49 protein-coding genes (2 of these 49 only partly in view) are annotated in these 57,671 nt (G+C 68.7%); 35 read left to right on the top strand and 14 right to left on the bottom strand.

Annotated features, from left to right (window positions below):
- From FAB82_RS18855 to FAB82_RS18825, 7 genes are all read left to right on the top strand, one after another.
- A protein-coding gene (locus FAB82_RS18855; RefSeq protein ID WP_136536087.1) for a DUF4132 domain-containing protein crosses the window boundary here: on the top strand, positions 1-2,459 show its 3' portion. 796 nt of this gene lie to the left of the window's left edge; 2,459 of the gene's 3,255 nt are visible here — the last part of the coding sequence; its start codon lies off the left edge, out of view; it ends in the stop codon at positions 2,457-2,459.
- 9 nt (positions 2,460-2,468) lie between these two features.
- Entirely contained in the window at positions 2,469-3,557 is a 1,089-nt protein-coding gene (locus FAB82_RS18850; protein ID WP_136536086.1) for an ATP-binding protein, read from the top strand.
- Between the two features lie 4 nt (positions 3,558-3,561).
- Positions 3,562-5,820, top strand: coding sequence for a DUF5682 family protein (locus FAB82_RS18845; protein WP_136536085.1), 2,259 nt, complete (start codon positions 3,562-3,564; stop codon positions 5,818-5,820).
- On the top strand, positions 5,817-6,941 hold the full coding sequence (locus FAB82_RS18840) for a VWA domain-containing protein (protein WP_136536084.1): 1,125 nt from the start codon (positions 5,817-5,819) through the stop codon (positions 6,939-6,941). The genes FAB82_RS18845 and FAB82_RS18840 overlap by 4 nt, the downstream gene beginning before the upstream one ends.
- Positions 6,938-8,887, top strand: coding sequence for a hypothetical protein (locus tag FAB82_RS18835; RefSeq protein ID WP_136536083.1), 1,950 nt, complete (start codon positions 6,938-6,940; stop codon positions 8,885-8,887). Before FAB82_RS18840 ends, FAB82_RS18835 begins: the two co-directional genes overlap by 4 nt.
- Positions 8,888-9,002: 115 nt before the next feature.
- Positions 9,003-10,136, top strand: coding sequence for an NAD(P)-dependent malic enzyme (locus FAB82_RS18830; RefSeq protein WP_136536304.1), 1,134 nt, complete (start codon positions 9,003-9,005; stop codon positions 10,134-10,136).
- 40 nt (positions 10,137-10,176) lie between these two features.
- Positions 10,177-13,374, top strand: a complete 3,198-nt coding sequence (locus FAB82_RS18825; RefSeq protein WP_136536082.1) for a DUF4132 domain-containing protein — start codon at positions 10,177-10,179, stop codon at positions 13,372-13,374.
- Here FAB82_RS18825 and FAB82_RS18820 read toward each other — a convergent pair whose 3' ends face one another.
- Positions 13,375-14,334 (bottom strand): ADP-ribosylglycohydrolase family protein, encoded by a 960-nt coding sequence (locus tag FAB82_RS18820; protein WP_211116680.1) that lies wholly within the window; start codon positions 14,332-14,334, stop codon positions 13,375-13,377. It lies immediately after the preceding gene.
- Positions 14,335-14,475: 141 nt separating this feature from the next.
- On the opposite strand from FAB82_RS18820, the gene FAB82_RS18815 reads away from it, so the two are divergent.
- Positions 14,476-16,959, top strand: a complete 2,484-nt coding sequence (locus FAB82_RS18815) for an alpha-L-arabinofuranosidase C-terminal domain-containing protein (protein WP_136536080.1) — start codon at positions 14,476-14,478, stop codon at positions 16,957-16,959.
- A gap of 48 nt (positions 16,960-17,007) precedes the next feature.
- Here the strand turns inward: FAB82_RS18815 and FAB82_RS18810 are convergent, their stop codons facing one another.
- From FAB82_RS18810 to FAB82_RS18795, 4 genes are all read right to left on the bottom strand, one after another.
- Positions 17,008-17,412 carry a PIN domain-containing protein gene (locus FAB82_RS18810; RefSeq protein WP_136536079.1) on the bottom strand — a complete coding sequence of 135 codons (405 nt, stop codon included), beginning with the start codon at positions 17,410-17,412 and terminating at the stop codon, positions 17,008-17,010.
- 7 nt (positions 17,413-17,419) lie between these two features.
- Positions 17,420-17,671, bottom strand: a complete 252-nt coding sequence (locus tag FAB82_RS18805) for a type II toxin-antitoxin system VapB family antitoxin (protein ID WP_136536078.1) — start codon at positions 17,669-17,671, stop codon at positions 17,420-17,422.
- Between the two features lie 90 nt (positions 17,672-17,761).
- Complete coding sequence (locus FAB82_RS18800; RefSeq protein ID WP_136536077.1) at positions 17,762-18,343, bottom strand: hypothetical protein; 582 nt, start codon at positions 18,341-18,343, stop codon at positions 17,762-17,764.
- 104 nt (positions 18,344-18,447) lie between these two features.
- Complete coding sequence (locus tag FAB82_RS18795; protein ID WP_136536076.1) at positions 18,448-19,431, bottom strand: COX15/CtaA family protein; 984 nt, start codon at positions 19,429-19,431, stop codon at positions 18,448-18,450.
- 178 nt (positions 19,432-19,609) lie between these two features.
- Here FAB82_RS18795 and FAB82_RS18790 point away from each other — a divergent pair, with 178 nt between their 5' ends.
- Genes FAB82_RS18790 through FAB82_RS18750 form a run of 9 tightly spaced genes read left to right on the top strand, consistent with a single transcriptional unit; the run spans position 19,610 to position 26,849 of the window.
- Entirely contained in the window at positions 19,610-20,311 is a 702-nt protein-coding gene (locus tag FAB82_RS18790) for a helix-turn-helix transcriptional regulator (RefSeq protein WP_136536075.1), read from the top strand.
- A 30-nt stretch (positions 20,312-20,341) separates the two neighbouring features.
- Positions 20,342-21,775, top strand: a complete 1,434-nt coding sequence (gene sufB, locus FAB82_RS18785; protein WP_136536074.1) for a Fe-S cluster assembly protein SufB — start codon at positions 20,342-20,344, stop codon at positions 21,773-21,775.
- Positions 21,776-21,809: 34 nt separating this feature from the next.
- On the top strand, positions 21,810-22,994 hold the full coding sequence (gene sufD, locus FAB82_RS18780; RefSeq protein ID WP_136536073.1) for a Fe-S cluster assembly protein SufD: 1,185 nt from the start codon (positions 21,810-21,812) through the stop codon (positions 22,992-22,994).
- Complete coding sequence (locus tag FAB82_RS18775) at positions 22,991-23,329, top strand: Rieske (2Fe-2S) protein (protein ID WP_136536072.1); 339 nt, start codon at positions 22,991-22,993, stop codon at positions 23,327-23,329. Before sufD ends, FAB82_RS18775 begins: the two co-directional genes overlap by 4 nt.
- A 15-nt stretch (positions 23,330-23,344) precedes the next feature.
- Positions 23,345-24,106 carry a Fe-S cluster assembly ATPase SufC gene (sufC, locus tag FAB82_RS18770; RefSeq protein ID WP_136536071.1) on the top strand — a complete coding sequence of 254 codons (762 nt, stop codon included), beginning with the start codon at positions 23,345-23,347 and terminating at the stop codon, positions 24,104-24,106.
- Positions 24,015-25,397, top strand: a complete 1,383-nt coding sequence (locus FAB82_RS18765; RefSeq protein WP_136536070.1) for a cysteine desulfurase — start codon at positions 24,015-24,017, stop codon at positions 25,395-25,397. The genes sufC and FAB82_RS18765 overlap by 92 nt, the downstream gene beginning before the upstream one ends.
- Entirely contained in the window at positions 25,394-25,852 is a 459-nt protein-coding gene (sufU, locus tag FAB82_RS18760) for a Fe-S cluster assembly sulfur transfer protein SufU (RefSeq protein ID WP_136536069.1), read from the top strand. Before FAB82_RS18765 ends, sufU begins: the two co-directional genes overlap by 4 nt.
- On the top strand, positions 25,852-26,190 hold the full coding sequence (locus tag FAB82_RS18755) for a metal-sulfur cluster assembly factor (RefSeq protein ID WP_136536068.1): 339 nt from the start codon (positions 25,852-25,854) through the stop codon (positions 26,188-26,190). The genes sufU and FAB82_RS18755 overlap by 1 nt, the downstream gene beginning before the upstream one ends.
- Before the next feature lie 2 nt (positions 26,191-26,192).
- A complete protein-coding gene (locus FAB82_RS18750) occupies positions 26,193-26,849 on the top strand; it encodes an acVLRF1 family peptidyl-tRNA hydrolase (protein ID WP_136536067.1) in 657 nt (218 codons plus the stop codon).
- Here the strand turns inward: FAB82_RS18750 and FAB82_RS18745 are convergent.
- The 5 genes from FAB82_RS18745 to FAB82_RS18725 all read right to left on the bottom strand — a co-directional run bounded on the left by FAB82_RS18745 (position 26,846) and on the right by FAB82_RS18725 (position 33,285).
- Complete coding sequence (locus tag FAB82_RS18745) at positions 26,846-27,538, bottom strand: aspartate/glutamate racemase family protein (protein ID WP_136536066.1); 693 nt, start codon at positions 27,536-27,538, stop codon at positions 26,846-26,848. The genes FAB82_RS18750 and FAB82_RS18745 overlap by 4 nt on opposite strands.
- Positions 27,539-27,604: 66 nt before the next feature.
- Positions 27,605-29,230 carry an MDR family MFS transporter gene (locus tag FAB82_RS18740; protein WP_246039711.1) on the bottom strand — a complete coding sequence of 542 codons (1,626 nt, stop codon included), beginning with the start codon at positions 29,228-29,230 and terminating at the stop codon, positions 27,605-27,607.
- A gap of 45 nt (positions 29,231-29,275) precedes the next feature.
- Complete coding sequence (locus tag FAB82_RS18735) at positions 29,276-31,186, bottom strand: beta-galactosidase (protein WP_136536065.1); 1,911 nt, start codon at positions 31,184-31,186, stop codon at positions 29,276-29,278.
- Positions 31,187-31,295: 109 nt separating this feature from the next.
- Positions 31,296-32,018, bottom strand: coding sequence for a type 1 glutamine amidotransferase (locus FAB82_RS18730; RefSeq protein WP_136536064.1), 723 nt, complete (start codon positions 32,016-32,018; stop codon positions 31,296-31,298).
- A 22-nt stretch (positions 32,019-32,040) separates the two neighbouring features.
- Positions 32,041-33,285 carry a MurT ligase domain-containing protein gene (locus FAB82_RS18725; RefSeq protein ID WP_211116679.1) on the bottom strand — a complete coding sequence of 415 codons (1,245 nt, stop codon included), beginning with the start codon at positions 33,283-33,285 and terminating at the stop codon, positions 32,041-32,043.
- A 555-nt stretch (positions 33,286-33,840) separates the two neighbouring features.
- On the opposite strand from FAB82_RS18725, the gene mraZ reads away from it, so the two are divergent.
- The 6 genes from mraZ (at position 33,841) to FAB82_RS18695 (ending at position 39,707) form a co-directional block, all read left to right on the top strand.
- Positions 33,841-34,272: a division/cell wall cluster transcriptional repressor MraZ gene (gene mraZ, locus FAB82_RS18720; RefSeq protein WP_136536301.1), complete on the top strand. Its 432-nt coding sequence runs from the start codon at positions 33,841-33,843 to the stop codon at positions 34,270-34,272.
- Positions 34,273-34,288: 16 nt separating this feature from the next.
- Complete coding sequence (gene rsmH / locus FAB82_RS18715; protein WP_136536063.1) at positions 34,289-35,257, top strand: 16S rRNA (cytosine(1402)-N(4))-methyltransferase RsmH; 969 nt, start codon at positions 34,289-34,291, stop codon at positions 35,255-35,257.
- Entirely contained in the window at positions 35,254-35,847 is a 594-nt protein-coding gene (gene ftsL, locus FAB82_RS18710) for a cell division protein FtsL (RefSeq protein WP_136536062.1), read from the top strand. Before rsmH ends, ftsL begins: the two co-directional genes overlap by 4 nt.
- Before the next feature lie 8 nt (positions 35,848-35,855).
- Entirely contained in the window at positions 35,856-38,036 is a 2,181-nt protein-coding gene (locus tag FAB82_RS18705; RefSeq protein WP_136536061.1) for a peptidoglycan D,D-transpeptidase FtsI family protein, read from the top strand.
- A 133-nt stretch (positions 38,037-38,169) separates the two neighbouring features.
- Positions 38,170-39,084: a proteasome assembly chaperone family protein gene (locus tag FAB82_RS18700; protein WP_136536060.1), complete on the top strand. Its 915-nt coding sequence runs from the start codon at positions 38,170-38,172 to the stop codon at positions 39,082-39,084.
- An 89-nt stretch (positions 39,085-39,173) separates the two neighbouring features.
- Entirely contained in the window at positions 39,174-39,707 is a 534-nt protein-coding gene (locus tag FAB82_RS18695) for a hypothetical protein (RefSeq protein ID WP_136536059.1), read from the top strand.
- Between the two features lie 58 nt (positions 39,708-39,765).
- Here FAB82_RS18695 and typA read toward each other — a convergent pair whose 3' ends face one another.
- Positions 39,766-41,637 carry a translational GTPase TypA gene (gene typA / locus FAB82_RS18690; RefSeq protein ID WP_136536058.1) on the bottom strand — a complete coding sequence of 624 codons (1,872 nt, stop codon included), beginning with the start codon at positions 41,635-41,637 and terminating at the stop codon, positions 39,766-39,768.
- Positions 41,638-41,852: 215 nt separating this feature from the next.
- Between typA and gsmA the strand changes: the two genes are divergently transcribed.
- From gsmA to FAB82_RS18670, 4 genes are all read left to right on the top strand, one after another.
- The gene (gene gsmA / locus FAB82_RS18685; RefSeq protein ID WP_168801667.1) at positions 41,853-42,917 is read left to right on the top strand and encodes a sporangiospore maturation cell wall hydrolase GsmA; all 1,065 of its coding nucleotides are present in this window, start codon (positions 41,853-41,855) and stop codon (positions 42,915-42,917) included.
- Between the two features lie 199 nt (positions 42,918-43,116).
- Positions 43,117-46,020: an excinuclease ABC subunit UvrA gene (gene uvrA, locus FAB82_RS18680; RefSeq protein WP_136536300.1), complete on the top strand. Its 2,904-nt coding sequence runs from the start codon at positions 43,117-43,119 to the stop codon at positions 46,018-46,020.
- A 2-nt stretch (positions 46,021-46,022) separates the two neighbouring features.
- Positions 46,023-46,616 carry a prepilin peptidase gene (locus FAB82_RS18675; RefSeq protein WP_136536056.1) on the top strand — a complete coding sequence of 198 codons (594 nt, stop codon included), beginning with the start codon at positions 46,023-46,025 and terminating at the stop codon, positions 46,614-46,616.
- Positions 46,617-46,734: 118 nt separating this feature from the next.
- Positions 46,735-47,139, top strand: coding sequence for a hypothetical protein (locus FAB82_RS18670; RefSeq protein ID WP_136536055.1), 405 nt, complete (start codon positions 46,735-46,737; stop codon positions 47,137-47,139).
- 333 nt (positions 47,140-47,472) lie between these two features.
- Here FAB82_RS18670 and FAB82_RS18665 read toward each other — a convergent pair whose 3' ends face one another.
- Both FAB82_RS18665 and FAB82_RS18660 read right to left on the bottom strand, forming a co-directional pair.
- Positions 47,473-50,025, bottom strand: coding sequence for a glycoside hydrolase family 9 protein (locus FAB82_RS18665; RefSeq protein WP_246039708.1), 2,553 nt, complete (start codon positions 50,023-50,025; stop codon positions 47,473-47,475).
- Positions 50,026-50,170: 145 nt separating this feature from the next.
- On the bottom strand, positions 50,171-51,154 hold the full coding sequence (locus tag FAB82_RS18660) for a LacI family DNA-binding transcriptional regulator (RefSeq protein ID WP_136536299.1): 984 nt from the start codon (positions 51,152-51,154) through the stop codon (positions 50,171-50,173).
- 232 nt (positions 51,155-51,386) lie between these two features.
- On the opposite strand from FAB82_RS18660, the gene FAB82_RS18655 reads away from it, so the two are divergent.
- The 6 genes from FAB82_RS18655 (at position 51,387) to nusB (ending at position 56,130) form a co-directional block, all read left to right on the top strand.
- Positions 51,387-51,740: a cupin domain-containing protein gene (locus FAB82_RS18655; protein WP_136536053.1), complete on the top strand. Its 354-nt coding sequence runs from the start codon at positions 51,387-51,389 to the stop codon at positions 51,738-51,740.
- Between the two features lie 119 nt (positions 51,741-51,859).
- Positions 51,860-53,038 carry a chorismate synthase gene (gene aroC, locus FAB82_RS18650; RefSeq protein WP_136536052.1) on the top strand — a complete coding sequence of 393 codons (1,179 nt, stop codon included), beginning with the start codon at positions 51,860-51,862 and terminating at the stop codon, positions 53,036-53,038.
- On the top strand, positions 53,038-54,594 hold the full coding sequence (gene aroB, locus FAB82_RS18645; protein WP_136536051.1) for a 3-dehydroquinate synthase: 1,557 nt from the start codon (positions 53,038-53,040) through the stop codon (positions 54,592-54,594). Before aroC ends, aroB begins: the two co-directional genes overlap by 1 nt.
- Complete coding sequence (gene aroQ / locus FAB82_RS18640; RefSeq protein WP_136536050.1) at positions 54,591-55,016, top strand: type II 3-dehydroquinate dehydratase; 426 nt, start codon at positions 54,591-54,593, stop codon at positions 55,014-55,016. Before aroB ends, aroQ begins: the two co-directional genes overlap by 4 nt.
- Before the next feature lie 111 nt (positions 55,017-55,127).
- Complete coding sequence (efp, locus tag FAB82_RS18635; protein WP_136536049.1) at positions 55,128-55,685, top strand: elongation factor P; 558 nt, start codon at positions 55,128-55,130, stop codon at positions 55,683-55,685.
- A gap of 4 nt (positions 55,686-55,689) precedes the next feature.
- Positions 55,690-56,130, top strand: coding sequence for a transcription antitermination factor NusB (gene nusB / locus FAB82_RS18630; protein ID WP_211116676.1), 441 nt, complete (start codon positions 55,690-55,692; stop codon positions 56,128-56,130).
- A gap of 71 nt (positions 56,131-56,201) precedes the next feature.
- Here the strand turns inward: nusB and FAB82_RS18625 are convergent, their stop codons facing one another.
- Positions 56,202-56,699 (bottom strand): transcriptional regulator, encoded by a 498-nt coding sequence (locus tag FAB82_RS18625; protein ID WP_136536048.1) that lies wholly within the window; start codon positions 56,697-56,699, stop codon positions 56,202-56,204.
- A gap of 273 nt (positions 56,700-56,972) precedes the next feature.
- On the opposite strand from FAB82_RS18625, the gene pyrR reads away from it, so the two are divergent.
- Together pyrR and FAB82_RS18615 are read left to right on the top strand one after the other, a co-directional pair.
- Complete coding sequence (gene pyrR, locus FAB82_RS18620) at positions 56,973-57,557, top strand: bifunctional pyr operon transcriptional regulator/uracil phosphoribosyltransferase PyrR (protein ID WP_136536047.1); 585 nt, start codon at positions 56,973-56,975, stop codon at positions 57,555-57,557.
- Positions 57,554-57,671, top strand: partial view of an aspartate carbamoyltransferase catalytic subunit gene (locus tag FAB82_RS18615; protein ID WP_136536046.1) — the beginning only. 803 nt of this gene lie beyond the right edge of the window; 118 of the gene's 921 nt are visible here — the first part of the coding sequence; its start codon is at positions 57,554-57,556; its stop codon lies beyond the right edge, outside the window. The genes pyrR and FAB82_RS18615 overlap by 4 nt, the downstream gene beginning before the upstream one ends.

The raw sequence follows: 57,671 nt of genomic DNA, 5'->3' as shown, positions 1-57,671 counted from the left end.
CCGAAGGCGAAGTCGCCGAGCTGGTCTGCCACCTCGGGGTCGAGGCCTTGCCGATTCTGACGAAAACCCTCAAGTACAAAAGTCTCGACAGCGCACAGCGCACCATGCTCGTCGAAGGCATCGCGCTCCTGCCGAGCGACGAGGCGACGGCGCTGCTCATCGACCGCAGTGGCGAACCGCAGGTCCTCCCCGCCGCCATGCGGGCCGCGGCGCGATTCCCGCTGCGCACCGCCAAGATCGCCGCCGACCGGGCGCCGAAGCTCGCGCCCCTGGACCGGACCAGGCTGGCCGTGATCGTCCGATCCGACCCGGCCAGCCTCGACGCCGCCCTCCCGCACCTGAGCGACACCGAACGCGCGACCATCAAGGACCTGACCTCCGAGGCCGACATGCCGACCGCCGACGCGGCCCGGCTCCCGCAGATCCTCATCGCACCACCATGGACGAACGTCCGCCAAGCCCAGGATCCCGAACCCCTGTCCGGGCTGGAACCGCCCGCGGACATCGAGATCGTCTGGGCACCAGAGGAACACGAGCGGGCAATGGCGGTCGAACCGAATTACTGGGATTGGGACGAGGACGAATTCTGGGACGCCATCAAAGGCGACATCCTCAACCGGCCGGATCTGGCCCTCGAGGCCGGGATCTGGGGTCAACTCGCCCGCAACGGCGCACCCGTCGCCGACGCGGTCGCCGAACGCCTGCGGACCAAACACAAATACGCCGGTGCACTTGTCCCGATCCGCAGCGCGGAGGCCGCCAGGATCGTCGCGGACTGGTTCCTGCGCCTCAAGAGCATGCGTCCCATCGTCCTCGACTGGCTCGACCGCCATGGTGAGGCCGGCGCGACCCTGCTGGTCCCGGCCGCATTCAGCAGCACGCCCAAGCACCGCCCCGCCGGAGGACAGGCAGCACTGCGCTACCTGGCCGGGCGGCTCGGGAACGAGGCCGTGGTGCGTTCCGCCGAACGCTACGGGCCCGAGGCGGTGCAGCGCGTTGAGGCGCTGCTGGACATCGATCCCCTGGTGCCCCTTGGCGAAGCACCCAATCCGGGGGCCTGGGCCGACCCGGATCTACTGCCGCCGGTCCTATTGAAGGAACGGGACGCGGTTCTCCCTCGAAGCGCGGTCTCGCACCTCATCGGCATCCTCGCGCTCAGCACCCCCCGCCTGTCCTACCCCGGCACCGATATCGTCGCCGACCACTGCGACGCCGAATCCCTCACCCGGTTCTCCCATGCGCTGTACCAGCGCTGGCTCTCCGCCGGCTCACCGGCGAGCGACACATGGGCCGTCGAGCAGCTGGCCCGTTTCGGCACCGACGAGACGGTGGCGATCCTGGAGCCGCTGGTCCTCACCTGGCCCAACTACGCCCTGAACGTCCTGGCCGCCATCGGGACCGAGGCCGCCTACAACGTGATCTACCGGATGTCCCGGCGGCGCCAGTTCCCCGTCGCGACAGCGCTGGCCCGAATGTTGACGGAGAAGCTCGCCGCCCGGCACGGGGAGGAGGTCGAGGCGCTGGCCGACCGGCTCGTCCCCGATCTCGGCCTGTCCGAGCCCGAGACGCTCGCACTCGACTACGGCTCCAGGCGCTTCCATGTCCGCTTCGATGAGCTGCTGCGCCCGAACCTGACCGACGACGCAGGCAAGGCGCGCCAGCGGCTGCCCAAACCGGGGGTGCGCGACGACGCCGATCTGGCTGCGGCGGCCAAGGCGAGGTACCAAGGGCTGACGAAGGACATCGAGCGGATCGTCACCGAGCAGGCCGACCGCCTGGACGACGCGATGTGCAACGGCCGCACCTGGTCCGTCCCCCAATTCAGGCTGATCGCCCGGCACCCGGTGCTCGGATCGCTGGTGAATCGCCTGGTCTGGCAGGCCGAGCTGGGCGAGACCCGCTTCGGTTTTCGTACCGCGGAGGACGGCGGCCTCGCCGACGTGCACGAACGGCTCGTTGAATTGCCCGAGGCGGCGACGGTCCGCCTGGCCCACCCGGCGCTGCTGGGGGACGAGCTTCCGGCCTGGAACGAGATCTTCAATGATTACTCGATCCTGCAACCGATCGACCAGCTCAACCGGCCGGCCTTCGCCTTCACCGAGGAAGAGGCCGCGACCGGGAGGCTGACCCGCTTCGAAGGCTTGGAGGCGCACACCGGCGTCCTGCAAGATCTGATGGAATGTGTGGGCCGCCTTGCCGCGCCAGGGGAGTGGGCCAGCGATATGCGGTGGGGACCCGAGCGAAAGATCCCCGGCGGATACCTGCTGGCCGACTTCAGAGCCGGTCTGCCCGTGACGAACCGTGACATTGACGAATGGCACCGTCTGTATTCGGTGCGGCTCATGACCACCCGAAATCGTGACCCCAAGTTCGCCAAACCCTTGCGCGGCGACCAGCTCGACCCCGTGACCGCTTCAGAACTCCTCGCCGGCCTCACCGCCGCCGTCCGACACCGCTAGAAAGCCGATATGACTGAGCAGCCGAACGACCCGAAGCTCCAACGGCCCCCCGCCGAGCGACGCTACGCTGACGAACTGGCGAAACTCGCCGCCGACGACACCGCCCCGCGCCCGCCGGGCTGGGCGCTGAGCCTCCAGGCCGCCCGCACGTTCATCGTCGGGGACGCGAAGCTCGGCATCGCCCGCAAGTTCGTCGGCGACCCGTCGCTCATCGACCGGGCCCTGGTCACGTTGGCCACCAACCGAGGACTGATGCTCGTCGGCGAACCGGGGACGGCGAAGTCGCTGCTGTCGGAGCTCATCGCCGCCGCCGTCTCCGGGGACTCGACGCTCACCATCCAGGGCGGCGCGTCGACCACAGAGGACCAGATCGCCTACTCCTGGAACTACTCGCTGCTGGTATCCGAGGGGCCCACCGAGCGCGCGCTGGTGCCCGCGCCGCTGCTGCGCGGCATGGCCGAAGGGCGCGTGGTCCGCTTCGAGGAGATCACCCGCTGCCCCCTGGAGGTGCAGGACGCGCTGCTGTCGCCCCTGTCGGACCGGGTGCTGGCCGTGCCCGAGCTCGAAGGCGGCGACAATATGGTGTTCGCCATCGACGGGTTCAACATCATCGCCACCGCCAACACCCGCGACCGCGGCGTCAACGAGATGAGCGCGGCCCTCAAGCGCCGCTTCAACTTCGAGACGGTCTTCCCCATCGCCGACTTCAAGACCGAACTCGACCTGGTCGAGACCGAGTCCGCCGCCGCGCTGGAGCGGTCCGGCGTGCCCGTCCCGCCCGCCCGCGACGTCCTCGAGGTGCTGGTGCGGGTCTTCCGCGACCTGCGCTCCGCCGAGGGCGCCGACGGCAAGATGCAGTCGGTCATGTCGACGGCGGAGGCCGTGTCGGTCGCCCACGCCGTCGGCATCAAGGGCTGGTACCTGCGCGGCGGCGAGGCCGCCGCCGGGGACATTGTGGACTCACTGGCCGGTGCCGCCGCCAAGGACAGCGCCGAGGACCTGGCCCGGCTGCGCCGCTACCTCGAACAGAAGGCCGCCAAACGCTCAGGGCCGCACTGGAAGGACCTGTACGAGGCTCGCCACCTCCTGCCGGGCTGAGCGGATGGCACCACTCCATGTCGTCGGCGTCCGCCACCACTCGCCGGCCTGCGCGCGCCTGGTCTCCGAGACCATCGCAGCGCTTCGGCCCGCGCACGTCCTCATCGAGGGCCCGGCCGACTTCAACGGCCGACTCGACGAACTCGCCCTCGACCACACGCTGCCGATCGCGATCTACTCCTACCTCGGCGAGAAGGAAGGGAGCCACCGGTCGTGGTCGCCGCTGTGCGACTACTCGCCCGAATGGATCGCCCTGACCGAGGGCCGCGCGTCCGGCGCCGCCGTCAAGTTCATCGACCTGCCCGCCTGGCACGGGGCCTTCGCGCAGATCGAGAACCGCTACTCCGACGCCGAACGGCGCTACACCGAGGCCACCGACCGGCTCTGCCGGGAATTCGCCGTCGACAACCCCGACGCCCTCTGGGACCACCTGGTCGAGGTCGCCGAATCCGACGGGCTCGCCGAACGGCTCGACCACTACTTCGCACTCGTGCGCGGCGAGGCCGAGACGACCGAGAACGACACCGAACGCGAAGACTATATGGCCCAGTGGATCCGCGCCGCCCTCGCCGAGGACGACGGACCGGTCCTGGTGATCTGCGGCGGCTTCCACGCCCCGGCCCTGCGCCGCCTCGCCGCGGCCGCGGGCTCCGCCGCCTGGCCGGAGATCCCCGCCGCCCCGGAAGGCGCCGACATCGGATCCTTCCTGGTGCCCTACTCGTTCAAACGGCTCGACGCCTTCGCCGGATACCAGTCCGGCATGCCCTCGCCCGAGTACTACCAGCGGCTCTGGGACGACGGCGCCGAACGGGCCGCCGCCGCGCTGGTCGAACTCGTCGCCGCTCGCCTGCGCCGCAGGAAACAGGTCGTCTCCACCGCCGACCTCATCGGCGCCAAGAGCCTCACCGAAGGCCTCGCGCGGCTGCGCGGACACGGGCGGCCCGGCCGCACCGACGTCCTCGACGGCCTCGCCAGCGCCCTCATCAACGACGACCTCCCGCAGCCGCTCCCCTGGACCAGGCGTGGAACCCTCACGCGCGGAACGCATCCGGTGGTGGTCGAGATGACGGCCGCGCTCGCGGGCGAGCGGACCGGCCGCCTCCACCCCGACACGCCCGCCCCGCCACTGGTCGCCTCCGTCCAGGACATCCTCGAACAGCTCGATCTCGACGGCGAAAATCGCCTCACCCTTCACCTCTCCGACGCCCGCGACCTCGAACGCAGCCGGGCCCTGCACTGCCTGCGCCTGCTGGACATCCCCGGATTCAAACGCGACAGCGGCCCCACTGCCGGATCCGACGTGATCGCAGAGGAGCAATGGGAGCTCCGGGTCGACACGAACCGCCTCCCGGCCGTCATCGAGGCCGGCGTGTACGGCGCGAACCTCGGCGACGCCGCGCAGACGGTCCTCGAACAGCGCGTCTCGGACGCCGGCGGCGACCTGAACGCCCAGGCGGGGCTGCTGTTCAGCGCCGCGCTGTGCGGGCGGGCGCGCCTGACCGACCGCCTCGCGCGGGAGATCGCCTTCGCGATCGGCGAATGCGACGACCTGGCCGCCGTCGGCCGGACCCTGGCGGTGGCGCTGGCGCTGTTCCGCCACGACGACCTGTTCGGTTCCGCGGGAAGCGATCTGTACGCGACGGTCATCGAAACCTGCGCCGAGCACGCGCTGTGGCTGGCCGAGAGCCTGCGCGCCGGGCCCGGACCGGCCGAGCCGGGCAGGATCAACGCCCTTGCGGCACTTCGCGACACGCTCCGCTTCACTCCGACGCTGGTGCCGCCGCGCGAGGGGATCGCCGCGACCGCGAGCCGCGTCGCCGCCGACCCGGCCGCCCCGCCCGACCTGCGCGGGGCCGCGGCCGGGCTCGCCTGGACCCTCGGCCGCCCGGTCGCCGCCATCGAGGCGGGGCCGGACCGGCTGGGGGACTGGCTGGCCGGGCTGTTCGTCGTCGCCCGCGAGGAGGTCCTGGCCGAGGAGGGCGAGGCGAGCGTGGTCAATGCGGTCGACGGCGTCGTCGGCGAGATGACCGCGACTGAGTTCCTGGAGGCGCTGCCCGCGCTGCGCCAGGCCTTCGGGTTCTTCCCGCCGCGCGAGCGGGCCCTCCTCGCCGAGCAGCTGACCGCCTTGCGCGAGACCGGGACAGAGGGACGAGACCTGGTGCGCCGCACCGAGGTCGACCCGGTAATGGTGGCGTCCGCGATGGAACTCGAAGCGCGCGTCGACGCCGTGATGGAACGCGAACACTTGGGAGACAAGCGATGAGCGCCGATCTGGAACGATGGCGGCTGATCCTGGGCCCGGCCTCCGAACGGCAGACCGGATCCCTGAACGGCGAGGCCGCCGCCCGCGACGCCGCCCTCGACTGGCTCTACGGCCGCGACTCCGACCTCGACAAGCGCGGGATCCGGCGCGGCGGCGCCAAAGGAGCGGGCGACGGACCCTCGGTCCTGGACACCGTCGAATGGCTGGACGAGATTCACCGGCTCTTCCCCAAGGAGACCATCGAGCGGCTCGAACGCGACGCGATCGAGCGCTACGAGATCGCCGACGTCGTCACCGACGTCGACGTCCTCGCCCGCGTCGAACCGAACCCGAACCTGCTCAAGGCGATCCTGCGCACCAAGCACCTGATGAACCCGCAGGTGCTGGCCGCCGCGCGGCGCATCGTAGAAGAGGTGGTGCGCCAGCTGATCGAGAAGCTGTCGGTGGAGGTGCGCACCACCTTCACCGGCAGCCGCGTCCGCCGCCCCTCGAACCACCGCCGCGCCCGCGACTTCGACCTGCGCCGCACCCTGACCGCGAACCTCAAGCACTACGACCCCGAGCTGCGGCGCGTCGCCATCGAACGGCCGTACTTCCACTCCCGGACCTCCCGCCGCCTCGAACAGTGGCAGCTGATCCTCCTGGTCGACCAGTCCGGTTCCATGGCCGGCTCGGTCATCCACTCCGCCGTGACCGCCTCGTGCCTGTACCGCCTGCCCGGCCTCAAGACCCACCTGGTCGCCTTCGACACCGACATCGCCGACCTCACCAGCGACGTGGAGGACCCGGTCGAGCTGCTCATGAGCGTCCAGCTCGGCGGCGGCACCGACATCGCCCGGGCGGTCGACTACGGCGCCACTCTGATCGAGAATCCGCGCCGCTCCATCGTCGTGCTCATCACCGACTTCTACGAGGGCGGCAGCGAGAGCCGCCTGGTCCACACCGTCAAGCAGCTGTGCCAGCAGGGAACCCAGGTCCTGGGACTGGCCTCATTGGACGAGGACGCCAACCCCGATTACGACCGGGGCCTGGCCTCGCGGCTGGCCGGCGTCGGCGCGCACATCGGGGCGATGACCCCGGCGCACCTGGCCGAATTCGTAGCGGAAAGGCTCGGCTCGTGAGACGAGAAGACCTGCTCACCCTGACCCCCGACAGCCTGGCGGCGCTGGCGAACCGGGGCCTGGTCAAACGCGCGGCCAAGGAACTCGACGCCGGGACCGTCCCGGATCTCGACCTCGCCGCCGACGGCACCGTCACCGCCGCCTTCCCCGACGGCGCCACCACCGTGCTCCCCGCGGCGGGCGGCCTGGAGGCGGCCACCTGCACCTGCGGGGCCGCCGCGAAGTGCCGCCACCGCGTCGGCGCGGTCCTCGCCTACCAACGCGCCCAAGGCGCCAGTGACGACGCCACCGGCGAAGCCGCCACCCCCCAGGCCGAGCCGGAAACCGTCGCCTCCCCGGCCGCCATCACCGACGAGCAACTGCGCGAGACCCTGGCCCGCCACTCCTTCACCGCCGCCGAGAAGGCCCGCCGCGCCGGATACACCGCGCGACTCGTCTGGCCCGGCCCCGACCGGCCCGCCGTCGCCGAGCTCCCCACCTGCACCGTGTCCTTCCTCGTGCCCGGCCAGCTCGGCTACGTCCACACCGACGCCACCGGACCCGCCCGCGACCTCGGCATCATCCTCGCCGTCTGGGCCTTCCGCGAGGCCACCGAGGGCGATGCGACCTCCACTGTCGGCGGGGACACTGTGGCCCCCGACCTCGGCGAGGCGCCCGCCCTCATCGAACGCGTCCTGCTCGCCGGCGTCGAAGGCGTCGACGGCGTCCTCTCCGCCGCGCTCTCCCGCGAGGCCGCCGCCCTCACCAAGCGCCGACTCCACTGGCCCGCGGGAGCCCTGAACGACCTCATCGACCACGTCGGCCGCTACCGCGACCGCGCCGCGTCCTACGACCCCCAGCGCTTCGCCGCCCTGCTCGCCGAGATTCCCGCCCGCGAGCGCGCCTCCCGAAGCGCCGCAGGCACACCCGTCTCCCAGAACCTCGGCACCGAAGAGACCGCCGAGACCCCGCTGACCCTGGTCCGGCTCTCCTCCCTGGGCTGCCGAATTGACACCGACGGGGACCGCCGCACCGCCGAGATCTTCCTCGCCCACCCCGAGACCGGCATGGTCCTGACCCTCCGGCGCGACTGGGAGATCCCCGAGGACCGCCTCCTCACCGGTCACGACCTGGCGGGACGCCGACTCGCCGGCTGCCGCCTCGACGCGCTCGCCTCCGGCAATGTCGTCTCCGAAGCCGCCGTCCGCACCGCCGCCCGGACCCTCAAGGTCGGCACCGGCCGCCTCGCCAAGACCCAGACGCTCCCGCTCGGACGCTCCTGGAACGACCTCCCGGCGACCCTGCGGGTCACCAATCTAGACGTGCTCGCCCGGCAGCTGAGCACCCTGCCGCCCAGCCTCATTCGCGCCCGCGTCGCCGCCGAATCGGTGCGCGCCATAGCCATCGCGGAAGTCGCGGACTGCGGCTACAACCCCGCCACCCAGACCCTCGAAGCCGTCATCGCCGCCCCCGACGGCGGCACGGCCCGCGTCCGCGCCGTCCACCGCCCGGCCGCCCCCGGCGCCCTCGAAGCGATCGAAACCGCACTCGACCGGCACCCCGAGGCCATCGCCGGGCGCGTCCTGCGACACCGCGGGGAACTCATCATCGAACCCACCGCGATCCTCACTCCCGCCGGACCCGTCGTCCCCGACCTCGTCCCCGGCGACGACGCCGCCGCCCTCGACGCCGCGGCCACCGCCACCGCCGACCCCGTCTCCGCCGCGCTCGAAGAGGCGATCACCGCTTGCGCCGACCTGGCCCACCGCGGTCTGCGCCAGGCCCGCGAACCCTCCCGCCGCCGCGTCGAAGGCGCCGCCGGCGCCCTGCAACGGACCGGACTCCGAAGCCTCGCAGCGGATTTCATACAGCTGTCCAAAGCCCTCGGCGAAGACGACGACAACGCCCGGACCAGCACCTGGACCGCCGCCGCCATCCGGACACTGGTGACCGCTGAGCTACACTGACGACCACTTGGGCAATCCCCAGCGTTCTCTCCAGCCACGCGGACCACCGGTGCATCGTTCCGGGTCCGACAGTCGGCGATCGTCATCATCCGAGCAATGAGGCTTGATCTACGTGATCGACTTGCAAGACCCGATCTTCACCGCCCACGAGGGCGGAAAACTCCGCATCGAATCGACCGTCCCGCTGGACAGCCGCGAGGACCTGTCCATCGCGTACACGCCCGGCGTCGCCCGCGTCTGCGAGGCCATCGCCGCGGACGAATCCCTGGCCCGCACCCACACCTGGCGCTCCAACCTCGTCGCCGTCGTCACCGACGGCACCGCCGTGCTCGGCCTCGGCGACATCGGCCCCGCCGCCTCCCTCCCCGTCATGGAGGGCAAGGCCGCACTGTTCCGCCAGTTCGCGGGCGTCGACTCCGTCCCGATCTGCCTGGACACCAAGGACCCCGACGAGATCGTCGCCGCGGTCAAGGCCATCGCCCCGTCCTTCGGCGGCATCAACCTCGAAGACATCGCCGCGCCCCGCTGCTTCGAGATCGAAGAGCGACTCAAAGCCGCCCTTGACATCCCGGTCTTCCACGACGACCAGCACGGCACCGCCGTCGTCGTCCTCGCCGCGCTCACCAACGCCATGCGCCTCCAAGGCCGCGAACTCGCCGACCTCACCGCGACCGTCATCGGCGCCGGAGCCGCCGGCGTCGCCATCACCAAGATCCTCCTCGAAGCCGGCATCGGCGACGTCATCGTCTGCGACTCGCGCGGCATCGTCCACTCCGGCCGGGAAAACCTCAACCCGGTCAAGGAGGAGCTGGCCAAGACCAGCAACCGCTTCGGCCGCACCGGCGGACCCGCCGAGGCCCTCGCGGGCGCCGACGTCCTCATCGGAGTCTCCGGCGGCACCGTCGCCGAAGCCGACCTGGCCGGCATGGCGGACCGGGCGATCGTGTTCGCGCTGGCCAACCCGAACCCGGAGGTCGAACCGGCCGTGGCCGCCGAATACGCCGCGATCGTGGCGACCGGCCGCAGCGACCACCCGAACCAGATCAACAACGTGCTGGCCTTCCCGGGGATCTTCCGGGGCGCGCTCGACGCCGGGGCCAAGGCGATCACCGAGGACATGAAACTGGCCGCCGCCCGCGCGATCGCCGACTGCGTCGGCGACGACCTCGCGCCCGACCTGATCGTCCCGTCGCCGCTGGACCCGAGGGTCGCCCCTGCCGTGGCCGCGGCGGTGCAGGCCGCCGCCTGACGCCGAGGGACTGTCGCAGCCCGCCGCTACAGTGACGGGCATGTCTAATCCCCCTTTCGAACTCCCAGAAGAGAACCGGCTCGAACTCCCCGCCACCTGGCGACCGTCCAAGCCGAAGCGAACCGCGCCCGAGCCGCCCGATCCCGAGGCGCTCGGGCGCATTCGCGGCTGGATCGAACAGCGCCGCGGCGGCATCGAAGGGGCACTCGCCGAGAGCCACAATGAGCAGTACGCCGGGCACATTCGCGCGTACCTTGAAGGCCAGGCCGACCCGCTCGGGGCGGGGGCGACCGTCGCGATACTCAAGGACCACTGCGAGAGCCATGAACCCGGCAATATCGCCGTCGACGCCTGGTGGACCGAGCACGGCCTGACCTTCGCGGCCGCCGCGGTCACCGAACTCGTCTCCTTCTACGCGGGGCGAGCGAGGAGTCACCAGATCGGCAGGCCGTACACCTACCTGAGCGAATCGAAGCTGTACCGTCGCGGCGTCGAGCACCTCAGATTCGAGTCGCTGCGCGCCGAAGCCCCCGTCGTCCGCATGCGGAACCTCATCGAGCACTTCGATGAGGACGAGTACGCCGCAGTGCGGGAGGCGATCGATGCCCACCGCTACGAACCTATCCAGCGCCTGGTCGCGGTCGTTCTCGCCCCGCGGGAGGCGGACTGGGTCCTCGACGCCTGCGCCGTTTACCCGCCCTATCGAGACGCCACCGATGGCGGCCTGTGGTCGGCCATCACCCAACCGCGGCAGCTGGCCGCGCTCCCCAGCGCCGCGCTCACCTCCTATCACTTCGTCGTCCGCCTGCTCGGGCAACTCATGGAGAACCTGGGCGGCGACAGCCTCCCGGCACTGGTCGCGACCCTGGACCAGGAGGCAGGCCTCAAGGCCCAGGAGCGGCAGGCGACCCTGTCGGCCATCGCCATGCTTCCCACCGACGAGGCCATGGACTACCTGCTCGACCACCTCGACCAGACGTTCGTCTTCGCCTCGGCCTGCGAGGCCGTGCGCCGCTTCCCCCGCCGGGCCTTGCGGAGGATCGGTGTCAGGTCCGAATCCGCCGAGGGCGGGACCTCAATGGAACTGGCCGGTCTCGTCGCGGCACTCGAACCGGAGGTGAAGGAGGCCGCGCTGAAGACATTGGAGGAGAGCGAACGGGAGGCGATCGACGGCCTGTTCGATTCCAACGCGCGCGTCCCCGAGGCCCGACCCGACGACCTGCCGCGGCTCCTGATCGAACCGCCCTGGTCGGATGGGCGGCCGAAGCCCAAGCTCAAGACGGTCAAGGGACTCCAGGCCCCCGCCGAGGTCGCGCTGGCCTGGGAACCCGGAGAGCGCGAGCAGTGGGCCGACATCGACGTCCTCCGGTACAGAGGGCTCCACCACGTGAACAACGCCAAACGCGCCCTCGCCGGCCCCGATGAGCCGCCGATCGCCGAGGTGATCGCCTCGGCTCGCTCAGATCGCGATGTCCGGTCGGCCCTGCTGCCGGTGATCGGGCTCGAGACCGCCCGGCTCATGGCCGAGTGGTACTCGCAGTTGAAGACGGTCCGCCCCCTGGCCGCGTCCTGGTTCGACCGGCACCGCCAAAAGGCCGCCGAACTGCTGATCCCGGACGCGGTCGGCAAGCAGGGCAAGGCGAGGACCCATGCCGCCACGGCCCTGCTCTACCTCTCCGACCGCCATGGCGAGAAGGCGGTGCTGGAGGCCGCCGAGACCTACGGTCCGACCGCGGCCCAGGCGATCCGGCAGCTACTCGACGTCGACCCGCTCGAACCGATCGGAGTCAAGGTCCCGGCCATCGGCGAGTGGGTCAATCCGATGCTCCTGCCGCAGGTCCTGCTGAAGGGACGCGAGCGGGCCGTGCCCGATGCCTCGATCCGGCACCTCGTGACGGTCCTGGCGATCGTCACCCCCGACTACGACTACCGCGGCCTGGGCGTCGTCGCGGAACTGTGCGATCGCGATTCGCTCACGGAGTTCTCTCACGCGCTCTTCCGGCGGTGGCTCTCGACCGGGGCGCCGACGGAGGACTCCTGGGTGCTGACCCAGCTGGCGCACTTCTCCGATGACGAGACCATTCGAATGCTGGTGCCGCTCATTCGGGCCTGGCCGGGCGAGAACCAGCACCAGCGGGCCGTGGTCGGCCTGACCGTGCTGCGCGCCATCGGAACCGAGCAGGCCCTCCAGGCGATCAACCAGATCGCGCAGCGGGTGAAGTTCAAGGGACTCCAGTACCAGGCCGAGGAGATGGTGGAGGAGATCGCCGCCGAACTCGGGCTCAGCGCGGATCAGCTCGCCGACCGACTGGTGCCGGACTTCGGGCTTGCCGACGAGTCGACCCTGGTCCTCGACTACGGTCCCAGGCAATTCCAGGTCGGATTCGATGAGCAGCTGAAGCCCTTCGTCACCGACCAGGACGGCAAGGTGCGCAAGGCCCTGCCGAAGCCCGGCAAGAGCGACGACGCCGAGATCGCCGAGGCCTCCCGCAAGCGATTCTCAAGCCTCAAGAAGGAACTGCGCGCCGTCGCGGCCGACCAGGTGCGACGCCTGGAACAGGCGATGATCGACGGTCGAACCTGGTCGAGGGGCGAATTCACGGAACTCCTCGTGGAGCACCCGCTGGTCGGCCACCTGACCACCCGGCTGGTCTGGATGGCCGGGGTGGGGGACGATTGGCGGACCTTCCGCGTCGACGAGGGCCGGACCTTCGCCGACATCGCCGACGAGCAGATCAGCGTTCCCGAATCGGCCCGCATCCGCCTGGCCCACCCGTACTTCCTGGAGCGCCAGAACGAAGGCTGGGGCGCGATCTTGTCCGACTACGAGATCCTCCAGCCCTTCAAACAGCTGAGCCGCCCCGTGCTGGCCATGACGGAGAAGGAACTGGCCTCCGGTCGCCTGCACCGGTTCGAGGGCCACTCCGCGGAGACCGGGCGATTCCTCGGCCTCACCAAATCCGGCTGGGACCGGAGCACTCCGATGGACGCCGGAGGCGAGGCCGGCCTGTACTACGCGCTGCCCGAGGGCGGCTACCTCAACCTCGAACTCGACCCGGGCATCACGGTCGGCAACACCGAGATGGACGACAAGCACGAGATCCGCGCCGTCTACTTCTCGCCCCGTCCGATCAAGTGGTCCCTCGAGGAGGACCTGGCCGCCGCCCCCGAGAACCTGGACCCGGTCCTCGCCTCCGAACTGGTGTGGACGCTCGAAAACCTCACTGGGACGGACTGATCACCCCTGGGCCTGGCCGATCGTCTCGGCCAGGCCCGCGATGGTCTCGCGTCCCTCCACTTGGGAGGCCCATTCGGGCGGGAGCGCGGCGTGACCGTAGGCCGCGCCGAGCAGGTTGCCGAGGATCGCGCCGGTCGAGTCGGAGTCGCCGTCGTGGCTGACCGAAGCGGTTAGCGCGCCGCGCACATCGCCGGTGCCGAGGAGGCAGTACACGGCGATGGCCAGGGCCTCCTCGGCGACCCAGCCCTGTCCCAGTCTCTCGCAGGTATTGGGGCCGGGCGGCACGTTCCCGGCCAGCTCGTAGGCGGCCTGGAGGGCGTCGATGGTCTCCGACCTGTCCAAGGTCCGACGCAGGTGCAGCATCGCGTGGGACACCGCCTTCTGGACGGTCTCGCCGCGCAGCAGGTGCGCGGTGATCATGGCGAACGCCCCGGCGGAGGAACCGGCGGTCGGGTGGCCGTGGGTGATGGCTGAGCACTGTTCGGCCAGTTCGTATGCGTCAGTGGGGGAGTGGAGGAGTCCAAAGGGGGCGGAGCGCATGACTGTTCCGCAGCCCTTCGAGTCGGGGTTGACTCTTCCCTCGCCGCCTTGGCGGAGGCCGGAGAGGCAGGCGTTGCCGGGGGCGCGGCGGTCGTAGAGCCAGGGCTGGGCGGCGAGTCCCTTGGCGCCCATGGGAGGCAGGTACTCATTCTGGGTCTTGTACCAGCGCAGGTAGGCGCGGCGCACCGAGGCGACCTCCTCGCCTTCGACGGCCTCGAGCAGGCCCTCGGCCGTGAACAGGGTCATCTGGGTGTCGTCGGAGATGCGGTTTCGGCGAAGCTCGGTGACCCCGGCGGGGCCGAACTCGCGCTCGATCTGGGGCCAGGATTGGAATTCGACCTGGAAGCCGAGGGCGTCGCCGACGGCGCCCCCGATGAGGCAGCCCAGGATCCGGTCGGCGGGGCTGATGCTCGTAGTCACAGCCGGATTGTAAGGCGCGCTCGCACCGGGCCCGACGCCCCCGGAGTGTGGAAAAAGGATCCATTCGGCGTCGAGACTTGACGTGGTGATCGTTAACATTCAGAATGTACTCAAATATTTCGAACATTAGGACGGGAGACAATGAAGCCTCTGAAACGTTCGAGAACGGTCACGATGGCGGCCGCGGCCGCGATCGTGGCCACCACCCTCACCGCGTCCCAGGCCTCCGCCCAAGAGGCCGAGGCGAGCATCGAGGTCGATCTCAGTGCCGCCACGCCCATCTCAGACGATTTGTACGGCCTCTTCTACGAGGACATCAACCACGCCGCCGATGGCGGGCTCTACGCCGAGCTGGTGCAGAACCGCTCGTTCGAGTTCACCACCGCCGACGAGGCTTCCTACGATGCGCTGACCGCCTGGGAGGCCGTCGACGGCTCCGTGTCGGTCGAGACCGCGAACCCCCTCAACGAGAACAATGCGACCTACATCCGCGCCACCGCCGAGACCGCCCTGGTCAACTCCGGTTACAACACCGGCATGGCCCTCACCGCCGGAGCCTCGTACGACCTGAGTTTCTGGGCCGGCGGCGGCGACACCCAGATCCAGGCGACCCTGGTGGACGCCGAGAACAATCCGCTGTCCGAATCGGTGCTCGTTCCGACTGCCGCGGACGGCGAGTGGGCCGAGTACGAGGCCGTCTTGACGGCCGACGCCGACTCGACCTCCGGGCGGCTCATGGTCACCGCGCTCGACCCGGTGAACCTCGACATGATCTCGCTGTTCCCGCAGGACACCTTCATGGGCCGCGAGAACGGCCTGCGCCCGGACCTGGCCGAGCTCATCGCCGACCTGGAGCCGTCATTCCTCCGGTTCCCGGGTGGATGCATCGTCAACACGGGCTCCTTCGACCCCGACAGCCGCGAGCGGGCCTACAACTGGAAGGACACCGTGGGCCCAGTGGAGGAGCGGCTCACCAACCACAACTTCTGGGGCTACAACCAGACGTACGGCCTGGGGTACTACGAGTACTTCCAGTTCGCCGAGGACCTCGGGGCCGACGCGCTCCCGGTCGTGCCGGTCGGCACCACCGGCTGCGGCGACTCGCCCGAGATCACCGACCCCGAGCAGCTCGACCTCTGGGTCCAGGACACCCTCGACCTGATCGAGTTCGCCAATGGCGACGCCGACTCCGAGTGGGGCGCCGTCCGGGCCGAGATGGGCCACCCCGAACCCTTCGGGCTCAAGTACATCGGCCTCGGCAACGAGGAGTACAAGGAGCAGTTCTACGCGAACTACCCCGCCTTCCACGACGCGGTCCGCGAGGCCTACCCGGACATCGAGATCATCGGCAACTCCGGTGTGGACGATTCGGGCGACGTCTTCGACCGCAGCTGGGAGTTCATGCGCGAGCAGGGCGCCGACAAGGTCGACGAGCACTACTACAACGACCCGGCGTGGTTCCTGTCCAATAATGACCGCTACGACTCCTACGACCGCGAGGGCCCGCACGTCTTCATCGGCGAGTACGCCTCCCGCGGCAACTCGTGGTGGAACGCGCTGTCGGAAGCTTCGTATTTGACTGGGGTGGAACGCAATGGCGACGTGATCGACATGGCGTCCTATGCGCCGCTGCTGTCGAACATCGACTACGTCGACTGGGCGCCGGACATGATCTGGTTCGACAACCACCAGTCGGTCGCCTCGACCAGCTACGAGGTCCAGAAGCTGTTCAGCACCAACACCGGTGACGAGGTCCTTTCCTCCACCCTGGACGCGTCGCCGATCTCCTCGCCCGACATCGCCGGCGGTATCGGCCTGGCGACGTGGAACACCGCCGCGACCTATGACGACGTGAACGTCACGGCCGCCGACGGCACCGAGCTGTTCGCCGACGACTTCTCGGCCGGGGCCGAGGGCTGGACCGTCTCCGGCGCCAGCGGCACCCCCACGGGCACTTGGGAGGTGGCGGACGGCGCCTACAGCCAGAGCGCGATCGTCGAGGACGCCCGCTCCACGGCGGGCAGCGCCGACTGGTCGAACTACACGATGGAGGTCAAGGCCACCAAGGACTCTGGTGACGAGGGCTTCCTGATCATGTTCGGAGTCGAGGGCTCCGACGACTACTACTGGTGGAACCTCGGCGGCTGGGGCAATACGACCTCGGCGGTCGAGAAGGCCTCCGGCGGCGGCAAGTCGACACTGCTCAACCACGACACCACCATCGAGACCGGCCGCACCTACGACCTGAAGATCGAGGTCGAGGGCCGCCAGATCACCGGCTACGTCGACGGCGAGCAGGCCTTCACCTTCGCGGACGAGGAGCAGGTCGAACCGCTCTACCAGGTCGTCACCCGCGACTCCGAGACCGGCGAGGTCACCCTGAAGGTCGTCAACGCCCAGGATTCGGCCGTCACCACCGACGTGGCGCTGACCGGCGGCAAGCTGAAGCAGAAGGCCGAGGTCACCACCCTCGCCTGCGAGCCCGGCTGCGACAACGTCCTGGGAGAGGACCCGGTCCTGGCGCCTGTCACCGAAACCCAGAACGGCCTGGGCAATGAGTTCACCTACGAGTTCGAGCCATATTCGGTCACCTTCATAACCCTGAACCCATCAGGCAAGAGATAAGCAGCCGAACTAGCGGCGGCCCGGCTGAATGGCCGGGCCGCTGTCGGTTCAGCGACGGACGTCGCGTTGTCGGACCTCGGGGAGTACGGAGGCGACGGCACGGTAGTCATTGTCGACATGCAGCACCGTCAGGTCATGGTGTACGGCCGTCGCGCACACGATCAAGTCCACGACGTCGGCGCTGCGATGTTGGCCCGTCTGAGTGAGTTTGTACTGAGCGGTCTCTATCCACGCCCAAACTCGCTTCGGCACTGGGATGTGTCCGAACGAAAGGTCGAGGTCATCCGCCAACTCGTCCCGTTCCCGAGGGCTCCTCGCCGAATAGAGGAATTCGGCTCGGGTGGCGTCGCAGAGGCCGACCGTCTTCGAGGCGATCTCCTGCTCCCAGGCTTCTCTGGCGGCCGGAGTTCTGAGGAGTTCCCAGATGGCCGAGGTATCGATCAGGAATACCATCGCTCAGTCAGTCGTCCCGCTCTGCATCCGCGAAGGCGGCTTTTCGCGCCGCCTTCGCGGCTCGGTGGGCTTTCTCTGCGGCGTCGAAATCGCCGCGTTCAGCGCGTTCAGCCAACCGCCGAAAGGCTTGGAGTCGTTTCGTCCGTGCCGCATACTCTTCGAGTGCCCGGTTCACGGTCTCCTTCTTGGTCTTGGTGCCCATGAGGTTCATGACCTCGGCCAAGACCTCGTCATTGATATCGACCTGCGTAAGCGACATGTATACCTCACATAATATCCATCTGGCTTGGATATCATCATGATACTTGGTCGGGATCGCTGATCGCAATGATTCGATGGCGTGTCGCGCTCAGTCCGCCCGGACCGGGCGCAGATGCGGGACTCGTTCCCGCGGCACTGCCTTGACGGCGGTGGCCGCCGCGATCGCGGCGGCGGCGAGGAACAGCAACACGATGCCGATGAGTGAGACCAGGCCGAGCCAGCCGACCCAGTTGAAGGCGCCTGAGGCGATCGTCTCGGCGAGGTGGCTCCTCGGCCACAGGGAGGCACCGTCGCCAAGGTTCGAATTGTTGAAGACGAAGCCCGTGTTGAACAGCAAGATGACCAGGCCGGTGGCGCACATCCAGGACTGGCGCCGCGTGTCCCGGCGAGTCAGATCGCCTCCGGCCATCAATGGACCCCACAGCCGCAGGCCCGAGCGGATCAGCAGTACGAACAGGACCGCCTCGATCAGCAGCGGCACGCCGATCACCAGGTAATCGATCAACCCCGGCGGCGGGATGTAGGGCTCGTTGATGTCGTTCCACAGGGCCGTTGCCACGTAGATCGTGTGGACGGGCAGCACCGCGATCGCCAAGTAGCAGGACGCCAGCAGAACCCCGGCGGCGAAGCGGAGCCTCCTGGGAACCTCGGTCTCATCGGCCATTGCCACAGCGGAGCTCCTTTCGGGGCGGGTGCGCCCGTTCTACGCTACTGGCGCAATAGGTCCCGTAATTGGTTGCCTCCGCTCCGGTGAATGCCGGAGTGATTCCCCTGTCAGGCCGTGGTCGACGCTTCCTCGGGCTCGACGATCCGGTCGCCCTCCCGGCTGTAGTGGATCTCGTAGTGGAGCTTCTGCGCGTCCTCGTCGGGGGTGCGCTTGCGGAGGCTGTACGGGACCGCCACCGCCGCCACCCACAACAGGCCCGCGCCGAGCATGTGCATGCCGACCAGCAGCTCCGGCAGATCCAGGTAGTACTGGGTATAGCCGATGACGCCCTGGAGCAGTTCGACCGCCAAGAGCGCGTAGGCGGTGCGCTTGGCCGACTCGGGCGCCTTGAGCGCGTGGAGGGTCGCGATGAGCGCGACCGTCAGGCCCAACAGCAGCCACACCAGGTCGGCGTGTAGCTGCGACATCAGCGCGGGGTCCAGGCCGTTGCGCGGCGTCTCCGCGTCGCCGGCGTGCGGACCCGAACCGGTCACGACCACGCCGAACACGATCACCGCGGCCGTGGCCGCCACGATGCCGCGGCCCAGGAACGTCACCGCGCGCGGTACCAGCGGCACCACCGGGCCGTCGGGTTCGCCCGCGCGGTGGTACAGCGCCACCGAGATGGCCACCAGGGGGATGGAGGCCAGGAAGTGCAGCCCCACCACCCACGGGTTCAGGTTCGTCCAGACGGTGACCCCGCCGACGATCGCCTGCGCGGGCACGTACAGCAGGCCCGCCGCCGCGAGCGTCACCAGCGAGGAGCGACGCGGGGTCCGCAGCCAGGCCGCGAGCAGGGCGCCGACGGCGACGGCGATGAGCACCCCGGTCAGCGCCCGGTTGCCGAACTCGATCGCCCCGTAGATCCCCATCTCGGGGGTCGCCACCAGGGAATCCGCGGTGCACCGGGGCCACTCGGGGCAGCCGAGACCGGACTTGGTCAATCGCACCGCGCCGCCGGTCACGATGATGCCGACGTTGGCGACAATGCTGGCCAGCGCCCACCCGCGCACCGCGCCGGGCCGGGCGAACCACCGCTGCAACAGATTCACGCCGCGAATCTATCCTTGGGACCGGAGTCGGGTGCGATCCAGGTGCCCGCGATGTGGGCTGCGGCGATTTCGCCGCTATATATCCGTCCAGGTGAGGTTAGGCAAACCTGCGTGCCCCGTCTCACCGAGGCCGCCCTCGACAGGTCGGCGCGAATTACGTAACATTTACCTTGTGGAAATGGTGACGAGGGCGACCGGCACTCACTCGACCGACGGGGACACCCGCCGCCGAGTGTCTCGGCTGCTGCTCGAACAGGGCCACGCCACGGCCGCCGAACTCGCCCGCGCACTCGGCATCACCGCCACCGCCACCCGCCGCCATCTCGACGCCATGGAGTCCGAAGGCCTGGTCCAGACCCGCGTGGTCAAGACCTCGGGCCGCGGCCGCCCCGCGAAGAGCTACCAGCTCACGTCGGTCGCCCGCGAATCCTTCGGCCACACCTACGGCGACATGGCGATGGAGGCACTGCGCTGGATCCGCCGCTTCGAGGGCGATGACGCGATCGGCGCCTTCGCCGCCGAGCAGGTCGCCCGCCTGGAGGCCCGCTGCCGGGCCGCCCTGGAAGCGGTCGACCCCGATGACCACGTGGCGCGGGCCCAGGCGCTGGCGACCGCTCTGTCCGGGGAGGGCTACGCCGCGACGGCGACGGTCATCGCCACGGGCGGGCAGATCTGCCAGCACCACTGCCCGGTGGCGGGCGTGGCGGCGGAGTTTCCGCAGTTGTGCGAGGCGGAGACCCGCGTTATCAGCAAACTGCTGGGCGTGCACGTCCAGCGCCTGGCGACCATCGCCAACGGGGACGGTGTGTGTACCACTCACGTTCCTGGTCCGGTTTCGCTGCCAGCACCGAAACGGCAATCAGCGGAACGTCCGGACTGAACCTACGACAGGTCAAAGGTGAGACTTGAGATGACCGATACGCAGAAGACACCGCAGCTGAGCCAGGACGAGGCGCTCGCCTCTCTGGAACGTTACGAGTACGGCTGGTCCGACTCGGACGCTGCCGGTGCGAACGCGAAACGCGGCCTGACCGAAGAGGTCGTCCGCGACATCTCGGCGCGCAAGAACGAGCCCGAGTGGATGCTGGAGCGCCGCCTGAAGGGCCACAAGCTCTTCGGTCGCAAGCCCATGCCCAACTGGGGCGCCGACCTGTCCGGGATCGACTTCGACAACATCAAGTACTACGTCGAGGCCTCCGAGAAGCAGGCCGAGTCCTGGGAAGACCTTCCCGAGGACATCAAGAAGACCTACGACAAGCTGGGCATTCCCGAGGCCGAGCGCCAGCAGCTGGTCTCCGGCGTCGCCGCCCAGTACGAGTCGACGGTGCTCTACCACTCCATCCGCGAGGACCTAGAGCAGCAGGGCGTCGTCTTCATGGACACCGACACCGCTCTGCGGGAACACCCCGAGATCTTCGAGCAGTACTTCGGCACGGTCATCCCGACCGGCGACAACAAGTTCGCCGCGCTGAACACCGCGGTGTGGTCGGGCGGCTCGTTCATCTACGTGCCCAAGGGCGTCCACGTCGACATCCCGCTCCAGGCCTACTTCCGGATCAACACCGAGAACATGGGCCAGTTCGAGCGCACGTTGATCATCGCCGACGAGGGCTCGTTCGTGCACTACATCGAGGGCTGTACCGCCCCGGTGTACTCCTCGGACTCGCTGCACTCGGCGGTCGTGGAGATCATCGTCAAGAAGGACGCCCGCGTCCGCTACACGACGATCCAGAACTGGTCGAACAACGTCTACAACCTGGTCACCAAGCGAGCGATCGCCGAGCAGGGCGCGACGATGGAGTGGGTCGACGGCAACCTCGGCTCCAAGGTCACCATGAAGTACCCGGCCGTGGTCATGACCGGTGAGCACGCCAAGGGCGAGGTCCTCTCGGTCGCGATGGCCGGCACCGGCCAGCACCAGGACACCGGCGCGAAGATGACGCACGCCGCGCCGAACACGTCCTCGACCATCATCTCCAAGTCGATCTCGCGCGGCGGCGGACGTACCTCGTACCGCGGCCTGGTCAAGGTCGACGAGGGCTCGCACCACGCGAAGTCCACGGTCAAGTGCGACGCGTTGCTGGTCGACGCCATCTCCCGCTCCGACACCTACCCGTACGTCGATATCCGCGAGGACGACGTCGACATGGGCCACGAGGCCACGGTCTCCAAGGTCGGCGAGGACCAGATGTTCTACCTCATGAGCCGCGGGCTCACCGAGGACGAGGCGATGGCGATGATCGTGCGCGGCTTCATCGAGCCGATCGCCAAGGAACTGCCGATGGAGTACGCCCTCGAACTCAACCGCTTGATCGAGCTCCAGATGGAAGGCGCGGTCGGTTAAGCCGCCCAGCGAGGACTAGGAACCAGAGAAACAGATGAGCATTGAACTGTCCGCGCGTCCGCACACCCACGGCGCCGGCGAAGCACCGCCCAAGACGAAGTCGCAGCTGCTGCGCTCCTTCGATCCCGCCGACTTCCCGGCCCTGACCGGCCGGGAGGAAGACTGGCGGTTCACGCCGATCAAGCGCCTGGCCGGGCTCGACGACGTCGACGCCGCGCTCGCGGTCAAGCCCGTCGAGTACAACGTGCGCTCCCTGCCCGAGGGCGTCACGGCCGACATGATCGCCAAGGACGACAAGCGGCTCGGCTCGATCCTCAAGCCCTTCGACCGGCCCAGCGCCGTCGCCTGGGCGAAGAGCGAACAGGCCCTGCTGGTGTCCGTCGCGCCCGAGGCGCAGGTGGCCGAGCCGGTCTGGATCGACGTGATCGGCGGGGGCATCGACGGCGTCACGTTCGCCCACACCTTCATCGAGGTCGGCCACCACGCCGACGTCACGCTGATCGTGCGGCACACCGGCGCGGCCCGCCTCGGCGACAACGTCGAGATCTCGGTCGCCGACGGCGCGCACCTGCGCATCGTCACCGTCGCCGAATGGGACCGCGAATCGACCCAGGTCGAGCACCAGAAGGCCCTCCTCGGCGCGGACGCGAAGCTCGACCACCTCTCCGTCAGCCTCGGCGGCGACCTGGTCCGCCAGTACGTGTCGTTCGACTACGCCCGGCCCGGCGGTTCCGTCGACGCCTACGGCCTGTACTTCGCCGACGCCGGCCAGCACCTGGAGCTCCGCCAGATGACCGACCACTCGGTCCCCGACTGCCGCTCCTACGTGAACTACCGCGGCGCCCTCCAGGGCGAGACCGCCCACACGGTGTGGGTCGGCGACGTCCTCATCCAGGACAAGGCCACCGGCACCGACACCTACGAGTCCAACCGCAACCTGGTGCTCTCCGACGGCGCCCGCGCCGACTCGGTCCCGAACCTGGAGATCGAGACCGGCGAGATCGTCGGCGCCGGCCACGCCTCGGCCACCGGCCGATTCGACGAAGAACAGCTGTTCTATCTGCAATCGCGTGGTATTCCTGAAGATGAGGCCCGCCGCCTCGTCGTCAAGGGCTTCTTCAACGAGGTCGTCCACAAGATCCCGTCCGAGGAACTCCGCGACGAACTCAACGAGATGATCGTGGCCCGACTCGACGCCGGGCAGGCGGTCGCTCGATGAGCGACACCGATTTCCTGCGCGTCTGCGCGCTCGACGACCTGCCGGAGTCGGAGGCCATCGCCGCCGACATCCACGGGACGTCGATCGTGCTGGTGCGCAAGGACGAAGAGGTATTCGCCCTCTACGACGAGTGCTCCCACGCCGCAGTGGCGCTGTCGGAGGGCGACGTCGATGGATGCACGCTCGAATGCTGGCTGCACGGGTCGATGTTCGACCTTCGCACCGGCAAGCCCACCGGGCCGCCCGCCACCACCTCGGTGGCGACCTACCCGGTCGAGCTCCGAGACGGCGACGTCTACCTCAGCCTGAAACCCAAGACCACCGAAGAAGCCTAAGGAAACCAGCCAGTCATGAGCAAGCTCGAAATTCGCGACCTCAAGGTCTCGGTCAACACCGACGACGGCGCCAAGCCCATCCTGCACGGCGTCGACCTCACCATCAACTCCGGCGAGACACACGCCATCATGGGCCCCAACGGCTCCGGCAAGTCGACCCTGGCCTATTCGCTGGCCGGGCACCCGAAGTACGAGGTCACCGGCGGCGAGGTCCTCCTCGACGGCGAAGACGTCCTCGCCATGAGCGTCGACGAGCGCGCCCGCGCGGGCCTCTTCCTGGCCATGCAGTACCCGGTCGAGGTCCCCGGCGTGTCCGTCTCGAACTTCCTGCGCACCGCCAAGACCGCCATCGACGGCGAGGCTCCCAAGATCCGCACCTGGATGAAGGACCTCAAGGGCGCCATGAACGAGCTGAAGATGGACGAGGCGTTCATCAACCGCAACGTCAACGAGGGCTTCTCCGGCGGCGAGAAGAAGCGCCACGAGATCGTCCAGATGGAGCTGCTCAAGCCCAGGATCGCGATCCTGGACGAGACCGACTCCGGGCTCGACGTGGACGCGCTCCGCGTCGTCTCCGAGGGCATCAACCACGTCAAGGAGTCCACGAACGCCGGCGTCCTGCTCATCACGCACTACACCCGCATCCTGCGGTACGTGAAGCCCGACTTCGTCCACGTCTTCGTCGATGGCCGCATCGCCGAAGAGGGCGGGTCCGAGCTCTCCGAGAAGCTCGAAGCCGAGGGCTACGAGTCCTACATCGGCTCCAAGGCCGCTTAGTCCTCAGGAAAGAGGTAGCCCAGTGGAGGCTGTCAGCAAGCTCGACGTCGAGGCGGTCCGCGCGGACTTCCCGATCCTGCGACGCATGATCGGGGACAAACCGCTGGCCTACCTCGACTCGGCTGCGACCTCGCAGCGGCCCGTGCAGGTCACGGAGGCCATGCGGCGCTTCACCGAGCACTCGAACGCGAACATCTCCCGTTCGGTGCACACGCTCGGAGCCGAGGCGACCGAGGCCTACGAGGGCGCCCGCGCCAAGGTCGCCGACTTCATCGGCGCGCGCAGCGCCGACGAGGTGGTGTTCACGAAGAACTCGACCGAGGCCATCAACCTCGTCGCCTACGCCTTCCAGAACGCCAGCGTCAAGCCCGGCGCCGACCCGCGCTTCGTCCTGCGGCCCGGGGACGAGGTCGTGGTGACCGAAATGGAGCACCACGCCAACCTCATCCCCTGGCAGCAGCTGTGCGAGCGCACCGGCGCCAAGCTCCGCTGGATCGGCATCACCGACGTCGGCCGGCTCGACCTCGAACAGGTCGACGAGGTCATCAACGAACACACCAAGGTCGTCTCGTTCGTCCACGTGGCCAACCTGCTCGGCACCGTCAACCCGACCTCCCAGATCGTCGCCCGCGCCCGCGAGGTCGGCGCCCTGGTCGGGCTCGACTCCTCGCAGGCCGTCCCGCACATCCCGGTCGACGTGACCGAACTGGGCGTGGACTTCATCGCCTTCACCGGCCACAAGATGCTCGGCCCCACCGGGATCGGTGCCCTGTGGGCGAAGGCCGAACTGCTCGACGCCATGCCGCCGTTCCAGACCGGCGGCTCGATGATCGAGACGGTCTCGATGGAGCGGACCACGTTCGCCAAGGCCCCGGCCAAGTTCGAGGCCGGGACGCCGCCGATCGCCGAGGCCGTCGGACTCGCCGCCGCCGTCGACTACCTCGACAAGCTCGGCATGGAGAACGTCCGCGCCCACGAGAAGGAACTCGCCGGCTACATGCTGCGACGCCTGGAGACCGTCGACGGGCTCACCGTCATCGGCCCGCGCGTCCCCATCGGCCGCGGCGCCACCGTCTCGTTCGACCTCGCGGACGTCCACCCGCACGACGTCGGCCAGGTCCTCGACGCCGACGGCATCGCCGTCCGCGTCGGCCATCACTGCGCCAAACCGACCTGCGTCCGGTTCGGCGTCACCGCCACCACCCGGGCCTCCGGCTACGTCTACACCACGACGGACGAAATAGACCGCTTGGTGGCCGCGTTGGAGAAGGTGCGAAAGGTGTTTGCATGAATCTCGACGAGCTGTACCAGGAAGTCATCCTCGACCACTACAAGCGCCCCCGCGGCGCCGGGCTGAGGGACCCTTACGAGGGCGAATCGCACCAGGTCAACCCGACCTGCGGCGACGAGATCACCCTCAGGGTCCATGTCGACGGCGACAAGGTCGCCGACATCTCCTACGAGAACGTCGGCTGCTCGATCTCCAAGGCCTCGGCCTCGGTGATGTACGAGCTCATCAACGGCGTCAGCGTCGAAGAGGCGCTCGCCAAGACGGCCGAGTTCACCGCGCTGATGAACTCCAAGGGCCAGGGCAAGGCCGACGAGGAATCGCTCGAGGACGCGATCGCGTTCGAGGGCGTATCGAAATACCCGATGCGCGTCAAGTGCGCACTGCTGGGCTGGATGGCGTTCAAGGACGCCCTGGTCCGCGCCGAAGCCGCTACCCCAGCCGGAGGAAACGACTGATGAGCGACAAATTGAAGGCCAAAGAGGACGACATCCTCGAGGCGATGAAGGACGTGGTCGACCCTGAGCTCGGCATCAACGTCGTCGACCTCGGCCTGATCTACGGCGTCCACGTTGACGAGGAGAACATCGCCACCCTCGACATGACGCTGACCTCGGCGGCCTGTCCGCTGACCGACGTCATCGAGGACCAGTCGCGCTCCGCCCTCACCGGCGGCGCCGAGGGCGGCCTCGTCTCGGACCTGCGCATCAACTGGGTGTGGATCCCGCCGTGGGGCCCGGACAAGATCACCGACGAAGGCCGCGACCAGCTGCGCGCCCTGGGCTTTAACGTATAAGCATGACCAAGGTTCGCCCCGCTTCCGGCGGCGGCAAGATCGTCGAGGTCGAGCCCGAGCGGCTCCCGAGGTGGGTGGCGAACTTCGCCGACCGCAACGGCGGCATCGCCTCTCACCACGCCGAGAGCGACGCCTGGACGATCGAATCGAACGACGGACCGGTGGCCGGCGTCCAATGGGCGCTGGCCTCCGGCCTTCCCGCCGCCTGGCTGCTCGACGACGACCCGATCAAGGCCGCCGAGCACCTGCGCGACTACGCCCTCCAGCCCCGCCGCATCGCGGTCCTGTTGGCCCGCAAGGGTGCGTATTCGGTGGGCATCGTCGAAGACGGCCGGATCAAGGTCTCCAAGACCGATACCGCCTACGTCCAGGGCAAGACCAAGGCCGGAGGACAATCCCAGCAGCGCTTCGCCCGCCGCCGCGAAGGCCAGGCGAAGGCCTCGGCCAAACGAGCCGCCGAAGCCGCCGCCACGGTCCTGCTGGGCAACGACTTCGATGCCCTGGTCACCGGCGGCATCGTGGACGACCTCCTCGAAGATCCCCGCCTGAGGCACCTCACCGTGACGCTCCACATCGGCGACATAGCCGAGCCCAAGGCGGCACTGCTGGTCGAGACCGCCTACCGGGCGATCAGCTTCGACGTCCGTCTGCTCGCCTAGGCTTCGAGCGCCAGTTCGACCAGGCGCTCGGCGTGGATTCGAGTGGTGTCGAAGACCGGGACGGGGCTGTCGGTGGCGTCCACGAGCAGCGGAATCTCGGTGCAGCCGAAGATGATCCCCTCGGAGCCGTCTGCGGCCAGGCCGTTCATGATGCGCCGGTACGCCTCGCGCGATTCCTCTCGCACGATGCCAAGCGTCAGCTCTGTGAAGATGATGTCGTGGACCTCGGCGCGCGCCTCGGCCGGTGGGGTCCTCACCGTGATGCCGTGCTCGGCCATGCGGTCGGAGAAGAAGCCCATCTCCATGGTGAACCGCGTGCCCAGGAGCCCGACCGTGGTCAACCCGGCGGCCCTGACGCTCGCCGCGACCGTGTCGAGGAGGTGGACGAAGGGGCTGTCGATCGCTGCCTCGATCGCGTCCGCGTTGAGGTGCATGGTGTTGGTGCACAATGCGACCAGGTCCGCACCGGCGCGTTCGAGCGCGACCGCGGCCGTCGCCAGACGCTTGCCGCTGGCCTCCCAGTCGCCCTGCCGCTGCATGGCCTCGATCTCGGCGAAGTCGACGGTGAGCATGATGCTCTCGGCGTTGTGCTGCCCGCCGAGCCTGGCGTGGGTCAGCTCATTGATGAGCCGGTAGTACTCCGCCGACGACTGCCACGACATTCCGCCGATCAACCCGATGGTGCGCATCGCTCAATCCTGCCCTAGGTCGGTGTGCGGTGCCATCGGGTTCGAAGGTGATCGGCGCACTCGAGATCAGGGACTGGTGTCGGACTTGATCCTGATCGCATCGGTGTCGGGGTCGTCGTGCCGCTGCTGCTCTTCGGCGATGGCGCCGCGCAGTTCCAGGTTCGGGAGCAGCAGGGTCAGGATGATCGAGACCGCCGCGATGGAGGCGGCGACGGTGAAGACCAGGTCGAGGCCGTTCGTGAAGGACTGCTGGACGACCTCCTTGACCGGCTCGGGCAGGTGCTGCACCACCGTCGGGGACTCCATGACATTGGCCAGGTCGGCCTGGGTGAACCCGGCCGTCTGCTCGGGTGTCAGCTGCGCCACCGCCCCGGGCAGGTCGGCCGCCAGTTCGTCGTCCAGTTTGGTGTTCATGACCGCGCCGAGGACCGCGGTGCCGATCGCGCCGCCCAGCGAGCGGGCGAAGTTGTTGGTCGACGTCCCGGCGCCGAGGTCCTCGATCTTCACGATGTTCTGCATGGCGAGCACCAACGGCTGCATGAACATGCCCATGCCGGAGCCGAGCACGAGCATGTAGATCGCGCTGAGCCACAGCGGCGTGTCCAGGTGCAGCTGGGTGAACAGGATCAGGCCGATCGTGGTGATCGTCGAGCCCGCCACCAGGAACCATTTGTAACGCCCGACCCGCGAGATCATGAATCCAGAGGACACCGACATGATCACCATGCCGCCCATCATCGGCAGCATCAGCAGGCCCGAGTTGGTCGGCGTGTATCCGCGCACCATCTGGAAGAACAGCGGGATGTAGATGATGCCGGAGAACATGGCGATGCCGAAGATCAGCGCGATGACCGAGGCCAGGCTGAACGTGCCCTGCCTGAACATGCGCAGCGGCAGGATCGGCTCTTCGGCCCTCGTCTCAATGAAGATGAACAGCACGATCAGGGTCGCGGATGCCGAGAACAGCCCGAGGATGACCCCGGAGGTCCAGGCGTAGCTCTGGCCGCCCCAGGTGGTGGCCAGGAGCAGGCAGACCACGGCCGGGACGAGCGTGGCGGCGCCCAGGTAGTCGATCTGGTGCTGGCGGGTGGGGATCGTGTGGCGGCGCAGTACCTGGTTCACGGCGATGAGTGCGACGAGGCCGAGGGGCAGGTTGATGTAGAAGATCCACCGCCAGTCGACCTCGGCGAGCCAGCCGCCGAGGACCGGGCCGGCCACCGACGACAGCGCGAACACCGCGCCGAAGAAGCCCTGGTACTTGCCGCGTTCGCGGGGCGGGAGCACGTCCGAGACGACGGTGAACGCCAGCGTCATGAGGCCGCCGGCGCCCAGCCCCTGGAGGCCGCGGAAGAGGACCAGTTGCAGCATGTCCTGTGACAGGCCCGCCAAGGCGGACGCGACCAGGAAGATCACGATGGCCGCCAGGATGATCGGCCGCCTGCCGTACAGGTCGCTCATCTTGCCGTACAACGGGGTCGAAGCCGTCGTGGCGATCAGATACGCGGTGACGACCCACGTGTAGTCGTCCATGCCGTGCAGGTCGCCGACGATCGTGGGCAGGGCGGTGCCCACAATGGTCTGGTCCAGCGACGCCAGCAGCATCGTCAGCATGAGCGCCCCGAACAGGGTGAACAGCTCGCGGCGGCTCATGCCCCCATAGGACTGCTGCTGTTGCGGCTTCGCTTCGCTCATAGAGGCGAGCGTATGACCCGGCCTCGCCTCAGGCGGCGAAACCGGCTATTGGGGCGTCTTGTCGACGGCCCAGGATCCGGCGGGAATGATGACGTGGCCGATCTGGGTCTCGGCGGTGGTGTGGTTGATGATGAAGCGCCATTGGCCGCGGTCGATCACGTCGACGCCTTGGCCGCCGGGGCCCTGGAGTTCGAGTGCCTCGAACAGCCGGTCCCAGGCCTCGTCCACGAGCTTGCATGAGACGTACCAGGCCTCGCCCTCCCCGAAGGGGTTGACGGTGACGGCCGGCTGGTTCTCGATGAGGTCGCCGGCGGCGTACTGGGTGACGCATTGGGCGCCGCGCAGCTCGACCAGTTCGCAGAACTTCTCGGCCGCACCGAAGTTCCACAGCGCCCGCAGTTCTCCGGGGGGTTGGGGGAGGTGCTCGGTGACGCGGATGCCGAACAGGTCGGTGAGGCCTCCGAGGTAGCCGTCGAGCCAGACCTGGCAGTGCTCGTCGACGGCTCCGGTGAGGCTGGAGGCGACGAGGCGTCCGCCGCCGGCGGTGAACCAGCGCAGGTTCTCGGCGGCGGCGCGGCTGAGCACGTAGGTGCTGGGGGCGAACACGGTCCTGTAGCCGCTCAGGTCGCCTTCGGGGGAGACGAAGTCGACCACGACGCCGCGGTCGCGCAGGACGCGGTGGATCTGTGCGACGTCCTCGAAGTAGTCGATGGGGGCGGGCAGGTGGCCGATGCCGGTGGCCCACCACGAGTCCGGGCTCCACAGGATCGCGGTGTCGGTCTTGACGGGGGACTCGATGGTGTGGGCGATGCTCGGCAGCGCCTGTCCGAAGTCGACGACCTCGCGGAACATGCGGGTGTTCTTGCCGGCGTGGGGGACGAGCGCGGAGTGCCACTGCTCGGCCCCGCCGCGGCCGGCGCGCCACTGGAAGTACATGGCGCCCTTGGAACCGCGGCTGATGTGGATCATCGAGTGGCGGGCCATGCGGCCGGGAGTCTTGGAGACCGGGCCGTAGGGGGTGGAGATCTCGGCGGCGTTCTGCTCCATGAGCAGCCAGTCCCCGCCGCCTGCCCAGGAGCGGGAGAGGTCGGCGTGGAGGGCGCTGATCTGCTCGGCGCGCTCGCCCGGGTCGCCGGGGTAGGAGTCGAAGGCGATGAGGTCGACCTCGGAGGCCCAGCGCCAGGGGTCGACCGGGACCCACTGGCCGAACACGAGGTTCGTGGTGATGGGTACCTCGGGATTCGCCGCCCGCAGGATGTCGCGCTGCTCGATGAAGTGGCCGAGCATGGCGTCGGAGGTGAAGCGCTTGAAGTCGAGCTCGTGCGCGGGGTTGGCGAGGTACTGGGTGGCGCGGGGGGCGAGGATCTGGTCCCAGTCGCTGTAGTGCTGGCTCCAGAACGAGCCCCACCAGGCCGCGTTCAAAGCCTCCAGTGTGGAGTACTTCTGCTGGAGCCAGGCCCGGAAGTTCGTCTCGGCGTGGGCGGAGAACGTGGCCGAGCCGTACTCGTTGTGGACGTGCCACATCGCCAGGGCCGGATGCCCGGCGTAGCGCTCGGCGACCTTCGCGGCGATGCTGCGGGAGGCCTCGCGGTAGGCGGGCGCACAGATGTCGTAGGTGTCGCGCGAGCCGTGGACCTGGCGCACCCCGTCGGGGCGCGTGTTCAGCGCGTCGGGGTGGGCGAGGGTGAACCACGGCGGGGGAGAGGCGGTCGGGGTGGCGAGATTGACGCCGATGCCGCCGGAGTGGAGCTTGTCCATGACCCGGTCGAGCCATCCGAAGTCGTACTCGCCCGGGCGGGGTTCGAGCCGGGCCCAGGAGAAGACGCCGACGCTGACCAGGTTGACGCCGGCCTCGCGCATGAGGGCGACGTCGTCGTCCCAGACCTCTTCGGGCCACTGCTCGGGGTTGTAGTCGCCGCCGTAGCAGAGTCCTTCGACGCCTTTGGGCCAGTGCATTGGGGGACCTCCGGGTGGGGTGAACGTAGATCAGTTAGTTGTCTGGCAAAACTAACTCGCGATGGCGCTGGGTCGCCACCTTCGGTCTCCCGATTCAACGGGGCGGCCGTTACTCGGCGTTGGAGAGCGCGCCGAATCTTTCGTTTCGCAGCGCCTCGGGCCAAGTGTCGTCGATCGGCGCCAGCTGGTTCGGGTTGATGCCCATCGCCCACGCCAGCAGGAGGTCGGCGAGGCGGGGGTTGCGGGCCAGGGCCGGCCCGTGCATGTAGGTGCCGATGACGTGCCCGGCCCAGGCGCCCTCGGTGACGCCGTCATTGCCGATGCCGGCGCTCACCTGCGCCAGCGGCTGGACCGCCTCACCCAGGTGGGTGCGCCCGCCGTGGTTCTCGAACCCGGTGATCGACCCGAGGCCCAGCATCGGAGCGGTCTCCCCGGCGATCTCGCCGACGGCCCGCGAGGGGCCGCGGTCCGAACGCAGGTCGAGGATGCCCAGGCCCGGATAGCAGCGGCCGTTGGCGTAGAACGACTCGCCCAGCAGCTGGTAACCCGCGCAAATCGCCAGGATCGGCTTGCCGGCGTTGGCGGCCTTGGTCAGCGCGCCGTCGTCCAACAGGCGCTCGGCGGCCACGGCCTGCGGGCCGTCCTCGCCGCCGCCGAGGAGGTACAGGTCGGCGCCGTGGGGGACGTGCTGGTCGCTTCGGACCTGCATCGGCTCGACGTCGATGCCGCGGGCGCGGGCGCGGTGCGCCAGCACCAGGAGATTGCCCCGGTCGCCGTAGGTGGACAGCAGGTCCGGGTAGAGCCAGACCAGGCGCAGCGTGCTAGTTGCCATGTGTGCGAACCCTTCTCAGCCGTCAGTTGACGCGGTTGAACTCAGCGCGGATGTCCTGGAACGCCGTGTAGTTCGCGACGACCTCCACCGGACCGGGGGCGATGGCCGCGATGGCCGCCTTGATGTCGTCCACGACGACGAAGTCGACGCCGTCGACCTCCAGCCGCACCGCCAGGTCGATGCGCCGGTCGCCGGTGACGACGACCTTCCGCCCGATCAGGGAGGTGAAGTCGACGTCGTAGATCCACGAGGTGTCGAAGCCGTCAACCTCGCGCGCGTTCAACGACAGCACCACCGGCTGGGTCTGCTCGATCATGTCGAACGACTCCAGCCAGCCGGCCGGGTTCTTCGCCAGCAGCAGCCGCAGTTGCCGCCCGTCGCGCTCCACCCGAGCGTAGCGCCCGGCCACCGAGGTCACCTCGGACAGGCGCGGCGCGGCCATCGCCGGGTCGACGCCGAACAGGCTCGCCACCGCCAGGGCGGTGGCCGCATTGGCGCGGTTGACCCGGCCCGGCAGTTGCAGATTGAGGTCGTAGCGGCGACCGTCGGGGCCGACGACGCCCTCACCGGTGTGCGCCACCGACCACTGGGGGCTGGGGCGGTTGAGGCCGCAGTTGGTGCAGCGCCAGAACTCGCCGAAGCGGTCCAGGTGCGAGCCGCAGTTGGGGCAGATCGCCGAGTCGGCGGTCCAGGACTGGCCCGCCGCGACCCACACGACCCGCTCGCAAACCGAAGCGGCCCAGACGATCAGGGGATCGTCGGCATTGGCGACGATGGTGGTCTGCCCCGCCGAGGCCTCCAGGGTCTGACGCCACTTCGCGGCCAGCGCCGTCACCTCCATCGCCCGGTCCAGCTGGTCCCGCGAGAGGTTGAGCAGCGCCACCACCTTCGGGCTCGCCGCGTCCAGCAGCTGCCCCAGGTAGTGCTCGTCGCATTCGAGCGCGGCGTATTCGGCCTTGCGGGCCTTGGCGAGCGCCGTGGTGTGCCCGGTGGGCATGTTGGCGCCGAAGGAGTTCGTGGCGACTTTGCCGATCGCTTCCAAAGCGGCGGTGGTGAAGCGGGTGGTCGTGGTCTTGCCGTTGGTGCCCGAGATGAGGACGACGTGGCGTCCGTCGGCGAGCAGTTCCAGGAGCCGGGGTTCGACGATCAGCCCGACGCGCCCGCCGATGACCGAGCCGTCGCCGCGTCCGGTCGCACGCGAGAGCGCGGCCGCGGTCCTCAACAGGGCGGTGGCGAATTTCGCGCGCGGGGACAGATTCGCGCTCATCTGGGCTCGCTTTCCACTTGAACGGACTGGACGACTATGCAGAAGAGTTTGTCACATGACTCGGCGCGGGCGTGCCGAGTGGCTGGCGGAGGTGAGGCCCATTGCGCTGGGTAGACACGGGTCGCCGCAGAAGCCGCAAAAGCCCCCGGAACGGGCAAGTCGGAGACCCCCACTCCCATCCACCAGAAGTTCACGGACCCGATGTCTCCCGGATTCGTGCCAGTCTGTCGCGCGCCCGCCACCGAGCGGCACGGCGGCCGTCGCTGAGGGTGCCCACCCGCCTCCGCATACCTATCCTCTTGCAGCCCTTGCACACCCCGACGAATGAATTGTGAGCGAAATTCGGATACGGAAGGGGCTGTCGCGCATCCTTCACTCCACTCCCCACCACCGCCGCTGAGCAGGAACTTCACCACGCGAACCACGGATGTCCCGGCGAAACAACCCCCAAAGGTGGGGAGGAGTGGAGTATGGTGGGGCGCAATGGTGGGACAGGGGTTCCTCCACAGCGGCCGGGGCGGCCGCGCAGCCTGAGAGTCACGGGGGGTGGCGCCGATGTTCCTCGGCACCCATACCCCGCGCCTCGACGACAAGGGCCGCGTGATCCTCCCCGCCAAGTTCCGAGAAGCACTGGCGGAGGGAGTCGTCATCACCAAAGGACAAGAGCGTTGCCTGTACGTATTCCCCAATGAGGAATTCGAACGGCTCGCCGAAGCGCTCCAACAAGCGCCGATGTCCTCGAAGACCGCCCGCGCCTACAACCGGGTGTTCTTCGCCTCCGCACACGACGAGGAACCCGACAAGCAAGGGCGCGTGACCATCCCGCCGCGCCTGCGCGAATACGCCGGACTCGACCGCGACCTGGTCGTCATCGGCGCCTCGAACCGCGTGGAGATCTGGAACTCCGCAACCTGGGACGAATACCTGGAGGCCCAAGAAGAGGCCTTCGCCGACATCGAAGAGGGCGACCTGCCCGAAGGACTGTGAGAAGGAGGTGAGTGACATGAATGCACCGCACATCCCCGTCATGCTCGACGAGGTGCTCGACTACCTCACGCCCGCCGCATCAAGGCCGGACGCGCTGGCCGTCGACGCCACCCTCGGCGCAGGCGGACACACCGAGGCGCTCCTGACCGCCCACCCCGGACTCACCGTCATCGGCATCGACCGCGACCCCACCGCCCTGGAGCTCGCCGGCAAGCGCCTGGCCGACTTCGGCGAGCGCTTCATCCCGGCCCGCGCCGTCTACGACGCGATCCCGGAAGTGCTGGCCGACAACGGCTTCGAGACCGCCGACGCGATCCTGTTCGACCTCGGCGTCTCCTCGATGCAGCTCGACCGGCCCGAACGCGGCTTCGCCTACGCCCAGGACGCGCCCCTGGACATGCGCATGAACCCCGACGACGAACTCACCGCCGAGATCATCGTCAACACGTATGCGCCCGGAGACCTGGTGCGCATCCTGCGCGAGTACGGCGAGGAGAAGTTCGCGACCCGCGTCGTCAGCGCCATCGTGCACGCCCGCGAAAAAGACCGGATCACCTCCAGCCGCGCGCTGGCCGACCTGGTACGGGACGCGATCCCGGCCGCGGCCCGCCGCACCGGGGGCAACCCGGCCAAGCGGACCTTCCAGGCCCTGCGCATCGAGGTCAACACCGAGCTCGACACCTGGCGGAACGCCCTGCCCGCCGCGCTGGACGTGCTCGCCCCGGCCGGTCGCGTAGTGGTCATGTCCTATCACTCCCTTGAGGACCGCATCACCAAGCAGGAGCTGACCCGCAGGGCCAGCTCGACCACCCCGGCCGGACTGCCCGTGGACCTCCCCGGCCACGGACCGACCTTCCGAATCCTGACAAGGAAAGCCCAACAAGCGACCCAGACCGAACTCGACCGCAATCCGCGTTCGGCGCCAGCGAGACTGCGCGCCGCGGAACGCATCGCACCGTCCACCGGAGCAGGAGGCGAATCATGAGCAACGCGCCATACCGCCGGCCGCAGGCCGACGCCGAGGAGATCATCAAGGCCGCCCGTCGCCGGGCCCGCGCCGCGTCTTCGCGGCGGCGGACCCTGGTCGGCGAGGCCGCCGAGGCTCCCGTCGTGGACGGCTCGCTCGCCGTGCAGCCCGAGACCGTGCCCGTGGAGACGCCGGTCGAGGCGCCGCTGCACGAGCGCCCGACCGAGGTCATCACTCCGGCTCCGGAACCGGCGACACGGACCCGCGTCGCTCCCAGCCCGCGGACCGAAGCGGCGCCCGAGCCGGTGGAGGTGCCTCGCCCGGCGTTCGTCGGCGGCATCATCGCGCTGGTCGTGGCCGGGATCGTGGGCCTGCTCCTGCTGAACACCGTCATCAATGAGGACGCGTACCACCTGCAGGACCTGCGCAGCCAGGCGCAGGACCTGGACCAGTCCGAGCAGGAGCTGGACAGCGAGCTGGCGGAGCTGCGCTCGCCGAACAACCTTGAGGTCCGGGCGTCCAACTTCGGCATGGTCCGGCCCGACAAGGTCACGTTCCTGTACCTGCCTGACGGTGAGACCGTCGAGGTGCCATGGAGTGAAGAGTAAGGACGTCGATGACCGAATCCGACCCCAGCCCTCGGCGCGACCCCTCGTCGATCAGCCGGGCCCGTCGTTACACGCCTCGCGGACGCACTGTCCGCGAGGCGGCGTCGGATTCTGCCCAGGACAATCGGGCACGCGAGAACGGGGCGCGCGACCGCGAGGCCGCGCGCCGCGAGCGCAACCGGGCGGCGGCCGAGCCCGCCGAGGACGCGGCGGCGAAGCGGCGCCGGGAGGCGGCCGCCCGCTCCAGGCAGCGCCGCCAGCGCGAGACCACCGCGACCGGAACCGCGCGGACCGAGTCGGTGCGGACGGAGACGCAGGCGCGGCGCACCGGACAGGTGCGGCCCGGTCCGACCCGGCGCACTTCCGCGCCGGGCGCGCAGCGCCGCCCCGCCGCCGCGCGCGAGGAGGAGGCGCCCAGGGTCCGGCCGCTGCGCGACCTGCCTCGCGTCGGCAATCCGGCGCGGCGCCTGCGGTTCGCGTCCGCCCTCGTCATGATCCTGCTGCTGGTCGCCGCCGGGCGCCTGGTCCAGCTACAGGTGACCGACTCGGCCGCCTACGCGGCCAGCGCGCTCGACCAGCGGCTGACCACCGAACCGCTCCCGGCCTCGCGAGGGTCCATTTTGGACCGCAATGGCAATGAGCTGGCCTACTCGATCGAGGCGAACTACATCGCCGTCGACCCCACCCGCGTCAAGGCGAAGCCGGCGGAACTGGCCGTCGAATTGGCCCAGCTGCTGGGGCGTCCGGCCTCGGAGCTCGAACCGATCATCGCCACCGACGAGACCGCGCAGGGCGACCCGATCATGTTCGCGTACCTGCAACGGGGCGTGGATCTCGCGGTGGGGGACCAGATCACGGACCTGAAGGACCCCGGGCTGATCGTCGGTGCCGACGAGCGGCGGGTAGTGCCCGGACGCGACCTGGCGGCCAACGTCATCGGCTTCACCGGCGGCGACGATGGCGAGGGCCTGGCCGGCCTGGAGGCGAACTACGACGAGTGGCTCTCGGGCGAGGACGGCGAGGTCACATACGAGCGCAGCCAGTCCGGGCAGCCGATCCCCGGCGCCTTCTACCGCGAGCAGTCGGCGGTGCCGGGCAACGATGTCCAGCTGACCATCGATGCGGACCTGCAATTCCAGGTGCAGAACATCCTGGAGGACACCGTGGAGGAGCACGACGCCGAGTTCGGCTCGGCGATGGTCATGGAGGTCGGCACCGGACAGACGCTGGCCATGGCTTCGACCCCCACCTACGACGCGGCCAAACCGTTCGATGTGGACAGCGAGGAGCAGTACCGGGACTACGCCACCCAGGCGACGTTCGACCCCGGTTCGATCCACAAGGCCATCATCTTCGCCGCCGCCCTGGAAGAGGGCTGCATCGAGCCCGACGGCACGATGCCCATGGGGCAGACCATCACCAAGGGCGACACGACCTATGAGGACACTTACCCGCACGGCGATGCGACGCTGAGCCTGGCCGGGATCATCGCCCAGTCCTCCAACGTGGGGACCATCAAACTCGCCGACTGCCTCGGGGCAGAGAAGGTCTACGAGTACCAGCAGGCGTTCGGGCTCGGCGAGGCGACCGGCATCGGCGTCTCCGGCGAGGCCGAGGGGCTGCTTCAGGAGCCGAAGGACTGGTCGGGCACGTCCGAGGGCTCGATTCCGATCGGCCACGAGGTCACCACCACGCAGGCCCAGATGGCCGCGGTCTACGAGACGATCGCGAACGACGGCATTTACACCGCGCCGACCCTGATCGACCACCTGGCCGACTCGGAGGGCAACCCCGTCGAAGACGAGAACGAGGAAGAACCCGAGACCAGGCGGGTCATCTCGACCGAGACCGCCCAGACGCTGCAATACCTCCTTCAGGCGCCGATCGCCGACGACACCGGCACTGGCCGCAATGCCGAACTTGAGAACTATCACCTTGCGGGGAAGACCGGCACCGGCCAGCTCGTCGTGGACGGCGTGTACGCGCCCGGCAATGTGACCTCTTTCGTGGGATTCGCGCCGGCGGAGGACCCGCAGTACGTGGTGGCCGTGACCGTCTACGTCCCAGGCGGGGGCGGTGGCGGCGGCGTCACCGGTGAGGCGTTCAAGGAGATCAACGAGTTCGCCTTGAGCTACTTCGGGGTTCGCCCCGCGGACGGCCCGCCACCGGAGTTCGACGTGTGGGGCTGAGGCGCCACAGGCACTTGTGGGAGAGATAACGGGCGCGGGCGTGAGCGAGCTCCGCACAACTCGGCCAAGGGGAATGGCGCGAGGGTGTCAGACGTTAGCATCAGAGGCGTCAAGGAAGAAGGAGCCGATAGTTTTGAACGTTGACCCTTGGGCACTGTGCGACATCCTCGCCGATCCTCCGGATGCGCGGGGCGCTGTCCTGCTGCACTTCCTGGACGGCTTCATGGACGCCGGATCTGCCGGACGCGGGGTCGTCGACTACCTCTTCGACGAATTCGAGCACACTCCGGTGGCGTCCTTCGACGTCGACCAGTTGATCGACTACCGCTCGCGCCGCCCCAACCTGACCTTCTCGATCGACCGCTGGTCGGAATTCGACGCCCCGCAGTTGGTCGTCTACCTCATGAGGGACCACTCCGACCGGCCGTTCCTGCTGATGACCGGCCCCGAGCCGGACTTCGCCTGGGAGCGTTTCGTGGATGCCGCGGAGGACCTGATCGACCACTGGAACGTGCCGTTGACCCTGGGCTTCCAGGGCATCCCCATGGGCGTCCCGCACACCCGCGATCTCGGCATGACCGTGCACGCCACCCGACCCGAGCTGGTGTTCGACAATCGGCCGATGTTCAACGAGGTGACCGTGCCCGGCAATGCGGCGGGCCTGCTCGAATACCGGCTCGGTGAGTCCGGGCGGGACGCGATCGGCCTGTCGGTCCACGTGCCGCACTACGTCATGCAGATGACCTATCCGGCCGCCACGCTCCGCCTGCTGGAGGGCATCCGCGAAGCCACCGGCCTCGACCTGCCGCCGGTCGCCTCGCTCGAAGAGGAGAAGGAGCGCGTCGACGCCGACATCGCCGACCAGGTGGCCGAGTCCGACGAGGTCGCCGAGGTGGTGAAGTCGCTTGAGGAGCAGTACGACTCGTTCACCGAGGCCGCCGACGCGGACGAGATGCTCCAGGAGGGACGCATTCCCACCGCCGACGAACTGGGCGATGCCTTCGAGCATTTCCTCGCCGAGCGCCAGCGAGGCGAGGACGACAAGTAGCGCCTCCGGTGCGCGGAGGCGGTGAAGGCGGCAAGTAGCGTCCAGTCGCGTACCCCCCTTTGCCTCCACCGGAACGGAATCCCGACTTCATGACCCCCGAGCACCTCCGGGACGCCGCCGCCGTCGCGGCCATCTTCGGATTCTTCGCGATGGCCTGGTTCGGCTGGGCGCAGGAGGCACCGCCGTGCCGCTGGGTCAAATGGCTGGCGGCCGGCTCGATCCTCAGCATCCTCACCCTCATCGGCGGCGGACTGCTGATGTGGCAGCACTGGTCGGACGGCACGGTGTTCGACGACCAGGTGGGTACCAGGTTCGGCATCGTCGTGGGCATCGAGTTCGCCTCCGCCGGGATCGGCTCGGCGGTGTTGGCCGTTCGGAAACGCGCGCAACTGATCTCGGCCTGGATTGCCTTCGTCGTCGGCGTCCACTTCTTCCCGGTGGCCGTGGTGCTGGAGATCCCGGCCCTGCACCTCGTGGCCGCCCTGGTGACCGCGGCGTCCGTGGCCTCGGTATTCATCGCCCGCGCCAAGCAGCTCACGATCAGCGCCGTGGTCGGGGCGAGCACCGGCACCGTCCTGCTCGCCTCGGCGCTGCTGTCGTTGCTCGACGCGTTCCTCCGTTGACGAACACGAAGCGGGGCCCGACCGATCGGTCGGGCCCCGCTTCCGTCTTACCTACGAATTACTTGCCGTGCTTGGCGCGGGAGGTCGCGCGGCCGCGGTCCTTCTGGTCGAGGACGACCTTGCGGATGCGGACGTACTCGGGTGTGATCTCCACGCACTCGTCCTCGCGGCAGAACTCCAAGGACTGCTCCAGCGACAGCGCGCGCGGCGGGACCACGTTCTCGGTCGAGTCCGCCGCGGCGGCGCGCATGTTGGTGAGCTTCTTCTCCTTGGTGATGTTCACGTCCATGTCGTCGGAGCGAGAGTTCTCGCCGACGATCATGCCCTCGTACACCTCGGTGGTGGGGCCGCAGAACAGGACGCCGCGCTCCTGCAGGTTGATCATCGCGAACGCGGTGACCTGCCCGGCCCGGTCGGCCACGAGCGAACCGTTGTTGCGGGTGCGCAGCTCGCCGAACCACGGCTCGTGGTCCTCGAAGATTGAGTGCGCGATGCCGGTGCCGCGGGTCTGGGTCAGGAACTCTGTGCGGAAACCGATCAGGCCACGGGAGGGCACGAGCCACTCCATGCGGACCCAGCCCGAACCGTGGTTCGTCATGGTCTCCATGCGGCCCTTGCGGGTCGCCATGAGCTGGGTGATCGCACCCAGGTGCTCCTCGGGGGAGTCGATGGTCATGCGCTCGACCGGCTCGTGGAGCTTGCCGTTGATGACCTTGGTGACCACCTCGGGCTTGCCGACGGTGAGCTCGAAGCCCTCGCGGCGCATCTGCTCGACCAGGATCGCCAGGGCCAGCTCGCCGCGGCCCTGCACCTCCCAGGCGTCGGGGCGCTCGGTCGGGAGGACCCGCAGCGAGACGTTGCCGACGAGCTCGCGCTCCAGCCGGTCCAGGACCTGGCGGGCGGTGACCTTGTGGCCCTTGCCGCCCTTGCCGACCAGCGGCGAGGTGTTGGTGCCTATGGTCATGGAGATGGCGGGCTCGTCCACGGTGATCAGCGGCAGCGCCACCGGGTTCTCCGGGTCGGCCAGGGTCTCGCCGATCATGATGTCGGGGATGCCCGCGATGGCGCAGATGTCGCCGGGGCCGGCCTTCTCGGCGGGCACGCGGGTCAGCGCCTCGGTCAGTAGCAGCTCGGTGATGCGGACGTTCTGCTGCGAGCCGTCGCGCTTCATCCAGGTGACCGTCTGGCCCTTGCGTAGTTCGCCCTCTTCGACGCGGCACAGCGCGATGCGGCCGAGGAAGTTGTCGGCGTCGAGGTTGGTCACGTGCGCCTGGAGCGGCGCGCCCTCGGTGTACTCGGGCGCGGGGGCCGCTTCGAGGATGGTGTCGAAGAACGGCTTGAGGCTGTCGGAGTCCTCGGGAACCGTGCCGTCCTTGGGCTGGTTCAGCGAGGCCACACCGTCACGGGCACAGGCGTAGACGATCGGGAACTCGATCTGCTCCTCGTCGGCGTCCAGGTCCAGGAACAGGTCGTAGGTCTCGTTGACGACAGCGGAGATCCGCGCGTCGGGACGGTCGGTCTTGTTGATGCACAGGATGACCGGGAGGCGGGCCTCCAGGGCCTTGCGCAGCACGAAGCGGGTCTGGGGCAGCGGACCCTCGGAGGCGTCGACGAGCAGGACCACTGCGTCCACCATGGACAGACCGCGCTCGACCTCACCGCCGAAGTCGGCGTGGCCGGGGGTGTCGATGATGTTGATGACCATCTGGGAGCCGTCGGCCGGATTGACGTAGTGGACCGCGGTGTTCTTCGCGAGGATCGTGATGCCCTTCTCGCGCTCCAGGTCCCCGGAGTCCATGACGCGGTCGTCGACCGCGGCACCTTCACGGAAGGCGCCAGCCTGCTTGAGCATGGCGTCGACGAGGGTGGTCTTGCCGTGGTCGACGTGGGCGACGATGGCGATGTTTCGCAGATCAGAGCGTGTAGACACGACGACCATTGTCTCCTAACAGGGGCGCTGACATGCGTGCAGGCTCCGTGATAGCCGACACGGCGTTTCTTCACGCAGTTTGCAGGCGTGAATGAGTCTCGCGAACAATCCCTCAAAGGTGGGAAAATGCCTCACGTTCGCTATTTGGGGGATCTATACCTTCGAAATGCTTACGCTGGGTTATGGCTCTATTCACCAATTCCATCCGTTTTGTAATGGTGGCCGCTCTGGCCGCCGGCGTCACACTCGTGACCGCATTGCCGGGATACGCCGAACTCACCGGCGCCGTGGTCTCCACCTCCTCGGGCAGCATCAACGTGCGCTCGGGCCCTGCCACCGACACCAAGGCCGTCGGCACCCTCGAACGGGGAGCCAATCCCACCGTTCACTGCAAGGCCCGGGGCGAGCAGATCGACGGCCACGTCCGCGCCTCCTCGACCTGGCTGCGCATCGGCACCAACCGGTGGATCAGCAATGCGTACGTCACCTGGACCGGCGACGCGCCCATCATCCAGTGGTGCGCCGAGAAGAACAAGGCCGCGACCGCGGCCAAGGTCACCACCGGTGGCGACGACCTCAATGTCCGCGCCGCCGCCAACTCGGGCGCCGCCCGCCAGGGCGGCTACGGCGACGGCAGCTCCGTCAACGTCCAATGCCAGGTCTGGGGCCAGGAAGTGGACGGCGCCGCCAAGACCAGTGTCTGGTACAAGATCGGCACCAATCGCTACGTTTCGGCCGGCTACATCAAGTGGAGCCAAGGACTGCCGTGGCTGCCCTGGTGCGGTCAGGACCCGCCGACCATCCCGCGCGGCGGCAACCAGGGATTCATCGACTCCCACGTCAGCGCCGCCCAGTCCAGCGACAAGGCCACCGGCGTCCCCGCCTCCGTGACCCTCGCCCAGGCCATCCTCGAATCCGGTTGGGGCAAGGGCGCCCTGGCCCGCGAGGACCACAACATCTTCGGCATGAAGTGCTTCGGCTCTCCCGGGGAGTTCGCCCTCGGCTGCCGCGACTACGGCACCTTCGAATGCAGTCCCACCGGCGGCTGCTTCGACATGGACGCCACCTTCCGCGCCTACGACAATGTCGCCGATTCCTACCGCGACCACGGCGAGCTGCTCTCGGGCTGGTCCCGGTACTCCAAGGCGATGGAGGTGAAGGGCGAACCGGACAAGTTCGCCCGCGAGATCCACAAGGCCGGATACGCCACCGACCCGAAGTACTCCGACAAACTGATCAGCATCATGACGCAGTACGACCTGTACCGATACGACGTCTAGCGGCGACGTTTCGATTGAGTGAAAGGTCACATCCGGCACCGAAAACGCAGGTACCGGAGGGGTAGCCTCGTTGGGAGGTCCGCGCGCGAGCAGCGGGCCTCCCAGAACTGTCGGACCCGAAGGTTAGATTCCCGCTGTGGCCAACGAGCACCTTCTCACCGAAACCGAGCGATCGACGAACTCCCCGAGTACGGGAACGATCGTCGTGCGCGGCGCGCGCGAGCACAACCTCAAGGACGTCGACCTTGACCTGCCGCGCGACTCCCTTATCGTCTTCACCGGCCTGTCCGGTTCGGGCAAGTCCTCCCTGGCGTTCGACACGATCTTCGCCGAAGGCCAGCGGCGCTACGTCGAATCGCTCTCGGCCTACGCCCGCCAGTTCCTCGGGCAGATGGACAAGCCCGACGTCGACTTCATCGAGGGACTGTCCCCGGCGGTGTCGATCGACCAGAAGTCGACCTCGCGCAACCCGCGCTCGACCGTCGGCACCATCACCGAGATCTACGACTACATGCGACTGCTCTACGCCCGCGTCGGCGTCCCGCACTGCCCCCAGTGCGGCGAGGCCATCGGGAGCCAGTCGCCCCAGCAGATCACCGACCAGATCATGGCCATGCCCGAGGGCACCCGCTTCCAGGTGCTCGCCCCCGTCGCCCGCAAGCGCAAGGGCGAGTTCGTGGAGCTGTTCAACGACCTCCAGCAGCAGGGCTACGCCCGCGCGCGGGTCGACGGCGAGGTCTACGCCCTCACCGACGTCCCGAAGCTCAAAAAGCAGGAGAAGCACGACATCGACGTGGTCGTGGACCGCCTCGCCGTCAAGGCCTCCGCGGTCCAGCGCGTCACCGACTCGGTCGAGTCCGCGCTGTCGCTGGCCGACGGCGTCGTCGTGCTCGACTTCGTGGACGTCGCCGAGGACGACCCGCAGCGCACCCGCCGCTTCTCCGAGAAGCTGGCCTGCCCCAACGACCACCCGCTGACGCTGGACGAGCTCGAGCCGCGCACCTTCTCGTTCAACGCCCCCTTCGGCGCCTGCCCGGTCTGCCACGGCCTCGGCATGCGCAAGGAGGTCGACCCCGAACTGGCCATCCGCGACACGGAGGCGACCATCCGGGACGGCGCGCTGGCACCCTGGTCGTCGGTCGGCATGGGGGACTACTTCCTCTTCCAGATCGTCGCGCTCGGCGAGGCCGTCGGCTTCGACGTCGACACCCCGTGGGCCGACCTGCCGGACCGGGCGCAGAAGGCCGTCCTCTTCGGCTACGACGAGACACTCCAGGTGTCGTACCGCAACAAGCGCGGCCAGCGGCGCTCCTACGAGACCCGCTTCGAGGGCGTCGTCCCATGGGTCGAGCGCCGCCACCACGAGACCGATTCCGAGTGGACCCGCGAGAAGTACGAGCAGTTCATGCGAGAGATCCCGTGCTCGACGTGCGGCGGGGCCCGGCTCAAGCCCGAGGTCCTGGCCGTCACCGTCGAGGGACGGTCGATCTACGAGGTGTGCAGCCTCTCCATCAATGACTGCTCGTCATTCTTCAACGGCCTCAAGATGAGCGAGCGCGACTCGATGATCGCCGCGCCGATCGTCAAGGAGGTCACCGCCCGGCTCCAGTTCCTGCTGGACGTCGGACTCGACTACCTGACGCTCGCGCGCGCGGCCGGGAGCCTGTCCGGCGGCGAGGCCCAGCGCATCCGCCTGGCCACCCAGATCGGCGCGGGCCTGGTCGGCGTCCTCTACGTGCTGGACGAGCCGTCGATCGGCCTCCACCAGCGGGACAACAACCGGCTCATCGCCACCCTCGAACGGCTGCGGGACCTGGGCAACACGCTCATCGTCGTGGAGCACGACGAGGACACCATCCGCGTCGCCGACCACATCGTCGACATCGGACCCGGCGCGGGCGAGCACGGCGGGGTGGTCATCTACTCCGGTCCCGTTGCGGGCCTCACCGATGCAGAGGGCTCCATGACCGGCGACTACATGGCCGGGCGGCGGCACATCGAGATCCCCGACAAGCGCCGCGTGCCCGACGCCGACCGCGAACTGGTCGTCAAGGGCGCCAGGGAGAACAACCTCAAGGGCATCGACACGGCCTTCCCGATGGGCTGCATGGTGTCGGTGACAGGCGTGTCCGGCTCGGGCAAGTCCACGCTGGTCAACGAGATCCTCTACAACACGCTCGCGGCCAAGATCAACGGCGCGAAGCTCGTCGCCGGCAAGCACCGCACCATCACCGGCATCGACGAGGTCGACAAAGTCGTGGGTGTCGACCAGTCCCCGATCGGGCGCACGCCGCGTTCGAACCCCGCCACCTACACCGGCGTGTTCGACAAGGTCCGCAAGCTCTTCGCCGGGACTCCCGAGGCGAAGGTGCGCGGCTGGGGCCCGGGACGGTTCTCGTTCAACGTCAAGGGCGGCCGCTGCGAGGCCTGCGGCGGCGACGGCACGTTGAAGATCGAGATGAACTTCCTGCCCGATGTGTATGTGCCGTGCGAGGAATGCGGCGGCGCGCGCTACAACCGGGACACGCTGAAGGTGCACTACCGGGGCAAGACCATCTCGGACGTGCTCGACATGCCGATCGAGGAGGCCGCCGACTTCTTCGAGCCGATCCAGTCGATCCACCGGCATCTGAAGACCCTCGTGGACGTGGGCCTGGGTTACGTGCGGCTCGGCCAGCCGGCCCCGACGCTGTCGGGCGGCGAGGCGCAGCGCGTGAAGCTCGCCTCGGAGCTGCAGAAGCGGTCGACCGGCAAGACGGTGTACATCCTGGACGAGCCGACGACCGGCCTGCACTTCGAGGACGTGCGCAAGCTGCTCGGAGTGCTGGACGGGTTGGTGGACAAGGGGAACACGGTCATCACCATCGAGCACAACCTCGAAGTGATCAAGTGCTCCGACTGGGTCATCGACCTCGGTCCGGAAGGCGGCGACAAGGGTGGGACCCTGGTCGCGGCCGGCACGCCGGAGGAGGTCGCGGACATCGCGGCCAGCCACACGGGCCAGTACCTGCGTCCGCTGCTGGGCATGCACGGTGCGGGCAATGGGAGCGGCCCGGCCGCGAGGAGAGCCAAGACCGGAAACGGCCGCAAGCCGAAACGGTAGGAATGGCCTTCGTCGGGGCGGCTGCGGCCGCCCTGCTCGCCGTCCCGGGACTCCGCCGCGCGGTCGCACTGGCGACCGCCCGGCATCCCGACCCGCGCCTGATCGCCGTCGCCAGCCTCACCGCGGCACTGCTGATCGCCTGGCGCGCCGAGGGATTGCTCCACGCGGCCGCACTGGCGGTGGTCGCGGCCGTCGGCATCGCCGCCGGCTGGATCGACGCCTATGAGCGTCGACTGCCGGACGTGCTGGTCCTCCCCGCGTATCCCGTCGTGGCGGCGCTGCTGCTGGCGACCGGCGACGGCGAGGCGATGCTGCGCGCCGCGGCCTGCGCGGCCGCAGGCATGGCGGCCTTCGGCATCGGCTGCGCCGCAGGCCAACTCGGCTTCGGCGATGTGAAGCTCGCCGGGCTGCTCGGACTCGTGACGGGCTGGGCCGCCTGGGATAACGCGGCGATCGCGCTGGCGGCGACGGTCGTGATCGGCGGGGGACAAGCGGTGGCGGTGCTCGTGATGAAGCGGAAGGACTTCCCTTACGGCCCCGCGATGCTCGCCGGAACCGCGGCCGCGATCGCGGTGACACCCTGGCTCGCTACCTGATGCGGAAACACAGTTATGTTCGACAATTTCTTGATTCTGCTGCATCGGCGTGTATACACCGATATGTTCGGGTGCGACCTGGTACAAATAGGTCACACAAGACACAAGGTACTGAGAGGTGACAGTGATTCGTTTTATCGCCAAGACCGTGGTGGCTACGGCCGCCGCCGGCATCATGGCTGTCGGCATGGCCGCCCCGGCCCTCGCGGCCGAGACCACTGCTCCCGTCGCCGAGGGCAGCTACGAGTACGACCCGCAGGACTTCGGCGGGGTCAACTTCCTGTCGAACCTCTGCATCGGCAACTGGAGCGGCGACGTCATCAGCCTGCTCAACGTCGCCAAGAGCGACGTCACCGACCTGTGCAACGGCTGGGACCAGAACCCGAAGGGCGTCAACGTCGCCTCCAACATCTGCGCCCTGAACTGGGACTGGAGCAACGCCGGCAGCCTCGGCCTGCTCGGCACCTCCGATGTCGACAAGGTCTGCAACTGGGCCAAGGACCAGAAGCCGGCCAACAGCTAGGCGCTTGAGCAAGAACATCGAGGGGCGGTCCACTGACACCATGGGCCGCCCCTTCTCCGTACCCGGACTCACCCTTCCCGGGCTCAACCTTCCCAAAAATCGCCGCTCTCGGGCTCGTGCCCCGAGCCGGGGTGGGCACGAGCCTGAGATGGGTGGTCGCCGATTGGGGAGGAGCATTGCCCGGTCTATTTTCCCGCTCCTGTCGTTATCGAACGTCCGCTTACAACTTTCGGTAGGCGGACATTCGGCCGCCTAGGGAGCGGAAAAATATCCTCGGGCTCTGCGGACCTCCCCAATCGACGACCACCCATCTGGCACATCAGCCGGTCCCGATCACCCCGCCGTGCAGGTGACCGACGCGGGTTTGACGGCGGCCCGCGCGTCCTTGTCGCCGGTGAACCCGAAGGTGTACTGCTGGCCCGGTTGCAACGGGTAGCCGCCGCCGAGCTTCGAGACCGTCACCAGGTGCCCGTCCTGGACCACCTCGGCGCTCCACGAACTCGCCACGGACTGACCGGTGGGCATCGCCCACCGCAGCGTCAGATCCTCGAGCGGTTCGTCACCGGTGTTGACGACCACGACCTGCGCGTTGAACCCGTCGGTCCACGAGCCGTTGATCCGGTACTCCACCTCGCAGGACGGAGACTGCGCCACCGCGACCTGTTCGGCCGCGAAGCTCGCCACCTGCGCCAGCGGGGCGTTCCAGTTGACGGTGAGCTCGTTGGTCGACCATGAGCCGATGTCGTCGATGTAGCACCACTGCGGCGCGCAGCCGGTGAGCCATCGCTGGGCCACCGGATCCCAGGTGGAGGTCACCGTGTTCGGACCTCCGGCGAGGGTCCCGGCCGGCGGGTTCGGCAGGCTCGGGTCGAGCTGGTTGGCGTACCAGCGGCTGTGCTGGTTCTCTGAGGTGTGGCTGCCGTAACCGGTCACATAGGAGTTCCCGAGTGCGTTGCGGCCCAGGATGTAGTCGAGTCCGACCAGCACCCCGTCGCGGTAGCGCCGGTCGCCGGTCAGGTCGTACGCGGCTCCGACCACGGTGAGCGCGTTGAGCACCGCGCTGTTCGAGCCCCAGTCGAAGGTCCCGTTCGAGCCGTAGCCCAGGTCCCATGGACTCGACTCCTGCTCGCCCAGGTAGACCTCGGCACCGGCCACAACCTGCTCCACGATCATGTCGCGGTCCGGCAGGGCGTTCGGCACCGTCGCCAGGTTGATCTTGGCGACCCCGGTCACGTCGCCCCAGGAGAACCCGCCGGGCCCGAACTCGTACCCGTCGTGCAGTTCCGAGGCCGCCAGCTGGTCCGCATAGGACTGCTCGCCGGTGGTGATGAACAGTTCGGCCGCGGCCCAGTAGAACTCGTCGGTGACGTTCGAGTCGCCGTACGGGCCGCCGCCGTCGGGGCTGGTGTCCGGCGCGTAGAGGTCGGGGTGCTCCAGCGCCGCCGCCCAGGCCGTCTCCGCCGCCGAGGCGCACTGCGCGGCGAACTCGGCGTCAAAGGGTTCGAAGAGTCGGGCGCACTGGGCGGCGGTCGCCGCCAGGTTGAGCGTCGCCGCCGTCGAAGGCGGGTAGAGATAGCGCGGCTGCGGGTCGTCGGCCGGCATCAGCGGCAGCCCGGTCCACGACTCGTCGTGGATCTTGTGGTGGGCCATGCCCGCCAGCTCCTCGCCCGCGGGCACCTGCATGCTCAGCAGGAACTCCATCTCCCAGCGGGCCTCGTCCAGCACATCGGGGACGCCGTCGCCGTGCTCGGGGATGCGCAGGCTCCCGTCGGCCAGCCGGTCGGGGTCGCCGGTCGGAGCGTTGATCGCACGTTCGTAGACGGACATGAGCTGCGCGACCGAGATGCCGCCGTTGACGACGTACTTGCCGTGGTCGCCGGCGTCGTACCAGCCGCCGGTCACGTCGAGCGTGTAGTCGCAGGCGTCCTCGAAGCACGGCACCGCGCCGTCGCCCAGGTTGGGCTCGACGTCGACGTGTCCCGCGTCGCGCCCGTAACCGGGGGCGATCGCTTCGTCGATGGCGACGCCCGAACGCTGCGGATAGTAGAACGACATCGCGTCGACGGCCAGGTCCGAGTAGAGGTCGCCGCCGATCGCGAACGGGTAGGACGTCTCGCCGTCGGCGGTGAGCGTGAAGCCCTCGCCGGCGGCCGTCACCTCCGAGAAGTCGATCGTGTGGACCGACTCGCCCGAGGAGTCGTCGGCGCCGACGACCGCCGTCTCACCGGTGGCCACCACCTCGCCGCCGGAATCGCCCAGCTCCCAGGCGACCGGTTCGGTCGCCTCGGTGACCAGCGTGGCGCGCTTGGGTCCGTCGGACAGGTATCCGACCTGGTTGACCCGCACCCGCGGGCCCGTGTCGGGATCGTAGACCGGCGGTTCGGCGTCGGTGAACAATGAGACCTCCGAGAGGCAGAACTGCCACGGCTCGGCGTTGCGTCCGATCTGGAACGCCAACTGGGCATCTGACCAGTCCTCACTGGCCGTGAACGTGTAGCTGAAGGTCTGCGCCTCGGTGTCGAGGACCGAGAACTCCTCCACGGCGGTCGGCCACGGGTCGACATCGCGCTGAATGAGGGTGCGGACGCTCAGCGGCGCGGATGCGCGGGCGTTGAACCGCAGCTCGTAGGACTCTCCGGCGACCAGCGGCAGGTCGTTCTGGCCGACGATGGCGTCCCAGGCGTTTTCGGTCTCGCCGGGCACGTCCAGGCACCATTCGCCGCCCGAGACGGTCTGGTCGGTGAGGTTCTCGGTCGCCCACCAGGGTGCGGTGCCGTCGGCGAAGTCGCCGTTGACGATCAGGTCGGTCGGTTCATCCTCCTGCGCATAGGCGACGGTGGCCCCGACCGCCGAGAGCACGAGGGCTCCGGCGGCCGCGGCGGCCACTATCGCGCGGCGAGATCTCCGATGGGTATTCGAGAAACGTGGGGTATTCGAGAAGCGGAGCGGCATGGGGTCCCTTTCAAAATATTGGGAGCGGTACCATGCACATCTTCACAAATAAATCCATATATGTCAATGGATTGCGGGATTAAGTCGCTGGTGGGCCGCTCGTACCCCGCACTACCAGCTTCGATTCCAGCCGCAGATACGCGCCCGGTTCCCTGACGCCGCGCAGCTGCTCGTCCGCGGCCTGCACGGCCAGTTGCGCCAGCTTCGGCACGTCCTGACGGACCGTCGTCAGGTCGATGTGGCTGAGCCCCGCGATGTGGCTGTCGTCGTAGCCCACGATCGAGATCTGTTCGGGCACATTGATTCCCGACCTGGTGAACACGTCGAGCAAGCCGATCGCGGCCAGGTCGTTCGACGCGAACACCGCCGTCGGCAGCGGGCCCGTCTCGGCCAGCAGCTCCCTCGCCGCATCCGCGCCGGCCTCCTCGGTGTGATTGCCGGGGAGGACCCGAATGTGTTCACCCAGCCCGTGCCCGCGCATCGCGTCCCGGTAGGCGCGCCGCCGCTCCGGCGCACCCGGCCGCGAACCGCCATCGACGTGGACGATGTCCTTGTGCCCCAGGCCGACCAGGTAATCGATCACCTCGCGGGCACCGGGCCGGTCGTAGGTCGTGACGATGTCGACGGGGCAGTCGCGGAGGCCGCGCCCGATCAGGACCGTCGGGATTCCCTCGACGATGGAAGCGATCTCATCGTCGGGAATGGTCGGTCCGCACAGCAGCAGCGCCTCGCTGCGGTGACCGATGAGCGCCTCGATCGCCTTGTGCTCGTCGCGGGTCGGCACGGCGGCCGAGAGGACCAGGTCGTACCCGAGTTCCTCGGCGGCCGGATAGATCGCCTCGACCAGGTCGACGTGGTACGGATTGCGGGCGGTGAACAGGATCCCGAGGACCTTGCTGCGGCCTCGGGCCAGCAGTCGGGCGGCCATGTCCGGGCGATAGCCCAGGTCGGAGGCCGCCTTGAAGACCCGTTCGCGCGTTCCAGGGCTAGCGCCGGGCTGGTCGCGGAACACCAGGGAGACCAGGGCCCGAGAGACACCCACCTTGGCGGCCACATCCGCCATCGTGGGCCGGCGGGACCGCGATGCCGGGGCGCGGTCGGGCTGGTCTCGCGGGGGTTGGGAACTACTCAATCCGTCTTCCTTCCATATCCAACTTTATTGAAATTTCCAGTAACTCGTCGTTGACCTGCGAACATGTTCGTTCGAGTTTAGCGGCCCGCTCCCACGGGGTCGGTTCCAGAAAGACGAATGCCCCTCCCGATGCGGCCATAGACTCGAACGGGAGGTGAACATCATGAACCAACTAGCGGTCAAGAACTTCGGCCATCCCGACGAGTCGATGGACCTCAGCGGCCACGGCAAGAAGGACACCGTGATGATCGACGGCATGCCCGTCGAACTCTCGGAGTTCCGGAAGGGCTGGCGCTGGTCCAACGACGTCAAGCCGATCGCCGGGACCGATTCCTGCCAGGCGCACCATCTCGGCTACTGCATCGAGGGGCACCTGGTCGTCCACATGAACGACGGCACCGACAAGGACATCAACGCCGGCGACGCGTTCGAGATCCCGGCGGGTCACGACGCGGAGGTGGTCGGCGACGACAATGTCGTCCTGGTCGACTTCGGCAAGGCCTTCGACAACCGGTAACCGCACGACGCACCGGGCCGCGTTCGAACCACGAGCGCGGCCTAAACCTCGCCCAACCCCTGAGACACGCTTTCCACCAGGTGTCGGATCACATTGGCCCCAGTGGCAGACTTGACGACGTGTTGCGATGGATGACAGCTGGAGAATCACACGGACCCGAACTCGTGGTCACCCTCGACGGCCTCCCGGCCGGAGTCGAGCTGACCACCGACGCGGTGGCCGCCGAACTGGCGCGCCGCCGCCTCGGTTACGGCCGCGGCGCGCGCATGAAGTTCGAGGCCGACGCCGTGAGCTTCATCGGCGGCGTCCGCCACGGGCGCACCCTCGGCTCGCCCATCGCCATCCGCGTCGGCAACTCCGAGTGGCCCAAGTGGGAGACCGTCATGGCGGCCGACCCGGTCGACCCCGCCGAACTCGCCGGTATCGCCCGCAACGCCCCCCTCACCCGGCCCCGCCCCGGCCACGCCGACCTCGCCGGCATGCAGAAATACGACCACGACGACGCCCGCCCGATCCTGGAGCGGGCCTCCGCCCGCGAGACCGCCGCGCGCGTCGCCGGAGCCACGGCCGCCAAGGCCTTCCTCAAGCAGGCCTTCGGCATCGAGATCGTCTCCCACGTCAAGGCCCTCGGCCCCGTCCGCGCCAAGGACGGCCTCGTGCCCACCCCCGACGACGCCGCGGCCGTCGACGCCGACCCGCTGCGCTGCATGGACCCCGAGGCCTCCGCCCGCATGGTCGCCGAGGTCGATGCCGCCAAGAAGGACGCCGACACCCTCGGCGGCGTGGTCGAGGTCCTCGCCTACAACGTCCCGCCCGGGCTCGGCTCCCACGTCCAGTGGGACCGTAAGCTCGACGCCCGCCTCGCCACCGCGCTCATGTCGATCCAGTCGGTCAAGGCCGTTGAGATCGGCGACGGCCTCATGCAGGCGAGCGTCCGCGGCTCCCTGGCCCACGACGAGATCGTCCCCGGTCCAGGCGGCGCCCAGCGTCTCACCGACCGCGCCGGCGGACTCGAAGGCGGCATCACCACCGGCCAGCCGGTCCGCGTCTCCGCCATGCTCAAGCCGATCTCGTCCCTGACGCGACCGCTGCGCACCATCGACACCGAGACCGGAGAGGCCGCCGAGGCGATCAACCAGCGCTCCGACGTCTGCGCCGTCCCCGCCGGGGCCGTCGTCGCCGAAGCCATGGTCGCGTACGTGCTCGCCGAGGCCGCGCTGGAGAAGTTCGGCGGCGACTCGGTCGGCGAGGCCCGCCGCAACCGCGAGACCTACATCGAGAACCTGCGGGTGCGCTGATGGCCCTGGTGGTAGTGGTCGGACCCCCGGGTTCCGGCAAGACCACGATCGGCACCGCGCTGGCGGAGCGGCTCGGGGTCGTTTTCCGCGACACCGACGCCGACATCGCCGCCGCCGCGGGCAAGCCGATCCCGGACATCTTCGTCGACGACGGCGAGGAGCACTTCCGGGCGCTCGAACGGGAGGCGGTGCGCCGCGCCGTGGCCGAGCACGACGGCGTCCTGGCGCTCGGCGGGGGAGCGATCCTCGCGGCCGAGACCCGCGAACTGCTCGCCGACATCCTGGTCGTCCACCTGCGCGTGGACCTCGCCGAGGCCGTCAAGCGCACTGAGATCGACCGCGGCCGCCCGCTGCTCAACGTCAACCCGCGCGCCACGCTCCGCCGGCTCATGGACGAGCGCCTGCCGCTCTACCGCGAGGTCGCGGACATCGAGATCGACACCACCGGAAGGGACATCGTCGCCTTGACCGACGAGATCGCCGCCAGGATCGGCACCCGCACCGTCACCGTCAACGACGCCGAGACCCCCTACTCCGTCCTCATCGGACACGGAGTGGTCGAGCGGCTGCCCCTGTTCATCGGCAAGGCCGCCCGCGCCGCCGTCATCCACACCGCCAACACCTCGGAACTGGCCGAACGCGTCGGCTCGCTGCTGCCCGACGGCGTCGAGGCGACCCTCATGGAGATCCCCGACGCCGAGGACGGCAAGTCCATCTCGGTCGCCGAGCAGTGCTGGGAGGCCCTCGGCGCCGAAGGCTTCACCCGCACCGACCTGGTCATCGGCGTCGGCGGGGGAGCGGTGACCGACCTGGCCGGCTTCGTCGCCGCCTGCTGGCTGCGCGGCGTCCCCGTCGTCCACGTCCCCACCTCGCTGCTCGGCGCGGTCGACGCGGCCGTCGGCGGCAAGACCGGCGTGAACACCGCCGCCGGAAAGAACCTGGTCGGCTCGTTCCACCCGCCGCGCGCGGTCCTGGTCGACCTCGACAACTTCGCGACGCTCCCGCGGCGCGACCTCGCGGCCGGACTGGCCGAGGTCGTCAAGGCGGGCTTCATCGCCGACCCGGTCATCCTCGAGCTTGTGGAGGCCGATCCCGAAGCGGCGCTTGATGCCTCGGGCCCGGTCGTGGCCGAGCTCGTGGAGCGGGCGATCGCCGTCAAGGCCGAGGTCGTCGGCTCCGACCTCAAAGAGGGCGGCCTGCGTGCCGTCCTCAACTACGGGCACACCTTCGCCCACGCCATCGAGAAGCTGGAGCACTTCCGCTGGAGGCACGGCGACGCCGTCGCCGTCGGCATGGTCTACGCCGCCCACCTGAACGCCATCACCGGACGCGTCGACCTGGTCGAGCGCACCAAGGCCGTCCTGGAGTCCATCGGCCTCCCGACGACCTACGATGCCGAGCGCTGGGACGAGATCGTCGCGGTCATGAAGATCGACAAGAAGAACATCGGCGCCACCCAGCGCTTCGTCCTCCTCGACGATCTGGCCAAGCCGGTCGTGGTCGATGACGTCACCGCCGAGCAGCAGCGCGAGGCCTATGAGAGGCTGACGGCATGAAGGTGCTCGTCCTGAACGGCCCCAATCTGAACCGGCTCGGCAAGCGGGAGCCCGCGATCTACGGCTCGCAGACGCTGGCCGACCTCGCCGAGCTCTGCGTGAAGACCGGCTCGGAGCTCGGTCTGGAGGTCGACTTCCGCCAGACCAACGCCGAGCACGAGCTGCTGGAATCGCTGCACCAGGCCGCCGACGAGTCGATCCCGGTGGTGCTCAACGCCGCGGCGTGGACCCACACCTCGGTCGCGATCGGCGACGCCTGCGCGCAGCTGACCGCCCCGCTCATCGAGGTCCACCTCTCGAACGTGCACAAACGCGAGGAGTTCCGGCACCATTCGTACGTGTCGGCCCACGCCACCGGCGTCATCGTCGGACTCGGCTTCGGCGGCTACGTCGCGGCCCTGAACCACATCGCCTCCCTGTAGGAGCTGCGCCGCTGAACACAGCCGGTGCTCCTGAACGGGGGAGGATCCCCGGCGGCGGCTACCATAGACCGTCGGTCAATCGCTAACCTCTACCGAAAGAGACGAACGCCCGTGGCATCCACGAACGATCTCAAGAACGGCCTGGTGCTCAACCTGGAGGGCCAGCTCTGGCAGGTCCAGGAGTTTCAGCACGTCAAGCCCGGCAAGGGCCCCGCGTTCGTGCGCACGACCCTGAAGCAGATCCCCTCGGGCAAGATCGTCGACAAGACCTTCAACGCCGGCACCAAGGTCGAGACCGCCCAGGTCGACCGCCGCACGATGCAGTACCTCTACAAGGAGGGCGAGGACTTCGTGTTCATGGACATGGAGACCTACGACCAGTTCCCGCTGGGCCCCGGCCTGGTCGGCGACGCCGCCGAGTGGATGCTGGAGAACTCCGAGACGACCGTGGCGATGCACGAGGGCAGGGCCCTCTATGTCGAGCTCCCGGCCGCCGTCGAACTGGTCATCACCTACACCGAGCCGGGCCTGCAGGGCGACCGCTCCTCCGGCGGCACCAAGCCCGCCACCGTCGAGACCGGCGCGAACGTGAACGTCCCGCTCTTCATCGACAACGGCGAGAAGATCAAGGTCGACACCCGCGACGGCAAATACCTTTCGCGGGCATAGGGCAGTGGCGAAGCAGCAGAACACCGGGCGAGGCCTGTCCGCGCGCACCAAGTGGCGGATGCGGGCAGTGGAAATCCTTTACGAGGCCGAGAGCCGGGACGAGACCGTCGACACGGTCCTGACCGAGCGCTCCAAGCGCGCCCTCGACGACCCTGAGGCTCCCCGCCTGCCGGCCTACGCCGAGCAGCTGGTGCGCGGCGTATACGAGCGCCGCGGCGAGCTGGACGAGGCCCTGGCGCGTGCCGCCTCGGGCTGGTCGGTCCAGCGGATGCCCATTGTCGACCGGAACGTCCTGCGGGTCGGCCTGTACGAGATCCTCTTCGAGGACGACGTGGACACGCCGGTGGCCATCAAGGAGGCCCTGCGGGTCGCCGAGCAGATCGGCTCCTCGGACGACACCTCGTTCATCAATGCGGTTCTCGACGCCGCCGCCAAGGCCGAATAGCCAAGCGGCACCGAAACACGACGGCCGGGTCGCCCCCTCGGGGCGGCCCGGCCGTTTGTCGTACTGCGCTTCTACTCTTCGGTCGCGAAGAAGGCCTGCAGGTCGTGGACCAGCACGCCGAAGTCCTCGAGCTTCTCGATCAGGCCCGAAGGCGTGGTCGAGTAGATGACCGCGAGGGTGTACAGGTCGTCGGCGCGGATCGACAGGATCCGGCCGTTGTAGTCGCCGCGACGCTGCTGAATCGAGCGTGCCAGCTTGGCGACGTGCTCCAGGTCGGGGTCCGGGTGGTCGTACAGCGCCTCAAGGTTGAGGACGATCTTCTCGGGCTGCTCGACGGGGAGCGGCACGCCCTCCGGCAGCAGCTCCGAGACGGGGATGCGGTAGAAGTCGGCCAGCTCGGCGAGGCGGCTGACGGTGATGGACCGGTCCCCGCGCTCGTAGGAACCGATAACGACGGCCTTCCACTTGCCGCCGGACTTGTCCTCGACGCCTTGCAGAGACAGTCCCTGCTGCATGCGGATGTCGCGCAGCCGGTTGCCGAGCGCCTTGGCGTAGTCAGATGTCGCCATGTTGGAATCAACTCCAAGTTTTCGGTACGAGAGGAATCCTATTGTTGACTACGGTCGGTGACCATTGGCCGTTGGGGTGCCCGAAACACGTGTTCTTCGTCGCGTAAGGCCCTCACAACCGTTGTCCAAACCTTACTAAACCCCTCATCCGGTCGACTTTCAGCGTCACCTCGGCCCGGTCTGCCTTCACGCACAGTTACGAGCGACGTAAGATGGCCCGCGACGAAACCGTTCTTTAACAGACCGTCCCGTGAGGCGGAGAAGGAGGTTCGCGTGGTTGCTCCTGCCCTGCGGCAGACACCTGGTGATCCCAACGGCGGCAAGCAGATCCTGGCCGCCGACGACATCGGCCGGATTCTCGACCGCATCGCCCATCAGATCCTTGAGAAGACCAAGGGCGCCCCCGACACGATGCTCCTGGGCATCCCCACCCGGGGCGTGGCCCTCGCCGGCCGCCTCGCCGAGCGCATCCGGCGCTTCGCCGACATCGACGTCCCCGCCGGCACCCTCGACATCACTCTCTACCGCGACGACCTCCGCCGCGGCGGCGCCCTGCGCGCGCTCGGACCGACCGACCTGCCGCAGTCCGGCGTGGACGACCAGCGGGTCATCCTCGTCGACGACGTCCTCTACTCCGGGCGCACCGTCCGCGCCGCCCTCAACGCCCTCCTCGACCTGGGCCGCCCCGCGCAGGTGCAACTCGCGATCCTGGTCGACCGCGGCCACCGCGAGCTGCCCATCCGCGCCGACTACGTCGGCAAGAACATCCCCACCGCCCGCAATGAGAACGTGGCCGTGCGCCTGGTCGAGTACGACGATCGCGACGCCGTCATCCTGACCGGAGGCGAGGAGCGATGAAGCACCTCCTGACGACCAAGGAGCTCACCCGCGACGAGGCCGAGCTCATCCTCGAGCTCACCGGGCAGATGGCCGACGCCGTCTCCGGCCGCGAGGTCCCCAAGCTCCCGACCC

This window comes from Glycomyces buryatensis (genome assembly GCF_004912275.1).
GTDB lineage: Bacteria > Actinomycetota > Actinomycetes > Mycobacteriales > Micromonosporaceae > Glycomyces > Glycomyces buryatensis.
Note: the sequence above shows the minus strand (reverse complement) of the source record. Positions and strands in the feature narration are given on the sequence as shown.

Coding starts and splice junctions, on each gene's coding strand:
- sufB (WP_136536074.1), top strand. CDS start 20,342: ATGACCGATACGCAGAAGACACCGCAGCTGAGCCAGGACGAGGCGCTC.
- FAB82_RS18735 (WP_136536065.1), bottom strand. CDS start 31,186: ATGCACTGGCCCAAAGGCGTCGAAGGACTCTGCTACGGCGGCGACTAC.
- FAB82_RS18655 (WP_136536053.1), top strand. CDS start 51,387: ATGAACCAACTAGCGGTCAAGAACTTCGGCCATCCCGACGAGTCGATG.
- mraZ (WP_136536301.1), top strand. CDS start 33,841: ATGTTCCTCGGCACCCATACCCCGCGCCTCGACGACAAGGGCCGCGTG.
- FAB82_RS18810 (WP_136536079.1), bottom strand. CDS start 17,412: ATGGTATTCCTGATCGATACCTCGGCCATCTGGGAACTCCTCAGAACT.
- sufU (WP_136536069.1), top strand. CDS start 25,394: ATGAATCTCGACGAGCTGTACCAGGAAGTCATCCTCGACCACTACAAG.
- FAB82_RS18850 (WP_136536086.1), top strand. CDS start 2,469: ATGACTGAGCAGCCGAACGACCCGAAGCTCCAACGGCCCCCCGCCGAG.
- sufD (WP_136536073.1), top strand. CDS start 21,810: ATGAGCATTGAACTGTCCGCGCGTCCGCACACCCACGGCGCCGGCGAA.
- FAB82_RS18730 (WP_136536064.1), bottom strand. CDS start 32,018: ATGGCAACTAGCACGCTGCGCCTGGTCTGGCTCTACCCGGACCTGCTG.
- sufC (WP_136536071.1), top strand. CDS start 23,345: ATGAGCAAGCTCGAAATTCGCGACCTCAAGGTCTCGGTCAACACCGAC.
- FAB82_RS18775 (WP_136536072.1), top strand. CDS start 22,991: ATGAGCGACACCGATTTCCTGCGCGTCTGCGCGCTCGACGACCTGCCG.
- FAB82_RS18840 (WP_136536084.1), top strand. CDS start 5,817: ATGAGCGCCGATCTGGAACGATGGCGGCTGATCCTGGGCCCGGCCTCC.
- FAB82_RS18695 (WP_136536059.1), top strand. CDS start 39,174: ATGACCCCCGAGCACCTCCGGGACGCCGCCGCCGTCGCGGCCATCTTC.
- rsmH (WP_136536063.1), top strand. CDS start 34,289: ATGAATGCACCGCACATCCCCGTCATGCTCGACGAGGTGCTCGACTAC.
- FAB82_RS18625 (WP_136536048.1), bottom strand. CDS start 56,699: ATGGCGACATCTGACTACGCCAAGGCGCTCGGCAACCGGCTGCGCGAC.
- FAB82_RS18725 (WP_211116679.1), bottom strand. CDS start 33,285: ATGAGCGCGAATCTGTCCCCGCGCGCGAAATTCGCCACCGCCCTGTTG.
- FAB82_RS18815 (WP_136536080.1), top strand. CDS start 14,476: ATGAAGCCTCTGAAACGTTCGAGAACGGTCACGATGGCGGCCGCGGCC.
- aroQ (WP_136536050.1), top strand. CDS start 54,591: ATGAAGGTGCTCGTCCTGAACGGCCCCAATCTGAACCGGCTCGGCAAG.
- ftsL (WP_136536062.1), top strand. CDS start 35,254: ATGAGCAACGCGCCATACCGCCGGCCGCAGGCCGACGCCGAGGAGATC.
- gsmA (WP_168801667.1), top strand. CDS start 41,853: ATGGTGGCCGCTCTGGCCGCCGGCGTCACACTCGTGACCGCATTGCCG.
- FAB82_RS18675 (WP_136536056.1), top strand. CDS start 46,023: ATGGCCTTCGTCGGGGCGGCTGCGGCCGCCCTGCTCGCCGTCCCGGGA.
- FAB82_RS18805 (WP_136536078.1), bottom strand. CDS start 17,671: ATGTCGCTTACGCAGGTCGATATCAATGACGAGGTCTTGGCCGAGGTC.
- FAB82_RS18745 (WP_136536066.1), bottom strand. CDS start 27,538: ATGCGCACCATCGGGTTGATCGGCGGAATGTCGTGGCAGTCGTCGGCG.
- FAB82_RS18750 (WP_136536067.1), top strand. CDS start 26,193: ATGACCAAGGTTCGCCCCGCTTCCGGCGGCGGCAAGATCGTCGAGGTC.
- aroB (WP_136536051.1), top strand. CDS start 53,038: ATGGCCCTGGTGGTAGTGGTCGGACCCCCGGGTTCCGGCAAGACCACG.
- FAB82_RS18765 (WP_136536070.1), top strand. CDS start 24,015: ATGGCCGCATCGCCGAAGAGGGCGGGTCCGAGCTCTCCGAGAAGCTCG.
- FAB82_RS18740 (WP_246039711.1), bottom strand. CDS start 29,230: ATGAGCGAAGCGAAGCCGCAACAGCAGCAGTCCTATGGGGGCATGAGC.
- FAB82_RS18825 (WP_136536082.1), top strand. CDS start 10,177: ATGTCTAATCCCCCTTTCGAACTCCCAGAAGAGAACCGGCTCGAACTC.
- FAB82_RS18660 (WP_136536299.1), bottom strand. CDS start 51,154: ATGGCGGATGTGGCCGCCAAGGTGGGTGTCTCTCGGGCCCTGGTCTCC.
- FAB82_RS18755 (WP_136536068.1), top strand. CDS start 25,852: ATGAGCGACAAATTGAAGGCCAAAGAGGACGACATCCTCGAGGCGATG.
- FAB82_RS18790 (WP_136536075.1), top strand. CDS start 19,610: ATGGTGACGAGGGCGACCGGCACTCACTCGACCGACGGGGACACCCGC.
- FAB82_RS18845 (WP_136536085.1), top strand. CDS start 3,562: ATGGCACCACTCCATGTCGTCGGCGTCCGCCACCACTCGCCGGCCTGC.
- FAB82_RS18705 (WP_136536061.1), top strand. CDS start 35,856: ATGACCGAATCCGACCCCAGCCCTCGGCGCGACCCCTCGTCGATCAGC.